Source organism: Pradoshia sp. D12, from assembly GCF_008935075.1.
In the GTDB taxonomy this organism is placed as follows: Bacteria; Bacillota; Bacilli; order Bacillales; family Pradoshiaceae; genus Pradoshia.
In genome coordinates, this window is record NZ_CP044545.1 from 741,201 (window position 1) to 798,871 (window position 57,671).

The 57,671-nt window shown below is 36.0% G+C and carries 60 protein-coding genes and 1 riboswitch (2 of these 61 cut by a window edge); of the genes, 45 read left to right on the forward strand and 15 right to left on the reverse strand.

What is annotated here, in order from left to right; all coding sequences use genetic code 11:
* Together F7984_RS03605 and F7984_RS03610 are read left to right on the forward strand one after the other, a co-directional pair.
* A protein-coding gene (locus F7984_RS03605) for a DNA/RNA non-specific endonuclease (RefSeq protein WP_066102169.1) crosses the window boundary here: on the forward strand, positions 1–331 show its final stretch. The gene continues 674 nt to the left of window position 1, outside the view; the window shows 331 of its 1,005 coding nt (coding positions 675–1,005); its start codon lies off the left edge, out of view; its stop codon occupies positions 329–331.
* Positions 332–781: 450 nt separating this feature from the next.
* Entirely contained in the window at positions 782–982 is a 201-nt protein-coding gene (locus F7984_RS03610) for a cold-shock protein (RefSeq protein WP_066102150.1), read from the forward strand.
* Positions 983–1,236: 254 nt separating this feature from the next.
* Here F7984_RS03610 and F7984_RS03615 read toward each other — a convergent pair whose 3' ends face one another.
* Entirely contained in the window at positions 1,237–1,524 is a 288-nt protein-coding gene (locus F7984_RS03615) for a hypothetical protein (protein ID WP_066102166.1), read from the reverse strand.
* 312 nt (positions 1,525–1,836) lie between these two features.
* On the opposite strand from F7984_RS03615, the gene F7984_RS03620 reads away from it, so the two are divergent.
* Together F7984_RS03620 and F7984_RS03625 are read left to right on the forward strand one after the other, a co-directional pair.
* Positions 1,837–2,037: a cold-shock protein gene (locus F7984_RS03620; protein ID WP_066102150.1), complete on the forward strand. Its 201-nt coding sequence runs from the start codon at positions 1,837–1,839 to the stop codon at positions 2,035–2,037.
* A gap of 622 nt (positions 2,038–2,659) precedes the next feature.
* Positions 2,660–2,860, forward strand: coding sequence for a cold-shock protein (locus tag F7984_RS03625; RefSeq protein ID WP_066102150.1), 201 nt, complete (start codon positions 2,660–2,662; stop codon positions 2,858–2,860).
* Positions 2,861–3,019: 159 nt separating this feature from the next.
* On the opposite strand, the gene F7984_RS03630 is transcribed toward F7984_RS03625, so the two are convergent.
* Complete coding sequence (locus F7984_RS03630; RefSeq protein WP_140461111.1) at positions 3,020–3,730, reverse strand: YwaF family protein; 711 nt, start codon at positions 3,728–3,730, stop codon at positions 3,020–3,022.
* 855 nt (positions 3,731–4,585) lie between these two features.
* On the opposite strand from F7984_RS03630, the gene F7984_RS03635 reads away from it, so the two are divergent.
* Both F7984_RS03635 and F7984_RS03640 read left to right on the forward strand, forming a co-directional pair.
* Complete coding sequence (locus tag F7984_RS03635) at positions 4,586–4,786, forward strand: cold-shock protein (RefSeq protein ID WP_066102150.1); 201 nt, start codon at positions 4,586–4,588, stop codon at positions 4,784–4,786.
* A 535-nt stretch (positions 4,787–5,321) separates the two neighbouring features.
* The gene (locus F7984_RS03640) at positions 5,322–6,011 is read left to right on the forward strand and encodes a hypothetical protein (RefSeq protein ID WP_225983651.1); all 690 of its coding nucleotides are present in this window, start codon (positions 5,322–5,324) and stop codon (positions 6,009–6,011) included.
* Positions 6,012–6,075: 64 nt separating this feature from the next.
* On the opposite strand, the gene F7984_RS03645 is transcribed toward F7984_RS03640, so the two are convergent.
* Positions 6,076–8,256, reverse strand: a complete 2,181-nt coding sequence (locus F7984_RS03645; protein ID WP_140461112.1) for a beta-glucosidase family protein — start codon at positions 8,254–8,256, stop codon at positions 6,076–6,078.
* A gap of 576 nt (positions 8,257–8,832) precedes the next feature.
* Here F7984_RS03645 and F7984_RS03650 point away from each other — a divergent pair.
* The 4 genes from F7984_RS03650 (at position 8,833) to arsC (ending at position 11,071) form a co-directional block, all read left to right on the forward strand.
* Positions 8,833–9,057: a hypothetical protein gene (locus F7984_RS03650; RefSeq protein ID WP_066102144.1), complete on the forward strand. Its 225-nt coding sequence runs from the start codon at positions 8,833–8,835 to the stop codon at positions 9,055–9,057.
* Positions 9,058–9,226: 169 nt separating this feature from the next.
* Entirely contained in the window at positions 9,227–9,529 is a 303-nt protein-coding gene (locus F7984_RS03655) for an ArsR/SmtB family transcription factor (RefSeq protein WP_066102141.1), read from the forward strand.
* Positions 9,530–9,555: 26 nt separating this feature from the next.
* Positions 9,556–10,647, forward strand: a complete 1,092-nt coding sequence (gene arsB, locus F7984_RS03660) for an ACR3 family arsenite efflux transporter (RefSeq protein WP_066102138.1) — start codon at positions 9,556–9,558, stop codon at positions 10,645–10,647.
* 4 nt (positions 10,648–10,651) lie between these two features.
* Positions 10,652–11,071, forward strand: a complete 420-nt coding sequence (gene arsC / locus F7984_RS03665) for an arsenate reductase (thioredoxin) (RefSeq protein WP_139891542.1) — start codon at positions 10,652–10,654, stop codon at positions 11,069–11,071.
* 94 nt (positions 11,072–11,165) lie between these two features.
* Here the strand turns inward: arsC and yeiL are convergent, their stop codons facing one another.
* A complete protein-coding gene (gene yeiL, locus F7984_RS03670; protein ID WP_139891541.1) occupies positions 11,166–11,828 on the reverse strand; it encodes a transcriptional regulator YeiL in 663 nt (220 codons plus the stop codon).
* Between the two features lie 94 nt (positions 11,829–11,922).
* On the opposite strand from yeiL, the gene F7984_RS03675 reads away from it, so the two are divergent.
* Together F7984_RS03675 and F7984_RS03680 are read left to right on the forward strand one after the other, a co-directional pair.
* Positions 11,923–13,074: an MFS transporter gene (locus F7984_RS03675; RefSeq protein WP_139891540.1), complete on the forward strand. Its 1,152-nt coding sequence runs from the start codon at positions 11,923–11,925 to the stop codon at positions 13,072–13,074.
* Positions 13,075–13,133: 59 nt separating this feature from the next.
* A complete protein-coding gene (locus F7984_RS03680; protein WP_066102130.1) occupies positions 13,134–13,535 on the forward strand; it encodes a cytidine deaminase in 402 nt (133 codons plus the stop codon).
* 41 nt (positions 13,536–13,576) lie between these two features.
* On the opposite strand, the gene F7984_RS03685 is transcribed toward F7984_RS03680, so the two are convergent.
* The gene (locus F7984_RS03685; protein WP_140461113.1) at positions 13,577–14,863 is read right to left on the reverse strand and encodes an Ig-like domain-containing protein; all 1,287 of its coding nucleotides are present in this window, start codon (positions 14,861–14,863) and stop codon (positions 13,577–13,579) included.
* A gap of 328 nt (positions 14,864–15,191) precedes the next feature.
* On the opposite strand from F7984_RS03685, the gene F7984_RS03690 reads away from it, so the two are divergent.
* Positions 15,192–15,374, forward strand: a complete 183-nt coding sequence (locus F7984_RS03690) for a hypothetical protein (RefSeq protein WP_066102125.1) — start codon at positions 15,192–15,194, stop codon at positions 15,372–15,374.
* A 115-nt stretch (positions 15,375–15,489) separates the two neighbouring features.
* Here the strand turns inward: F7984_RS03690 and F7984_RS03695 are convergent, their stop codons facing one another.
* A complete protein-coding gene (locus F7984_RS03695) occupies positions 15,490–15,720 on the reverse strand; it encodes a hypothetical protein (protein WP_066102123.1) in 231 nt (76 codons plus the stop codon).
* Between the two features lie 468 nt (positions 15,721–16,188).
* Here F7984_RS03695 and F7984_RS03700 point away from each other — a divergent pair, with 468 nt between their 5' ends.
* The 14 genes from F7984_RS03700 (at position 16,189) to F7984_RS03770 (ending at position 31,068) form a co-directional block, all read left to right on the forward strand.
* Positions 16,189–16,389: a cold-shock protein gene (locus tag F7984_RS03700; RefSeq protein WP_066102120.1), complete on the forward strand. Its 201-nt coding sequence runs from the start codon at positions 16,189–16,191 to the stop codon at positions 16,387–16,389.
* A gap of 563 nt (positions 16,390–16,952) precedes the next feature.
* The gene (locus F7984_RS03705; RefSeq protein ID WP_225983652.1) at positions 16,953–17,597 is read left to right on the forward strand and encodes a protein kinase domain-containing protein; all 645 of its coding nucleotides are present in this window, start codon (positions 16,953–16,955) and stop codon (positions 17,595–17,597) included.
* 225 nt (positions 17,598–17,822) lie between these two features.
* Positions 17,823–18,155 carry a zinc ribbon domain-containing protein YjdM gene (locus F7984_RS03710; RefSeq protein ID WP_066102117.1) on the forward strand — a complete coding sequence of 111 codons (333 nt, stop codon included), beginning with the start codon at positions 17,823–17,825 and terminating at the stop codon, positions 18,153–18,155.
* 272 nt (positions 18,156–18,427) lie between these two features.
* A complete protein-coding gene (locus F7984_RS03715) occupies positions 18,428–20,044 on the forward strand; it encodes an alkaline phosphatase (protein ID WP_306821540.1) in 1,617 nt (538 codons plus the stop codon).
* A gap of 711 nt (positions 20,045–20,755) precedes the next feature.
* A complete protein-coding gene (locus F7984_RS03720; protein ID WP_140461115.1) occupies positions 20,756–21,655 on the forward strand; it encodes an EamA family transporter in 900 nt (299 codons plus the stop codon).
* A gap of 643 nt (positions 21,656–22,298) precedes the next feature.
* Positions 22,299–22,658, forward strand: a complete 360-nt coding sequence (locus tag F7984_RS03730; RefSeq protein ID WP_066102105.1) for an ArsR/SmtB family transcription factor — start codon at positions 22,299–22,301, stop codon at positions 22,656–22,658.
* Between the two features lies 1 nt (position 22,659).
* The gene (locus F7984_RS03735; RefSeq protein WP_140461116.1) at positions 22,660–24,786 is read left to right on the forward strand and encodes a heavy metal translocating P-type ATPase; all 2,127 of its coding nucleotides are present in this window, start codon (positions 22,660–22,662) and stop codon (positions 24,784–24,786) included.
* A 103-nt stretch (positions 24,787–24,889) separates the two neighbouring features.
* Positions 24,890–25,474, forward strand: a complete 585-nt coding sequence (locus F7984_RS03740) for an HAD-IIIA family hydrolase (protein WP_066102425.1) — start codon at positions 24,890–24,892, stop codon at positions 25,472–25,474.
* A complete protein-coding gene (locus F7984_RS03745) occupies positions 25,440–25,883 on the forward strand; it encodes a GNAT family N-acetyltransferase (protein WP_066102099.1) in 444 nt (147 codons plus the stop codon). Before F7984_RS03740 ends, F7984_RS03745 begins: the two co-directional genes overlap by 35 nt.
* A gap of 39 nt (positions 25,884–25,922) precedes the next feature.
* Positions 25,923–26,396 carry a methylated-DNA--[protein]-cysteine S-methyltransferase gene (locus F7984_RS03750; RefSeq protein WP_140461117.1) on the forward strand — a complete coding sequence of 158 codons (474 nt, stop codon included), beginning with the start codon at positions 25,923–25,925 and terminating at the stop codon, positions 26,394–26,396.
* A gap of 123 nt (positions 26,397–26,519) precedes the next feature.
* Positions 26,520–27,359: a MerR family transcriptional regulator gene (locus F7984_RS03755; protein WP_066102093.1), complete on the forward strand. Its 840-nt coding sequence runs from the start codon at positions 26,520–26,522 to the stop codon at positions 27,357–27,359.
* A 73-nt stretch (positions 27,360–27,432) separates the two neighbouring features.
* Positions 27,433–28,614: an MFS transporter gene (locus tag F7984_RS03760; protein ID WP_139891528.1), complete on the forward strand. Its 1,182-nt coding sequence runs from the start codon at positions 27,433–27,435 to the stop codon at positions 28,612–28,614.
* Between the two features lie 344 nt (positions 28,615–28,958).
* The gene (locus F7984_RS03765) at positions 28,959–29,447 is read left to right on the forward strand and encodes a GNAT family N-acetyltransferase (RefSeq protein WP_140461118.1); all 489 of its coding nucleotides are present in this window, start codon (positions 28,959–28,961) and stop codon (positions 29,445–29,447) included.
* A gap of 1,009 nt (positions 29,448–30,456) precedes the next feature.
* Entirely contained in the window at positions 30,457–31,068 is a 612-nt protein-coding gene (locus F7984_RS03770) for a DedA family protein (protein WP_066102076.1), read from the forward strand.
* A gap of 49 nt (positions 31,069–31,117) precedes the next feature.
* On the opposite strand, the gene F7984_RS03775 is transcribed toward F7984_RS03770, so the two are convergent.
* Positions 31,118–32,056 (reverse strand): alpha/beta hydrolase, encoded by a 939-nt coding sequence (locus F7984_RS03775; RefSeq protein WP_139891526.1) that lies wholly within the window; start codon positions 32,054–32,056, stop codon positions 31,118–31,120.
* Positions 32,057–32,339: 283 nt separating this feature from the next.
* Here F7984_RS03775 and F7984_RS03780 point away from each other — a divergent pair, with 283 nt between their 5' ends.
* Complete coding sequence (locus F7984_RS03780) at positions 32,340–33,557, forward strand: BRCT domain-containing protein (RefSeq protein WP_139891525.1); 1,218 nt, start codon at positions 32,340–32,342, stop codon at positions 33,555–33,557.
* Positions 33,558–33,591: 34 nt separating this feature from the next.
* Here F7984_RS03780 and F7984_RS03785 read toward each other — a convergent pair whose 3' ends face one another.
* The 3 genes from F7984_RS03785 to F7984_RS03795 all read right to left on the reverse strand — a co-directional run bounded on the left by F7984_RS03785 (position 33,592) and on the right by F7984_RS03795 (position 35,538).
* Positions 33,592–34,002 carry a putative ABC transporter permease gene (locus tag F7984_RS03785; RefSeq protein ID WP_066102067.1) on the reverse strand — a complete coding sequence of 137 codons (411 nt, stop codon included), beginning with the start codon at positions 34,000–34,002 and terminating at the stop codon, positions 33,592–33,594.
* Between the two features lie 40 nt (positions 34,003–34,042).
* Positions 34,043–34,171: a YpzI family protein gene (locus F7984_RS03790; protein WP_066102064.1), complete on the reverse strand. Its 129-nt coding sequence runs from the start codon at positions 34,169–34,171 to the stop codon at positions 34,043–34,045.
* Between the two features lie 182 nt (positions 34,172–34,353).
* Positions 34,354–35,538, reverse strand: coding sequence for a NupC/NupG family nucleoside CNT transporter (locus F7984_RS03795; protein ID WP_066102060.1), 1,185 nt, complete (start codon positions 35,536–35,538; stop codon positions 34,354–34,356).
* A 170-nt stretch (positions 35,539–35,708) separates the two neighbouring features.
* Between F7984_RS03795 and F7984_RS03800 the strand changes: the two genes are divergently transcribed.
* From F7984_RS03800 to F7984_RS03830, 7 genes are all read left to right on the forward strand, one after another.
* On the forward strand, positions 35,709–36,584 hold the full coding sequence (locus tag F7984_RS03800; RefSeq protein WP_225983707.1) for an HAD family hydrolase: 876 nt from the start codon (positions 35,709–35,711) through the stop codon (positions 36,582–36,584).
* Between the two features lie 178 nt (positions 36,585–36,762).
* Complete coding sequence (locus F7984_RS03805; protein ID WP_066102056.1) at positions 36,763–37,461, forward strand: Crp/Fnr family transcriptional regulator; 699 nt, start codon at positions 36,763–36,765, stop codon at positions 37,459–37,461.
* 324 nt (positions 37,462–37,785) lie between these two features.
* Positions 37,786–37,971: a DUF1657 domain-containing protein gene (locus F7984_RS03810; protein ID WP_225983653.1), complete on the forward strand. Its 186-nt coding sequence runs from the start codon at positions 37,786–37,788 to the stop codon at positions 37,969–37,971.
* A 32-nt stretch (positions 37,972–38,003) separates the two neighbouring features.
* A complete protein-coding gene (locus F7984_RS03815) occupies positions 38,004–38,864 on the forward strand; it encodes a DUF421 domain-containing protein (protein WP_140461652.1) in 861 nt (286 codons plus the stop codon).
* Between the two features lie 77 nt (positions 38,865–38,941).
* Positions 38,942–39,757: a GNAT family N-acetyltransferase gene (locus F7984_RS03820; protein ID WP_140461119.1), complete on the forward strand. Its 816-nt coding sequence runs from the start codon at positions 38,942–38,944 to the stop codon at positions 39,755–39,757.
* Between the two features lie 191 nt (positions 39,758–39,948).
* The gene (locus F7984_RS03825; RefSeq protein WP_139891522.1) at positions 39,949–40,650 is read left to right on the forward strand and encodes a TVP38/TMEM64 family protein; all 702 of its coding nucleotides are present in this window, start codon (positions 39,949–39,951) and stop codon (positions 40,648–40,650) included.
* 296 nt (positions 40,651–40,946) lie between these two features.
* Positions 40,947–41,159 carry a DUF3006 domain-containing protein gene (locus F7984_RS03830; RefSeq protein ID WP_066102047.1) on the forward strand — a complete coding sequence of 71 codons (213 nt, stop codon included), beginning with the start codon at positions 40,947–40,949 and terminating at the stop codon, positions 41,157–41,159.
* A 174-nt stretch (positions 41,160–41,333) separates the two neighbouring features.
* Here F7984_RS03830 and F7984_RS03835 read toward each other — a convergent pair whose 3' ends face one another.
* Together F7984_RS03835 and F7984_RS03840 are read right to left on the reverse strand one after the other, a co-directional pair.
* Positions 41,334–42,611 (reverse strand): MDR family MFS transporter, encoded by a 1,278-nt coding sequence (locus F7984_RS03835; protein WP_139891521.1) that lies wholly within the window; start codon positions 42,609–42,611, stop codon positions 41,334–41,336.
* Positions 42,612–42,852: 241 nt separating this feature from the next.
* Positions 42,853–44,112 (reverse strand): esterase/lipase family protein, encoded by a 1,260-nt coding sequence (locus F7984_RS03840; RefSeq protein WP_140461120.1) that lies wholly within the window; start codon positions 44,110–44,112, stop codon positions 42,853–42,855.
* A 247-nt stretch (positions 44,113–44,359) separates the two neighbouring features.
* Between F7984_RS03840 and F7984_RS03845 the strand changes: the two genes are divergently transcribed.
* From F7984_RS03845 to F7984_RS03865, 5 genes are all read left to right on the forward strand, one after another.
* Positions 44,360–45,211: a GRP family sugar transporter gene (locus F7984_RS03845; RefSeq protein WP_066102037.1), complete on the forward strand. Its 852-nt coding sequence runs from the start codon at positions 44,360–44,362 to the stop codon at positions 45,209–45,211.
* 23 nt (positions 45,212–45,234) lie between these two features.
* Complete coding sequence (locus F7984_RS03850; RefSeq protein WP_139891519.1) at positions 45,235–46,020, forward strand: glucose 1-dehydrogenase; 786 nt, start codon at positions 45,235–45,237, stop codon at positions 46,018–46,020.
* A gap of 108 nt (positions 46,021–46,128) precedes the next feature.
* Positions 46,129–47,571 (forward strand): 4-hydroxyphenylacetate 3-monooxygenase, oxygenase component, encoded by a 1,443-nt coding sequence (hpaB, locus tag F7984_RS03855; protein ID WP_140461121.1) that lies wholly within the window; start codon positions 46,129–46,131, stop codon positions 47,569–47,571.
* A gap of 275 nt (positions 47,572–47,846) precedes the next feature.
* Positions 47,847–48,167, forward strand: coding sequence for a hypothetical protein (locus tag F7984_RS03860; RefSeq protein ID WP_066102026.1), 321 nt, complete (start codon positions 47,847–47,849; stop codon positions 48,165–48,167).
* A gap of 818 nt (positions 48,168–48,985) precedes the next feature.
* A complete protein-coding gene (locus F7984_RS03865) occupies positions 48,986–49,399 on the forward strand; it encodes a WapI family immunity protein (RefSeq protein ID WP_140461122.1) in 414 nt (137 codons plus the stop codon).
* 346 nt (positions 49,400–49,745) lie between these two features.
* Here F7984_RS03865 and F7984_RS03870 read toward each other — a convergent pair whose 3' ends face one another.
* Positions 49,746–50,912: a pyridoxal phosphate-dependent aminotransferase gene (locus tag F7984_RS03870; RefSeq protein WP_139891515.1), complete on the reverse strand. Its 1,167-nt coding sequence runs from the start codon at positions 50,910–50,912 to the stop codon at positions 49,746–49,748.
* Between the two features lie 495 nt (positions 50,913–51,407).
* Positions 51,408–51,514: riboswitch (SAM riboswitch) on the forward strand.
* A gap of 81 nt (positions 51,515–51,595) precedes the next feature.
* Between F7984_RS03870 and F7984_RS03875 the strand changes: the two genes are divergently transcribed.
* From F7984_RS03875 to glpX, 5 genes are all read left to right on the forward strand, one after another.
* Positions 51,596–52,609 (forward strand): methionine ABC transporter ATP-binding protein, encoded by a 1,014-nt coding sequence (locus F7984_RS03875; protein ID WP_139891514.1) that lies wholly within the window; start codon positions 51,596–51,598, stop codon positions 52,607–52,609.
* Entirely contained in the window at positions 52,599–53,270 is a 672-nt protein-coding gene (locus F7984_RS03880) for a methionine ABC transporter permease (RefSeq protein ID WP_066102014.1), read from the forward strand. The genes F7984_RS03875 and F7984_RS03880 overlap by 11 nt, the downstream gene beginning before the upstream one ends.
* A gap of 20 nt (positions 53,271–53,290) precedes the next feature.
* A complete protein-coding gene (locus F7984_RS03885; protein WP_140461123.1) occupies positions 53,291–54,115 on the forward strand; it encodes a MetQ/NlpA family ABC transporter substrate-binding protein in 825 nt (274 codons plus the stop codon).
* Positions 54,116–54,319: 204 nt separating this feature from the next.
* Positions 54,320–55,423: an iron-containing alcohol dehydrogenase family protein gene (locus tag F7984_RS03890; protein ID WP_140461124.1), complete on the forward strand. Its 1,104-nt coding sequence runs from the start codon at positions 54,320–54,322 to the stop codon at positions 55,421–55,423.
* Positions 55,424–55,718: 295 nt separating this feature from the next.
* The gene (glpX, locus tag F7984_RS03895) at positions 55,719–56,693 is read left to right on the forward strand and encodes a class II fructose-bisphosphatase (protein ID WP_066102008.1); all 975 of its coding nucleotides are present in this window, start codon (positions 55,719–55,721) and stop codon (positions 56,691–56,693) included.
* 105 nt (positions 56,694–56,798) lie between these two features.
* Here glpX and F7984_RS03900 read toward each other — a convergent pair whose 3' ends face one another.
* Together F7984_RS03900 and F7984_RS03905 are read right to left on the reverse strand one after the other, a co-directional pair.
* The gene (locus tag F7984_RS03900) at positions 56,799–57,176 is read right to left on the reverse strand and encodes a GtrA family protein (protein ID WP_066102005.1); all 378 of its coding nucleotides are present in this window, start codon (positions 57,174–57,176) and stop codon (positions 56,799–56,801) included.
* A gap of 185 nt (positions 57,177–57,361) precedes the next feature.
* On the reverse strand, positions 57,362–57,671 hold the 3' portion of the coding sequence (locus tag F7984_RS03905; protein ID WP_140461125.1) for a tetratricopeptide repeat protein. 293 nt of this gene lie beyond the right edge of the window; only the last 310 of its 603 coding nucleotides appear in the window; the start codon falls outside the window, past its right edge; it ends in the stop codon at positions 57,362–57,364.

Here is a 57,671-nt window from a genome sequence, read left to right on the forward strand (position 1 = left end):
GAAAACACAGGTCCCTTCCCATTACCAGTATTCCTATACTATAAGGGGTAACGAGATTGTGGATAAATTTGACAATGTAAACCCTGATGAAGTAAACGCATCGCTCGGTTTAACAGAAAGTAAGCCTTCTGATTCAACTAGTTCAAGTAATTCTAGTAGTTCAACTAGTTCAAACACGAAAGGTGATATTTCTAGTGTTGATGTGAATGGTAATGGACAAGTGACAATTAAAGAAGCAAAAGATGCAGGTTTCAGTATGCCCATAACGAGTGACCATTGGTTATATCCTTATATGCGCGATAACGATAATGATGGAATGGTAGGGGAGTAACACTTTTAACTCTGAGACAAACTAGATGAACGAGAGAATAGTTCTTCGTTAAAGATCTATAAGCTTGGGATATCCCAAGCTTATTTTTTATTAATAGGTTTACTCAATCATTAGCTATTTTTGTTAGGAAAACGGATGGTATTTGAGCTGTGCTTTATATTTGATGTCTTTTTTAGAGGATGAGGATAGGGAATGTGAACGAGGTATTAGAGGATGCTACTATATGACGATAGGTTGTGGTGATGGTTCTGCTACTATTACGCACGAATAAACATCCTATTATGAAAGGTGAGGTCGTATGGTTTGCTATTATTGGAATTACCTGTTATTCTTAAGAAGAATTATTTTTGTTCGGTTTCAGATTGAGAAGCGATTTTGATTTTCGTCTAAGGTATTTGAGCAAGGATAGTAACACATTGTGTGGACAACCACACTAGGAGGCAACATATTATGGAACAAGGTAAAGTGAAATGGTTTAATGCAGAAAAAGGTTTTGGATTTATCGAACGTGAAGGCGGAGAAGACGTATTCGTACATTTCTCAGCTATCCAAAGCGAAGGATTCAAATCTTTAGACGAAGGTCAAAGCGTAACGTTTGAAGTAGAACAAGGACAACGTGGCCCACAAGCTACAAACGTTCAAAAAGCTTAATAAGAGCTAATGAAAGATCCTGAATATGCAGGGTCTTTTTTTGTTTTTTATTCAATTTGGGCAATAAAAAAGCCCTATTCAAGAAATGAATAGAGCTTAGACAACAAAAGAATGAAACTGTATAGCAAATGGTAGGCTAAGTATAGCACAGTGCTTGAATAATCCCTAATTTAAACTTGCTTACTTGCAAAGGGAGTATTTTTCTAATCTTTTTTATGAATACAATAACTGCTAGCTTCCTTAAAAATCCTTCATTAAACATTTAATAAGGTAACAAAAGTTTCCTTCATCACTTCTTCAGATGGACGGTCTCCACTTTTTACATATTTAGTTGACATTCCATATAGGCTCCAACTAATCATAATGCTATGCAAGTCTGCTTTTTCATTTGACGAAGAGGGGTACTTTTTCTTTAATAAATCTTTAAATACCCTTGCGAGTTCTTCTTTTATGATAGTTTCAATTTTGGGTGTAAATGCTTCATGTGAAGTTACATCTTTTAATATTCCCTGCAACACATCTTCACTGATGACTGTTTCCAATTTGCGCGATTAACAGTTGCTCGTTGCGTAATGTCTTTTATAGTAATATCCTTGAAATCCTTCTCAATTACTAACTCCATAAATGATTCCATAATTCTTTAGACATTTCGAAGCAGTATATTGCACAAGGATAACCATCCTATTATGAAAGGTGAGATCGTATGGTTTGCTATTATTGGAATTACCTGTTATTCTTAAGAAGAATTATTTTTGTTCGGTTTCAGATTGAGAAGCGATTTTGATTTTCGTCTAAGGTATTTGAGCAAGGATAGTAACACATTGTGTGGATATCCACACTAGGAGGCAACAATTATGGAACAAGGTAAAGTGAAATGGTTTAATGCAGAAAAAGGTTTTGGATTTATCGAACGTGAAGGCGGAGAAGACGTATTCGTACATTTCTCAGCTATCCAAAGCGAAGGATTCAAATCTTTAGACGAAGGTCAAAGCGTAACGTTTGAAGTAGAACAAGGACAACGTGGCCCACAAGCTACAAACGTTCAAAAAGCTTAATAAGAGCTAATGAAAGATCCTGCATATGCAGGATCTTTTTTTGTTTATAAAAAATTTGGTCCATAAAAAAGCCCTATTCAAGAAATGAATAGAGCTTAGACAACAAACGAATGAAACTAGTATAGCAAATGGTAGGCTAAGTATAGCACAGTGCTTGAATAATCCCTAATTTAAACCTACTTAATTGTAAAGGGATTGTTTGTATTATTTTTTTACGATGCAGTCACTAATCTACTGAAAATCCTTCTTTAAACATATTTAATAGAATTTCCTTCATCACTTCTTCCGATGGCCGATCGCCACTATTTATATATTTAGTCGACATCCCATATAGGTCCAACTATCCTCTAGTGATGAGCAGCTAACCAATCAGGAGTCAGAGCGAGAGACCACTGGCTTTTTAGCTTTAGAACATTTCCAAGCAGTATATTGCACACGGATAAACATCTTATTATTAATGTTGAGCGTCGTATTATTTGCTATTTTTAAATATACCTGTTATTCTTAAGAAGAATTATTTTTGTTCGGTTTCAGATTGAGAAGCGATTTTGATTTTCGTCTAAGGTATTTGAGCAGGGATAGTAACACATTGTGTGGACATCCACACTAGGAGGCAACAATTATGGAACAAGGTAAAGTGAAATGGTTTAATGCAGAAAAAGGTTTTGGATTTATCGAACGTGAAGGCGGAGAAGACGTATTCGTACATTTCTCAGCTATCCAAAGCGAAGGTTTCAAATCTTTAGACGAAGGTCAAAGTGTAACGTTTGAAGTAGAACAAGGACAACGTGGCCCACAAGCTACAAACGTTCAAAAAGCTTAATAAAGCTAATGAAAGATCCTGCATATGCAGGATCTTTTTTTGTTTTTTATTCAATTTGGTCAACAAAAATCCCTAATCACGGGCATATTTCCAACTCTCCAAATTTTATATGAATTTAACGAGTAATAAAAAAATTACCTAGTAAAAGAAGTAACGATTTTAATGAGTTGAGAAATCATTAGTCTCTTTTAATCGTTGAAGCTTATTCCATGGTAAATACATCAAAACCCATAAAATAACAATCATACAAGCTAAACCAAATATGTACCCGGGATTCCCAAGTACCTTTTCAAGCGGAACAAGTGGGGAACCAGGTGAGGGGACATTTAAGAACATAAAGTTTGTATCCCATATTTTATTTAATGGATAGATAATTGATCCTGTCACAGCTAAAAATAGGACTGAACCTACTATTCTTTTTTTATTTGGTTTTACAATCCCAGCGTATAACACCATGACACAATACATAACAAGTGCAAAATGAAAAATAAAGCTAAATAAACTCATAAATTCATAAATCGGGCGATGTGTCCAGTTACAAAATAATAAAGCTGCAATTGCACCAGGTAAGAATAAGTTATAGAGCTTTTCACCAATTATTAAGCTATTTGTATAGGCATGATATAAAATCGCAAAAATCGCAAAACTACATAATTCAAACGGTAGATAGTCAACTGTAAATTCATTTCTGTTAATCAAATAGATATTCTTAATTATCTCAAATAATAAAATAAACCATGCGATTCTTTGTTGTACAATACTCTGACTTTTGGCATCTAATTTATTGAAATGCTTACTAACCTTGATAACGGTCAACGTTATTATAATGAGCCATGCAATATGATATGGTCCAAATAATGAAAATCCCATTTTTCTACCTTCCTTTTTATTTCATGAAGGAACCATTTTGGCAAAAGCGCAAAATGGCTGGATTTATTATGATGAATATTTCGTATCTGTTTTTTCTACTAAATTATTGATATCCAAACTAATATAAGTGCCACGAATAGCACCCTAAGAAGAACAACACTATAAACTATTAATGACTTCATGGCTAAAGAATAAGTCTCCATTTTCACCATTGGCAATACGGCTGTCATAAAAATAATCCCTAATATTAAAATAGCAATAATCGGCACGACAAACAATCGGTTGGAATTTTCTAATTCTTTCAATATCTACCTTTCCTATTAATGAACAAGATGTCTATATATACTCTACATGGGAATGATCATTGGTGAGAATATATTTTATACAGGATTACTTTGAATCTCAAGATTAAGTCAGACTAGGGGATGAATCTGTTTAAATTCCCTTAGAATGAGAGTAAACCATTATCTTAGCCGAAGGAAATGTGGCTTTTTCCCTCGTTATTGGTGTCTTAACCATTAGAGAATACCCCCTTACCATTGGTCGAGGAGGTATCACCACTTATTTTTAGGATAACCTCTCTCCGTCGCAGGCAAATTATATTTTTCTGCGAAACGGGTTATATCATGTGGTTGTTCATCTTGAATGTTTCAGAGTATATATTGCATCATAGATAAATATCCAATTATAAAAGGTGAGGTCGTATAGTTTGCTATTATTGGAATTACCTGTTATTCTTAAGAAGAATTATTTTTGTTCGGTTTCAGATTGAGAAGAGATTTTGATTTTCGTCTAAGGTATTTGAGCAGGGATAGTAACACATTGTGTGGACATCCACACTAGGAGGCAACAATTATGGAACAAGGTAAAGTGAAATGGTTTAATGCAGAAAAAGGTTTTGGATTTATCGAACGTGAAGGCGGAGAAGACGTATTCGTACATTTCTCAGCTATCCAAAGCGAAGGTTTCAAATCTTTAGACGAAGGTCAAAGTGTAACGTTTGAAGTAGAACAAGGACAACGTGGCCCACAAGCTACAAACGTTCAAAAAGCTTAATAAGAGCTAATGAAAGACCCTGCATATGCAGGGTCTTTTTTTGTTTTTAAATCAATTTGCGCAATAAAAAAGCCCTATTCAAGAAATGAATAGAGCTTAGACAACAAAAGAACGAAACTGTATAGCAAATGGTAGGCTAAGTATAGCACAGTGATTGAATAATCCCTAATTTAAACCTGCTTACTTGCAAGGGGTTTTTTATCAAATCTTCTATCCCACTTTTGGCTCTATTTATTAGTCACGTGGACATCTTCTAATGTTTCCTCATCCAGTGAATAAAGGGACTTCCAACCGAATTATTATGCTCTGAATACGGAAAAGGCAACTCCTTCTTACACATTATAATCATAGCGCCTGATTTTCCCTCAACAAAATAATTTAATAAGAGGATTTCTTATTTCTATTTATTTACAGAAAATTCATTTAAAATAATATCAAGGTTTAACTTGAATTTTATAGTAGAGGGAGTCTTTGGTGTTGAAGCATATATTTGCATTTGAGAAAGAAGAGGATTTTCAGGAATACAAATATTTGATTGAGAGGTTTTCCAAAAAACATAAAAGGCTATCAGCTTGAATTAGTAAATCATTATGAGCTCAAAGAATTGCCAAAAGGAGTTGTATGGACAACAGATGAACTAGCCACAACTGTTTTTTCCAATATACCGATCCCAGCCTTTACAAATAAAGATCTCATTTATCTTTCTCCTGATTTGGTAAGCTGGAGGAGGTTATTTCTTACACAATTAGAGGGAAAGAAACATTCTAAAATAGAAGACTTCTATACTAATATGTCTGAAAACCATATATTAACTATACTTGGACACGAATTAACCCATCACTCCGATTTGTTTTTGGATGAATTTGATGATGAGAGAGAGAACAGTATTTGGTTTGAGGAAGGAATGTGTGAGTACTTATCAAGAAAATACTTACTAACTGATACAGAAAATAAGCAGATTACAAATATTGAGATAGAATTGATGGGTCTGTTTAAGCACAAATATGGTAACCATTCGTTAGAGGAGTTCGGAAGTGACAGTTATCAAGGGAGTTTAACAAGTATTATGTTCGATTACTGGCGAAGCTTTCTTGCAGTAAAGTATTTGGTTGAAGAGGTTGCTAATAATGACCCCAAACAAGTTTTGAAAGAATATCATAAATGGCATAACGAGGGAAGAAAAAAGCCTTTAATAGAGTACTTCCATTTGGAAAACTTATTTTAAGAGCAAGAAAAAAGGATTGAATCTTATTGTTGATTCAATCCTTCTAACTATTAATTAATATTATTTATTCAACGACTACTGTTTCTTTGTATGGAGTATCTTCGCTGGATGTACCAAGATATACAGTGTACTCGCCAGGTTTCACCACGAAATCGTGTTCGTAGTAGTCCCATACACCCATTGGATGGTTCGTAGCAGTTGGGTCAATCGTGATGCTAACTTCACGTGACTCATTAGGCTCTAGGTAAACTTTTTGGAAACCAACAAGACGCTTAGGTGGCTGTCCTTGGACAGGAATACCTAGATATACTTGAACAACCTCAGCTCCAGCAACTTTTCCTGTGTTGGTTACGGTCACCTTTACCGTAATCGGGGATTTGCCATCTGTTTGTGATGGTGTTACTGAGAATTCGGAAAGCTCAAAGGATGTGTAGGATAGACCGTATCCAAACGGGAATAATGGCTTAATTCCTTGGGATTGGAACCAACGATAACCCATGTTAAGGCCCTCAGAATATCGGATAACCGGGAAGCCATTGCCTTCATCTGTACCAGGATAGCGCTCAGGTCTGCCTGCGTACAAAAGATCATCCTCAGAAGCTGCGTATGTGGTAGGAACTTTACCGGATGGATTTACAACGCCAAAGAGTAAATCGGCAACGACGTGACCATCTTCAGTACCTTGGTTCCATGCCTCAAGAACAGCTTTAGCCTTTTGGATCCATGGCATCATGACAGGGCTGCTGTCTTTCATGACTACAACCGTTTGCGGGTTGATATCCAATAGTTCTTCGATCATACGATTCTGATCATTTAGCATGTTTGGACTAGGTAAATCAAAACCTTCAGAGGCAACTAAGCCGGCCATTAGAATAACCATATCAGCTTTAGCAGCAGCTTCTTTGGCTTCGTCAAGATTTGAAAGATCTTTAGCGACAGTAACCTTGCTGACTGACGTGTGTGAACCAAGACCTTTAAGGACATTTTGCATGCCTTCTACCGGTGGTACCGTGTAGAGCGGAGTAACCTTGGATGAACCGCCACCACCGTTGCAGGCGTCATCCACGTACTCAGATTGACCAATGATTACGATGGAGTCATAAGCTTTCGGATCAAGTGGAAGCATTTCACCTTCATTTTTCAGAAGGACAGCAGCCTGCGAGCCGATTTTACGAGAAATGGCGCCATGGCCTTTTGCATCAATCTCACCAGGATTGTAAGGACGCTCGAATTGACCGAAACGGAACATTTGCGTATAGCGGCGAACCAATGCACGGTCAACAGTTTCAATCTCGAGGCTAGTATCCTGGAGTGCATTCTTGACGTTCGTCTCGTTTAACCATTTAGCGTCAGGCATTTCATGGTCCATACCAGCGTTCAATGATGCGGCAGCAGAGCGGCATGACCAGAAGTCTGATTGTACGTAACCTTGGAAGCCCCACTCGTCACGCAGAATATCGTTAAGGATATAGCGGTTTTCGGTTGCGTATACACCACGAACACGGTTGTATGCGCTCATGATTGCAGCGATATCACCGTCTTTTACCAACATTTCGAACGGTAGTAGGTAAAGCTCGCGCAATACGTGCTCATCCAACTCAACACTCGTACGGAAACGTTCGTACTCCTGGTCGTTAACTACATAATGTTTACCCATGGCGATAACATCGTGTTCTTGGATAGCTTTTGTAATCTCGACGCCCATCACTCCGGATAGATATGGATCTTCTGAAAAATATTCAAAGTTACGTCCGGCAATTGGTGTTCTGTGTAAACAAACCCCTGGGCCCTCAAGTACATGCTGGCCAAGTGTTGCAGTTTCAGAACCAATGATATTACCGTACTCACGTGCGAGCTCAGGATCGAAGCCAGCCGCAACACCGATGGACATTGGCAATGCTGTAGCTGGTGGACTTGGGTGTCCGTCACCCATACCTACGCCTACAGGGCCGTTGGTAATACGAAAACGTGGAATTCCTAACTCTTCAATACCTTTTACATGGCGCTGTACCTGGATTTGGGCCATAAGTCGATCTTGTTCCTCAGGGCTCATGGCATTCATTTCATCCATAGATGGCATATCATAAATATTAATCGTATTCATGGCGCCGTGAAGTTGGGCAATTTTTTGCTCTAATGTCATTGCAGCTACAAGCTTTTCAGCACGCTCACGTGGTGACAATGACTTGTCCATCCATGGAAACTGTCCATTCTTTTCTGTATCAGTAGTATGTTGATTATTCATGTTGAACACTCCTAACACAATATTTTTATAAAAATAAACGTATTATTTCTAATACTTTTTATCTGATAGTCTAAACCGCTTACATATTTAAGATAACCAGATAATTCTATAAAATCCTAAGTAAAGCAAATGAGACTTCCTTTGTTAGATCTGCGGAATTCTCTTTTATGATTTGGTTTCAATGTGTAAATTATATTTTTTTTATCATTCTTTTACTCGTACTATTTTTGTTTTATTAGTAGATATTTTAGTTATATGCTATTTATTAAAGTGGAAAATCGAATAAATGAGTTTTGATGGTAGAAGTCTTCGTCAAAAAAGCAAACGGATGGGTTAGTAGTTATAAAGATTGTAGATGGAAATCTTTGTTTCTGGTTTTATATATTATAAGGACAACTAGGGCAGTGGTTATGAGAAAAAAGTCTAATAGGGTAAACAGAGAATCAAAATATTAAACTACCTCTTGAAGAAAGGGTTAAATGATACTAAAAGATCTATAGTAAAGATAAGAAAAAGACGGAACTCATAATATCGTGATTGAGGAGTATTTCTAATAACATATAAGGGGACGGTAATTTGAGTTTATTACAAAAATGGTTTTATTGGCTACTTGCCTTTATATCAATCATTGTTTTTCTATTACATAATATGGGTCCCTATACGGGGCAGTTAAGATTAATCGCCTATATACTGTTTACTATTCTTTGTGCAGCTTTGCTTATTAAAAGTAGAGAGTCAAAGGCAAAGATAGCAGGAATCATTGTGTTTTACCTGGTTATTGGTATAGGTGGATATTTTTAATAAGAATACTGCTAGTCGAGAAGAGATTTTACTTATGGTTTTGGAAAGTTGAAGCAGTAAGCTGGTGATACTTTAGCTTACTGTTTTTTATTTTCTTGATTTTAATTATTAAGTCATATAATATAAGTAATGTCTTATATAAGCGTTTGGTTATATAAAGGAGGTATATATGAATACAATTGAGCAAATGGCTCAGCAATTAAAAGCAGTCAGTGACCCGAATCGGTTAAAATTATTGGCTTGTCTGAAAAAGGGAGAGGTATGTGTTTGTGATTTTGTGGATGTTCTTCAAATTTCCCAGCCTGCAGTCAGCCAACAAGTGAAAAAGTTGAAAGATGCAGGAATTATTCTGGAAAGAAAAAAAGGCACATGGAAACATTTTCGCCTAAATGAAACTCAACAGCCGTATATTCAGGCAATCATTGACCAGCTGGAGCCAATTAGTGTGAAATGCTGTTCATCAGATTGTTAAATCAACAAAGAGTGGGGGAGAACCAGATGGCAGAAAAAAGTGTGACGAAAAGGCTGTCTTTTTTAGATCGATATTTAACGGTATGGATCTTTGCAGCCATGGCAGTGGGTATTTTAATTGCGCTGTTAGTACCTGATTTTAAAACAATGTTAGATACTATGTCCGTAGGGACGACATCCATTCCAATTGCTATTGGATTGATTGTAATGATGTATCCGCCATTGGCAAAAGTGAAGTATGAAGAGATGTGGCGTGTATTTAAGGATTGGAAGGTATTATTGCTATCCTTATTCCAAAACTGGTTGCTCGGTCCGGTTCTAATGTTCTTCTTAGCAATTATCTTTTTACATGATTATCCTGAGTATATGGCCGGCCTGATTATGATTGGTCTTGCGCGTTGTATAGCTATGGTTATTGTTTGGAATGATCTGGCTCGCGGGGACCGAGAATATGTAGCTGGACTTGTCGCTTTTAACTCTGTATTTCAGATTCTATTTTATTCGGCATTTGCCTACTTTTTCTTAAATATCTTGCCAGGCGTATTTGGGTTGGAGAATTTTACTGTTGTCATTTCGATGTGGGAAGTTACAAAAAGCGTTCTCATTTATTTAGGTATTCCTTTTATAGCAGGAATGGCAACACGATTCATTGGATTAAAATTAAAAGGGGAAAAGTGGTATCAAGAATCTTTTTTACCTAAAATCTCTCCTCTTACACTTATTGCTTTATTATTTACGATTGTGATGATGTTCTCCTTAAAAGGAGATAAAATTGTTGAACTCCCATTGGATGCCATTCGAATTGCTATACCATTGCTCATTTACTTTTTAATCATGTTTGCTGTATCATTTTTTGCTTCAAGAAAAGCAGGAGCATCCTATCCTGTAACGGCATCGTTATCCTTTACAGCAGCGAGTAATAACTTTGAATTGGCAATTGCAGTTGCGGTTGCTATGTTTGGGATTAATAGCGGCGTAGCTTTTGCAGCTGTTATCGGTCCATTGGTGGAAGTTCCTGTTTTGATTGCACTTGTAAGTGTAGCACTGCGCTGGGAAAAGAAATACTTCCATAGGAACAAAGTAGAAACGTCTGAACAAAAGTTCAATCAGGGGGAATAATTTAATGCCAAAGAAAAAAACACTTTATTTTTTATGTACAGGTAATTCGTGTCGCAGTCAGATGGCGGAAGGGTGGGCAAAGGAAATCCTGCCTGACTGGAATGTCAAAAGTGCTGGACTTGAAGCCCATGGATTAAATCCGAATGCAGTGAAAGCGATGCAGGAAGTAAATATAGACATAACTAATCACACTTCAGATGTGATTGATCCGGATATTTTAAATCATGCAGATTTGGTCGTAACTTTATGTGGGCATGCAGATGAACATTGCCCAGTAACACCGCCCAGAGTAAAACGAGTTCATTGGGGATTTGATGATCCGGCAAAAGCGGAAGGAAGTGAGGAAGAAAAATGGGCATTCTTCCAAAGGGTACGCGATGAGATAAGGGATCGGATTGATTGGTTTGCTAAAACTGGGGAATAAGCCTGTTAATTATTAAAGATAATGTAATGAAAAAAGCTAATCATTTAGATTAGCTTTTTTTACTTAGGCAGTGAATTGGACAACATATGTATCATTAATCAATTTTAGCTAATTCCTGAAGCCGCTCCCTATCCAAAATGATATAGCCACGATCATATTTTTTTATAAGATTTCCCTTACAGAATTGTGAGATAACATGTAATAAGTGACGGTAGGAAACTCCTAAATATTCACTGACTTCTGTGTGTTTTTCTTTGTAAAAATCATTTTCAGCTGACATTAAAATAAATGAAGCTAACCGATTTTCGAGCGGATAAATTTGAGTTTGGACAGATTTAAATGAAAGATAATGTGTTTTTTTGCTTAAAAATATGGACAAATGCCTCAGGAAAACCGGATCTTCTAATAATTGATTTTTACATATATGCATGGGAATAGCTAAACAGACCGTTTTTGTTGATGTTTGGACCCCTATAGAATATTGCTCTACTCCCAATAATTCGAGTTCGCCAATAAGTGACGGTGCTTCAATAAAATTAAGGAGAGATACTTTTCCGTTTTCAAGCGTGATATATAGTTTCGCTTTCCCTTCAACAATAAGGTATAGATACTCTGGTATAGAACCTTCTTTGTAAATGAATTCACCACGCTCAAATTCATGGACTTGAATAAATGGTTTTATCGAGACACTGGAAAAGGGTTGGATACTGTTTAAATCAATATATTGGCTGCGCAATGGTTCAGATAAAATCTGCACTTTTTTCCTCCAAATTATTAAAAAAATATGAGATATCTCACATTATTGTAAGCGTGAAACATGCTATGATGCAATAAGTATGGAGGGAGAAAGAATGAACAATCCGCGTTGGTTTTCACAGAACTTTTTTTTATTTTTTATGACATGGGGTATATTTTTACCTTATTGGACAGGTTATCTTGTACAAGGAAAAGGATTGACAGTATCAGAAGCAAGCTTAATTATGGGATTTGGATTGGTGGTACGAGGGCTATCAGCGCTCTTTGTTTATCCAATCGCCTCCAGATACTGGAGTGCTCATAAAGTCGCTTTCCTTTTAATTATCTGCTCATTAGCAGTGACAATCCTATATATACCATCGACATCATTTACTTCCCTATTTGTTGTCACTCTTATTTTTAGTGCCTTTTATCCAACTTTACTTCCCGCAGTGGAAGGTACTGCTAGTATTTTAATGAGACAGGGGGATGGGGCATATGGAAAAGCTCGCTCATATGGCTCTCTTGGATTCATTGTCTCTGTGCTAGTAATTAGTATGGTTACTGGGTATTTTGGGGATAGTGGGATTTTATGGGCAATGATGTTCATGCTTGTTTTAATGCTTATCAAGTATATTTTACCTAGCCCGGATATACTAACTGAAAAACCGATCAAAAATGAAAGTAAAAATACAATGAAAATGAGCAGCTTATGGAAGATTAAAAGCTTCTCAATTGTTTTGCTAATCGTATTTTTACTTCAGGGTGCTCACGCATCTTATTATAATTATGGCTATATTTATTTACAGGATTTAGGTGTAAACACATACTATATCGGTATGATCATTAATATTGCTGTTATTTTTGAGATCATCTGTTTTGCGAAGGCTGATCATCTGTTTAGAAAATGGCAGCCATCTTCTTTATTATTGGTAGCTGCTGCTGGATCAACTCTGCGCTGGTTATTGGTAGCTGTATTCCCGAATGTTTGGATTTTCATGTTATCGCAGAGTTTGCATGCACTATCCTTTGCTTTGGCACATTATGCATTTATCCTTTATATAACAAACTCGCTGCCAAAAGAGCAAAATTCCAATGCACAAGGTGTATACTCGGCTTTTGCTATGAGTTTTAGCACAGCGATATTGACACTGGCAGGAGGATTTTTATATGATATTTCTCCAGGACTCTCTTTTGCCGGAATGGCTATTTTTACATTGCCAGCAATTATAATCATTTTAGTGACAAGAAGAAAATATCGTTATTAATTTGGTACAATCGTATAAATGAGTGTCTTTTCAATTTATTGTAATTGGAGATGATCTAGATGGTAAATAAAGAAACATTATTGGAAAGTGCCCGTGCTGTAAAATCAAATGCTTATATGCCGTATTCTCAATTTCCTGTTGGGGCTGCCCTTTTACTTAAAGATGGAAGTATTATCAATGGTGTAAATGTTGAAAACGTATCTTTTGGTGCAACAAACTGTGCAGAAAGAACAGCCATTTTTACGGCAATTACAAAAGGTTATCAAAAAGGTGATTTTCAGGCGATAGCTATTTCAGGGGCCACAGAGGATTATTTACCGCCTTGCAGTATTTGCAGACAGGTTTTAGTTGAATTTTGTTCTCCTGACATGCCAGTTTATTTAACGAATGCAAAGAAAGAATGTAAAGAATTGACTTTAAAAGAATTAGTGCCATATGCTTTTACAGAATTAGATATGTAATGAATGCAATGACAAGAGAGAGCCACCTGGCTCTCTCTTATTTATTCAATGGAATCTGCAATTACTAATGGGAGTGTAATATCCCATCCTGCTTGAGATGTATAAGTAAAGGAACCGTTTACTTCACCATAAATAGTGACAACGTCTTCATCAACAAAATCTGTATAACCGAGGTAAGCTACATAAATAATATCAGATACAGACCAGCCGTAAGAGGTTGGAGTAATAGAAAGACGAATTGCAGTCATTCCATCACTTTCCATTATTTGAACAATTTCACCTCTATATTTTACATATTCACCTTTGTAGCGGTCAGGGTTTTTATTCAGCTTGTCAAAACTAATGGTTTTAGCATTTGCTCTCTTAGCTTGTGCTTCTTCTTTTGCTGATAAGGTTCTTGTAAAAGCCACTTCTTTTGTTTGTTCCTTGAAATTTTCTTTAGTAGCTTTTATGGTGTATTTATATTCACCTTTTTCTTTTGTATTTACATTAAAGGAGAAAGTCCCATCTTTTCCGGCAGTAGCTTGATCCAGCTTTTTTTCATCCTTCATAATCGTTACTGTTGCACCAGGTTCTGTTTTACCTTTAATCGTATAGGAAGGTGCTTGTATCTGGCTATCATTTGTAACAGTAAGAGGAATATTAGGGATTGTTCTGTTTATGGAAATGTTCAAATGTTCTTCTGTATATCCCTCTTTATTAGCATCTACAACATAGTTGTAGGTACCTTCAGCTTTTGTATCAAGTTTGAAGGAAAATGTGCCATTTGCATCAGCGGTAACTTCTCCATTTTTTGTGCCATCTTTATTTAATATGACGGTTGCCCCAGGTTGTACGGTGCCTTTTAAAGTATAAGAAGGCACTTCTATATGACTATCATATGAAATATTCAAATCGATAGGTGGATACGCTCTCATTACTTCATACTTTAACTCTTTACTATACTCTTCGTTATTGGCATAAATGACAATTGGGTTTTCTCCTTCCTCAAGTACCACATCAGTAGAAAAGCTGTCTTCTTTGATAGTTACAGTTTTACCATTAACCTTTAATTGATCAGCATGTTCTACAGTACCTTTAATAGTGATAGTATCCTGAGTAGTTTTCACTTCTTCAGGTATTTCACTTGTTACATTCAGGCTGATTTCCATAGGAATAGGGTTTACAATGGATTCAATGATAAGAAAAACAAAGGAAGCTAGAAAGCAGCCACCCGCTAGAATTAAATTCTTTTTACCTTTCCCATTCTTCTTGATAAAGCCAATAATGGATAATATCAAAAAGGCTATAAAGGCAATAATTAAGGCTAGTACAAGAAAAACCAACATTTTGCACACCTCCAGATATTATTATATTGTTATAATTAATTTACCCGTTCTAGTAGACTATAAATATGGAAAAATATTCAGGGTGTCCTAAATGCAAAATAGAGGAAGAATGTATTAGAATCAAGGGGGAAATTAGTCCATTGTTCACCAATACCTTTGTAACCAACATTTTTTTAAATATGGTACTTTGTATTTGACTTAAGAAGCTTGAATTCGAAGTGTACTGCAGCTCTTAGTAAAGTATAATAAATTGTTGCAATAATTTTATGAAACAGAAGATGGACAGGAATTATTTATCGAATTTTAATTGATCGCCAGGAGTTATTTAATGAAGTTATTTAGATTAAACAGACCGTTTAAGGGATTTAAAAAAGAAACAGAGTTTTATTTGATTGCAGAATCTGAATTTATTGGTGTTAAGGAGTTTGTATTAAGAACGACGGATTTAAAAAAAGTGATATCTGTAAATGAAAGCGAATATCTAAAGAATTTTACTCAAGTAAAGAACTAAATCTTTGGTTGTTAATTTTACGAGATTTAGATCTACAGTGGAAAGGTCCTTTTTACTGGTCTTTATAGGATACCAATTTATAAAAAAAGATAAAAGTCAGCCTGTCTGCTGACTTTTATATAGAAGCTGATTTTCTGTTGGATAGTTCATTTAATCTTTGTAAGACATAATCATTACCTTTATTTAATTCGGATATTAGTTCTTTTAATTTTCTCGCTCTTTTATATTCCTTGATTTTATAATAGTATTCAGAGGAATCTGTAGCCGAGTCAACCGCCTTTGCAGCCTTTAAGATTTCTATATTAATCATGCTTTTTAAGCTTGTATTTACGATAGTTTCCTTCATAATAGTCACCTCATAGTTTTCTTGATTTTATACTAGCATAATATTTTTTTGATTCTGTATATCTAACATACCTGTTAGATACTTATGGTCTTCTTGTTAACTTCCAATCAATTTGTTATTTTCTGAAAATACAGAAATGATAATAAAGAAAATGGGGAATATATCAGCCTTGATTTATGGATATAATCTAGAACAGGAGCAGATGAAACTGTGAATAAATAAAGATAATTACCCATTCTCTAGTATGAGGAGTATTAAAGCAGGATTTTTTATATTTGTCTTGAAATAATTTTAAGTAGTTTCTATCATTTAGATTCTAAAATTTGCTAATTTTTATAAAGCATGTTATTCTTAAGAAGAATTATTTTTGTTCTAAGCAGATTGAGAAAAGATTTTGTTTTTCGTCTAAGGTAATTTGAGCAAGGATATTAATACATTGTGTGATATACACACTGGGAGGCAACAAACATGGAACAAGGTAAAGTTAAATGGTTTAATGCAGAAAAAGGTTTTGGATTTATCGAACGCGAAGGCGGAGAAGATGTATTTGTACATTTCTCAGCAATCCAAGGCGAAGGTTTCAAATCTTTAGACGAAGGTCAAAGTGTAACATTTGAAGTAGAACAAGGTCAACGTGGACCCCAAGCTACTAATGTTCAAAAAGCATAATAGCCAAAGCTATTAAGAAAGACTCTCCCTTGAGAGTCTTTCTTTGATTTAATAACGAAATAGGCATTCTGAAAGGCTCTATTCCATATGGAATAGGGCCTTTATTCAGCCATATGCTCAACAAGTAAAATGTACAAATGGAACTTAGTGTAGGATAGGATATACTAATCCCCTTTAGGTATTTTAGGAGTTCGTATATCTCTTTAATAGAAATATACGAATAATTGATATGCTGTAAGGCTTTAAAACTTCTTGTTGTTAAAACAAAATGACATTATCAAAAAGTAATCTGGAATATTCTAATATACAGATTTTCAAATCTTTTCACCTATCTTATAAACTGTTTACCAGTGCTGAAGAAAAAATGGATATTGTTAATTTGGACATCTCTAAATGAATAGTTTTTTTTACCCAATAAATAATATAAAGCAGAAATTTTAATTACTTCAAAGGTATATAGTATAATGATACTAATTCTTAATATTAATAAAGGAAGTCCCCATTTCAAATAAGCCTAGATAGTTTTGGACTTATATGATATGGGGTTTTTATTTTAAAATGAGGTGTTTACTATATCCTATAAAGCTTTAGCAGATAGTGTAGAGATTGAAATGAATGGATCTAAACCAAGATTAATTAAATATAGCCAGAATCTAATACTAATAGGTACAGGCAGGAGTGCTTTTGTATTTAAAATTAAAGATAAGGATTTGGCTTTAAAAATATATTTTCCTCATAAAAAGAGAATAGCCCTTGAAGAAGCGACCATTTACCGTAAATTGCAGCATATAGATTATTATCCGTCGTTATATGATGATGGTAATAATTATATTATCATTGATTTTATTGAGGGCTATACATTGTTTCAATGTCTACAAAAAGGTATTTTTGTACCTGAAGAGAAAGTTAAAGAGATAAGCAAAGCTTTAAAAATGGCGGAGGAAGTTGGATTAAATCCCGCTGATATACATCTTAAAAATATTATCATTACTTCTGATGGAGGAGTAAAAGTGATTGATGTTGCTCGTTTCATGCAACAGGAAAAAGATAACCAGTGGAAAGATTTGAAGAGAGCGTATTTTCAGATGTACTCAAAAAAATATTTCCCTAAAAAAGTTCCAACCTTCATCCTCAATTTGACGTCATTCATTTATAAAAGAAGATTTCTCCCAAAGCCAATACGGGTTTTATTTGATTCTACCGAGTAGATATTTTGTGCGTACAGTTGAAAGGGAGAGTCATGAAGCAAAAATGTTAAATAGAAACCTTATTTCAACTCAACCTAAATATATTGTGGCTATTTACCAATAAAACACTACTTTTAAAAGGCTGGTTGTCATGGTTATAATCTACTTTATGGATAAACATGAAAATATGTAAAATGCGAATACTATTAGTGTATAGATAGTATTAATTGCTCGGAGGTTAATAATATGACAACATTGCCAAATTGCCCTAAATGTAATTCTGAATACACATATGAAGATGGTCCGCTTTTAGTTTGTCCGGAATGCGGGCATGAGTGGACGTTAGAATCTGAAAGTGAAGATGTGAAAGTGTATAAAGATGCTAACGGGAATATTTTAAATGATGGTGACACTGTTACTGTTATCAAAGATTTAAAAGTAAAAGGAAGCTCCTCGGTTTTGAAACAAGGTACTAAGGTGAAGAATATTCGTCTCGTGGATGCTGATCATGACATTGATTGTAAAATCGATGGCTTCGGACCAATGAAATTAAAATCAGAATTTGTTAAGAAAATCTAAATAATCTTTTTAAAAAGGCGTTCAACAAAATATTTGTTGAACGCCTTTTTGCTGTGATTAATGTTGAAAAGTGAGAAAATAGTAGGTCTTTTAACACGTTATGTCATGTAAATGTAATATTCATAAAGATACTTATGAATTTAGTAGCAAAAAATGTAAATAAAAATATATAGATAACAAATTTTAACATAATATTATATATTCTGTAACTTTATTCCAATAATTAACATGTATACTTTATAATAGTTAAACTATTTTAGGGAGTGGATGAATTGAAAGCGGTTAACAAAAAGGTTTTATCTGTATTTATAGCGCTATGTTTGCTTATTGGTTTAAGTACCGGTTTTCTATCTCTTGAAAAAAAAGAACATGCCGAAGCGGCAGGAAAGAAAAAAACAGAAGTTAAAAATATCATTTTTATGGTGGGGGATGGAATGGGAGTCCCATTTTTAGCTGCTCACAGATATATGAAAGATAATCCAACCACAAAAATAATCGAAAACACAACATTTGATTCATATTTGGTAGGCATGCAAACTACATATGCTGATGATGAGGAGCAAAACATTACTGACTCTGCTTCAGCAGCAACAGCGATGTCTTCGGGTGTTAAAACATACAATGCAGCAATCGCTGTAGATGTTCATCAAAATGAAGTTAAAACGGTCCTGGAAGAAGCTAAAGCGCTTGGGAAATCAACCGGACTTGTAGCTACATCTGAATTAACACATGCAACACCAGCATCTTTTGGTGCCCATGATATTTCCAGACATAATATGGATCAGATTGCCGATGATTATTTTGATGAAATGATTAATGGAAAACATAAAGTGGATGTTATGTTAGGTGGCGGACTAAAGAATTTTGTACGCACTGATCGTGATCTAACAGAAGAATTCCAAAATAAAGGATATAGTTACGTTACAAATAAAAACGAAATGAGTTCGGATAAAAATAAACAGATTCTAGGGTTGTTTGCGGATGGTGGCCTTCCAAAAATGATCGATCGTACTAAAGAAATCCCATCATTAAAAGAAATGACAAATGTTGCAATAAATAAATTAAATAAAAATAAAGATGGATTTTTCTTATTGGTAGAAGGGTCGCAAATTGACTGGGCTGCGCATGATAACGATATTGTAGGTACAATGAGCGAAATGGAGGATTTTGAACAAGCATTTAAAGCTGTAATAGAATTTGCTAAAAAAGATAAGGAAACTTTGGTTGTCCTTACTTCAGACCATTCAACTGGTGGATATACTATGGGAGCAAACGGAGAATATAATTGGTTTCCTGAACCGGTCCAAAGCGCAAAAAGAACCCCAGACTTCATGGCAGCAGAAATAGCAGCCGGTAAATCTGTTGAAGAAACACTAAATAAGTATAGTGGCTTAGAACTAACGAGTGAAGAGCTAGATACGGTAGTGATAGCCGCTGAACCGATTGACGGTGTAAAAGACGTTACAAAAATTGATAATGCGATTGAGAACATTTATAATGCACGTTCAAATTCAGGTTGGACAACAAGCGGACACACTGGGGACGATGTGGCAGTCTTTGCATATGGACCTAAAAAAGATAGATTTAGTGGTTTAATAGATAACACAGACCAAGCAAAATTTATTTTTGATATTCTAGAAGAAAACAGTCCATACCTACCGCTGACAATCGAAGATGTATCCAGTAAGTCTACCAAAATAAAAGGAATGACTGCACCTGGAGCTACCATTTCTGTTAAAGTAGGAAAAGAGACAATTGGTTCTGGAAAAGCTAATGAAAATGGAGAATTTATAATTAATATCAAGAATCAAAAGGCTGGTAAAGAATTAACAGTATTAGCGAAGAATAAAGATAAAAGCAGCAAGGTTGTTAAATTACTCGTAAAATAATTACAAAAAAGACATTGCGATTTTGTGCAATGTCTTTCTTGTTTTTAGGAATGTTTTTATATTAGCGTTTAATTAGTTGGTTAAAAGAAAAATTATTAAAAGGAGAATTCTCAAAAGAAGATTAGAGTTTATATTTTACATTCAAAGAAATAGTCATTATAATCTAAATGGAATGCTAATTTTTTAAAAGCTGCAGAGCAAGTGTGTGGCAGGTGGATTTTTGAATGTTTTGTTTTCGCCACCCATCCCTTTATAAGGGGTGGGTGTTTTTTATTTTGGCCAGCTTCAGCTCCTAGGTCCTCGAGACATAAGTGTAGCTGCTGCAGGAGAGAAAAAAACGCTCTCCTTACGCACCTCCTCTTATGCTTGTCGGACCTGGGCAGTCGCTTCAGCTTTATATTTAATCCAGCTTCAGGGCCTAGGAGCTCGGGACATAAGCAAAGCCACTACGGGGATGAAACTCCCTCTGTGCCTTTGTCTTATACTCCTCGCGGGCCTACAGGATGTAGGTCATGAAGACGTTGCCACAGGACGTGGCGTTCTTAGTCTTCGTTCCTTGAGTTTTAGCTTTATATGCAATCTAGCTTCAACGGCTAGAAACTCAGGACATAAGCATAGCCTCTACGGGGGATGAACCTCCCCTTCGAGTCTCTGTCTTATGCTCCTCGTTTCTGAGCGAGCCGTTTCAGCTTTTTATTTTAGGAGGTTTTTATGGGGATTTGGAGATATGCTTTACTTGTTTTTTTAGGCGGTTGTTCGTATGGGGTGGTTTCTACTTTTGTGAAACTTGCCTATGGGGAAGGGTTCACTCAGGGTGAAATTACAGGTAGTCAGTATTTGTTGGGTGCTGTTATGCTGTGGATTGTAGCATTATTTGTACCTAAGGTTAAGTTGTCAGGTAAGCAAATAATAATTTTATTAATAAGTGGTTTCCCAATGGGACTGACGGGAATTTTTTATAATAAATCGCTGACCTATGTAGATGCATCGTTTGCCATCATTTTGCTTTTGCAATTTACATGGATTAGTTTTGTATTACAATATATTTTCGATAAAAAGGCTCCTGGTAAGAAAAATATTATTGCCACTGTGATCATTTTATTAGGATCCATTCTTGCATCAGGTATCTTGGCAAGTAATGGCGAAGTTTCATTAGTGGGTATAGTTTGGGGACTCCTATCTGCGACATCATTTGCCTCTTTCATTGTAGTAAGTGGACGCAGCAATATCGAAATTCATCCTATTTATAAGAGTGCATTTATGACAACGGGGGCAGCGTTACTCATTTTAATCGTATTCCCGCCAGTATTCCTTCTAAATGGTACATTGATGGATGGCTTATTTATATATAGTATAGTTGCAGGTTTATGTGCTTCCTTAATTCCTCCTATATTCTTTAATATAGGTATGCCTAAGATAGGAAGTGGGCTCGGGACTATCTTAAGTGCTTCAGAATTGCCTATGGCTGTATTAATGTCTGCTCTTGTGCTTAATGAAGTAGTAACTGGAGCACAATGGATAGGCGTAATTATTATTTTATGCGGAATTGCTTATCCGAATATGAGGATGCGGTGGAACCGTGAAGTTCAAAATGAACCGATTGAATTGTAATATTAATTTTTTGTACAATAAAGATTTACTTAGTTCAATTTAGAGGCTGCCGACAATGTCGACAGTCTTTTTTTTTGTAGATATCGCTTAGCACGAAAACTTCCGGGACTTTAAAGCAGGAGAACTTCCTCGGTGTCGTCAATTAAAATATGGTTTCATCCTGATTGCTTAATTTAATAAAAAAAGGGAAAAAAATAATAATTAGTATAGCAATTGTTCCGCTTAAATAACCCAACCCCAATATAAAACCTCTATCTTTAAAAGATACATATTGCTTGTTTTTGCAGCTTGGACAATCCTTTCCTTCCTTAGTAAAGCCGAGTGACCAAATGTCTTTAACTTTCCACTTGAAATTACAGTGTGTACACCTTGCCAACAATCCATCAACCCCATCTCTATTCTTTGTTGGATTACAGGGGATTTCTGTATTTCATTTTACCATCAAATCAAAATTATTGGGAAAGTAGGAAGGTTAGAAAATAACCGTATAAGATTATACCTGCGAGAAAGTAAAGGAAATAGACTTTTGCTCAAATAATAAAATAACCCAAACCTTTTTCAATATTCAAACATATATTTGAATGATAAGTAGAAGGGATATATAATATAATCAAACGAAGGTTTGAATGAAGAGGGTGAAATAATGAGTAAAAAGGATACATGTGATGTATACGGGTTTGATCAAACTAAGGTTGATCGCATAAGGACAGATATACAAAGAGAAAATTTGTCCAGCGTTGCTCAATTATTCAAAGCGCTAGCTGATGAGAATAGAGCGAAAATAACGTATGCTTTATGCCAGGATGAAGAGCTATGTGTTTGTGATATAGCGAATATTATTGGTTCATCAGTTGCGACTGCTTCTCACCATCTAAGGACTCTTTATAAACAAGACATTGTTAAATATCGAAAAGAGGGCAAATTAGCTCTATATTCATTGGATGATGAACATATTAAACAAATCATCATGATTGCCTTAACGCACAAGAAAGAGGTGAAATGAAATGAATGAACATGTAAAAACAGATCAAAAAACATACCGTATTGAAGGGTTGAGTTGTGCTAATTGTGCCAATATATTTGAGAACAATGTAAAAAATCTAGATGGAGTCAAAGAAGCTAAGGTGAATTTCGGAGCATCCAAGATTTATGTGCAAGGCTCAGCTACAATTGAAGATATAGAAAAAGCGGGTGCTTTTGAGCATTTAAAAATACGAGATGAAAAAGAGAAAAAAATCGAAAAGACTCCGTTTTGGAAACAGAAAGAAACCTACAAAGTTTATATCTCAGCTATATTAATAGTGATTAGCTGGTTTTTAGGCCAGATATATGGTGAAGATCAGATAATTCCTACAATTGGATATGGAGCAGCGATTTTAATAGGTGGTTATACCCTTTTTATAAACGGCCTGAAAAATTTAGGGAAATTAACCTTTGACATGAATACCTTGATGACCATTGCCATTATTGGTGCAGCGTTGATTGGGGAGTGGAGTGAAGGAGCTACTGTAGTTGTCCTTTTTGCCATTAGTGAAGCATTGGAGCGTTATTCAATGGATAAAGCGCGACAATCGATTGAATCTTTAATGGATATTGCTCCGAAAGAAGCCTTGATTAGGCGTGGGCATCATGAAATTATGGTGGATGTCGAAAATATTGTGATCGGTGACGTCATGATTGTAAAGCCGGGACAAAAAATAGCAATGGACGGTAAAGTGATAAAAGGAACGTCAACTTTAAATCAGGCAGCCATTACGGGTGAAAGTGTTCCGGTTTTTAAAGCCATCGATGATGATGTGTATGCGGGTACATTAAATGAAGAGGGATTGCTCGAAGTAGAGGTTACAAAACGAGTAGAAGATACAACATTATCTAAAATCATTCATTTAGTAGAAGAGGCTCAAGCGGAAAAAGCTCCTTCACAAGCTTTTGTAGATAAATTTGCTAAGTATTACACCCCTGCAATCATCGTGATTGCGTTCTTAATTGCCATTGTACCTCCATTATTTTTCGGTGCGGAGTGGAGTGCTTGGATTTATCAAGGGTTGGCTGCTTTAGTGGTAGGCTGTCCATGTGCTTTGGTTGTATCTACACCGGTTGCTATTGTAACAGCCATAGGGAATGCTGCTAAAAATGGTGTTTTGATTAAAGGTGGTATTCATCTTGAAGAAGCTGGACATTTAAATGCAATAGCCTTCGATAAAACAGGTACCCTTACAAAAGGTATCCCTACTGTAACAGATTATATCGCCTTTGCTGAAAATAAAAATGAGTTATTCATGATTGCTGCTGCAATAGAAAATGGTTCACAGCATCCATTGGCCTCAGCGGTAACAAAAAAAGCTGAAGAAATGGGTCTGAGTTATAAAGATATAATCCTGGATGAATTTCAATCCATTACAGGTAAGGGAATAAAGGCTAGCGTTAATAAAGAAACGTATTATGTAGGAAGCTTGCACTTATTTGAAGATTTGTTAATGGATCAGATTAAAACAGAGCAAAGGAATCAGATTCAGTCACTTCAAACCCAAGGTAAAACGATGATGATTCTTGGTACGGAAAAAGAAATATTAGCTATCATTGCAGTGGCTGATGAAGTGAGGGAATCCTCTAAAGAGGTTATTAAGAAGCTTCATCAAATTGGAATACAAAAAACGATTATGCTCACAGGAGATAATGAAGGAACAGCAGCAGCAATTGGTCATGAAGTTGGTGTTTCAGATATAAAGGCTGACTTACTACCAGAGGATAAATTAAACTATATTAAAAATCTCCGTAAAAGTAATTTGCGTGTAGCTATGATTGGAGATGGAATTAATGATGCTCCTGCGCTGGCTGCAGCTAATCTTGGTGTTGCCATGGGCGGTGCTGGAACAGACACAGCCTTGGAAACAGCTGATATAGCTTTAATGTCTGATGATTTAAGTAAATTGCCATATACAATTAAGTTAAGTCGTAAGGCGCTGACCATCATCAAACAAAACATCACCTTCTCATTGGCAATTAAAGCGATTGCCCTATTATTAGTCATTCCAGGCTGGTTAACATTATGGATTGCTATCTTTGCTGATATGGGTGCGACGTTAATCGTGACATTAAATAGTTTAAGATTGTTGAGAGTGAAAGAATAGAGACGATACAGGAAGCAATTTGCTTCCTGTTTTTTATATAAAAGGATTTTGTAATTGATATATAGAAATTGTAAGAAGAAGGGGATTATATATTATGAATAAGATAAATAAAATTGAAGCAGTTTTTATTGATCGAGACGGAACAATAGGTGGAGATGATACGATTCATTATCCGGGTAAATTTGAGTGTTTTCCCTTTACGCATTCTTGTATCGAGCAGATTAAAGAAAATAATATAAAAATTTTCGCATTTACAAATCAGCCAGGGATTTCTAGAGGAATGGCAACCGAGCAAGATTTTATCGATGAGTTAAAAGGCTTTGGTTTCGATAATGTTTTAATATGTCCTCATTCTCCGGAAGATGGATGTAAGTGCAGAAAGCCAGGGATAGGAATGTTATTGAAGGCTGCTTCTAAACATCTATTAAACTTAGAAAATTGCATTGTGATTGGGGATAGATGGAGTGATATGGCAGCAGCTAAACAGGCAAATTGTTTAAAAATACTTGTAAAAACGGGATCAGGACATGCAACATTATTGAAACATCAGAAAAAAATTAAGAGAATGACAATAGAGTATATTGCTGAAGATTTAAAGGATGCTGTGCAATGGATTTTCCAATCACTAATTAATCAAGAGGAGGATAAAATAGTTGGAAATTTATCAGGCCACTCTAAAGAATCGTGAAGGGGTTAGCCAATTATTTAATTCGTATCGAGAATTTTATCATCAACCAAGTGATTTTGATGGTGCAATGACTTTTATTAGTGAGCGCTTAGAAAAGAGGGATTCAATTATTTTTGTGGCTGTGAATCATAAAAGGTATGTGGGATTTATACAGCTTTACCCGTCGTTCTCCTCTATTGCCATGAAACGAACTTGGATACTTAATGATTTGTATGTTATACAAGAAGCAAGACGAGAGGGAATTGGACAGCTGTTAATGGATGCAGCTATTAACTTATGCACGGAAACGGGGGCAAAATCATTATCCCTTCAAACAGCACCTGACAATGAACAAGCGCGAAGACTGTATAAAAATAATGGTTTTACTTTAGATAATGAGTATGACTCATTTATTAGGTATTTTAGATAATAATGAACAGAATGATTAATGTAAAGGAGGATATTTTAGGTGGGGAATAAATATGCCTATTATTATACGACGCTAATAGGTAAAGTAGGAATCGCAGAAGATGGGATCGGGATTACAGATGTGTTTTTAGGTGAAAAGCCAATAGAAGCTGAGGAGAAGGAAACTCAGTTAATCAAAGAAACCGCCAAGCAACTAGAGGAATATTTTAAAGGGGAGCGGGAGCAATTTACTCTAAAACTGAACCCTCGTGGTACTCCATTTCAACAGAGTGTTTGGAAGGAATTGGTGCAGATTCCTTATGGAGAGACGAGAAGCTATAAACAGGTGGCAGAGAGGATAGGGAATCCTAGTGCTTCTCGAGCAGTAGGGATGGCAAATAATAAGAATCCGATTTTCATTATCGTTCCATGCCACCGTGTCATCGGTGCTACTGGAAAATTGGTCGGTTATGGGGGTGGACTTGATATAAAAGAGAAGCTTTTGGGACTGGAGTTTGAACGGATTACAAATTAAAGGTGATTCGAGCAGATCGCATTGATTCGTTTAGAATCAGTTTTATTTTGGCTTATAAACGGTCTTTGATAGTCTATAATGAAGTATATCTAATTGCATGAAAGAGACAATAAGGAGTCAGAAATGGAGAAACAATATTTTTTGATTGGTGAAGTGTCAAAGCTTACAAATACATCCGTTCAAACACTACGGTTTTACGATAAGATTGGCTTATTTAAACCTTCCTATACCGATCCTGATAACCAATACCGATATTATAGCAATACGCAGCTGTTTTATTTGGATATCATTAAATCACTGAAGCATGTCGGAGTCCCGTTGAGTGAGATAAAATCTGTATTACAGTTATCAGCGGGGGAGATGGCTGAATTTTTAGATGCGCAGGAAAGTAAAATTGAGCAGCAGCTGCGTCGGCTGGAGGATGTTAAGGCCATTCTGCGTTATAAGAAGAAGCAAATACTAAATCAACCCTCTCCTGAACAATTAGAAAAAGTGTATATAAAAAAATATGATAAACAGCGTATTCTTACTTATAATCAGGCACCTTCATCTGCCACTATTATTCCAGTAAAAGAATACGGCCATTTAATGAAAGTATTAGAAGACCATGGGACGGTATTTGATAGTGTCTATTGTGCGACGTATCCATTAAAAAAATATGATTCTATGCTAGATTGGCAATATACATCTATCTTTACACCAGTTCTCACGGACGAGGAAATCACGGTCTCAAATAAATATATGGAGATTGGTGAATTACCTGCCGGTGAATACGTATGTATTGCCTTCCATTCAGCAGAAGGAGTATATGAATCCTCTTATGAGACGCTTTATTCTTATATTATAAACAGAAAAATACCAACTGAAAAAATCGTCTATGAGTTGTATATGCCTTTTACCGATACGGCAGTCAATGAAGATGATTTTATCGTTGAATTGAAAGTACGAATAAAATCTACTTGACCCTATAGTAACTATAGGGTTTATTTTTATTAGTAGGAATTATAAACTAGTATACAAGAAAAGGAGTAAAACGATGTCAGGCAGCAAGAATCAGAATAAAGTACTTATCCTTTTATTAAGTAATATGTTTATTGCATTTTTAGGGATTGGCCTTGTAATACCAGTTATGCCTACACTTATGCGAGAACTTAACCTCGATGGCACGATTATGGGCTACCTCGTTTCAGCGTTTGCGGTCGCACAGCTCATTTTCTCACCATTTGCAGGGAAATGGGTGGATTTATACGGACGTAAGCGTATGATTATAATCGGTATGTTTTTATTTGGCATATCAGAGTTGATATTCGGTTTGGGAGAACAGGTATGGGTACTGTTCCTGTCCAGAATTTTAGGTGGAGTTAGTGCGGCATTTATTATGCCTGCAGTAACAGCATTTATCGCAGATATTACCACAATGAAGGAACGTCCAAGAGCATTGGGGTATTTATCAGCAGCAATTAATACAGGCTTTATCATTGGACCGGGAATTGGTGGTTTCTTAGCGGATATAGGTACGCGAGTGCCTTTTTATTTCGCCGCTGGACTAGGGATTTTCGCGGGAATCTTCTCCATTTTAATGTTGAAGGAACCTGAGCGCACAGTAGAAACGAATTCTTCAAAAGAAGTACCTGGCAAGAAAGGATATCATAAGCTATTTACGATTATTTACCTTATTCCGTTCCTAATTATCTTATCATCTTCACTTGGTCTATCTACCTTTGAATCTATGTATAGCTTATTCGTTGATCAAAAATATGGCTTCACTGCTAAAGATATAGCGATGCTCATTACGGTTAGTGCCATATTAGGAGTCATCGCACAAGTATTTTTATTCGAGAGAATTACAAGAGTAATCGGGGAAATATGGCTGGTTAAGCTATGTTTACTGGTAGGAGCTGTTTTTGCGTTCCTTTTAACAAGAGCATCCGCTTATTGGAGCGTGTTGGCGGTAACGTTTTTGGTATTCCTTGCTTTTGACTTAATCAGACCGGCAATAACGACTTATCTATCTCGTATAGCCGGAAAAGATCAGGGATTTGTCAGTGGTATGAACTCAGCATTCACGAGTGTTGGGAATATTATCGGACCGGCAATTGGCGGGATTTTATTTGTTATTGATCTGATCTACCCATATATTTTTGCGGCTATATTATTGGGAATTAGCTTGCTGATTTCCTTTGTATGGCGTGAAAGGACAACGGAAGTCCAGTCATAGATTGATTGTATTAGAGGCAAACCAGCTGTGTTTTTTTGCGCGGCTGGTTTTATTTTTAAAGTACTTATTGGCAATATCACTGTATTGATTTTCTTAAAACTCATTTTTCTATCTCCTTCAGCATATAATCGTGTAGTGAAGGAGGTCCGTCCAATAATCGGACAAGCATTTTTGAGGTATTATAAAGAGACATAGATAGTAATCGACGTTTCAGTTCAATCGTAAGATTAAGATATAAACTTTTTCAAACGTGATTCACAGAGAGTTTGTCCCTGAATAAAAGCTATACCCTGTCTATTAACCTGTAACCAGATTTATTAAATTCGCAAAGGAGTAAGCGATAGATGAAACTAAAAATTCGATTAGCCAAGGATTCAGAAACCATGGAGATTATCGAACTATTAAAAGGGGCTGCGTCATGGCTCAAATCTGAGGAAATTGATCAATGGTCTTATTTATTGTCCGGAGGAGAGGATCTCGATATAGAGCGTGCTATTCTCAACAATGAGACCTATGTAGCAAAGTATGAAAATAATCTGATAGGGACCTTTACTTTATCATCTGTTCAAAGTGAATGGAATCTCGATTTATGGGGGAATCAAGAGGATAGTTCCATATATTTACATCGCCTTGCTGTAAATAATGAATATAGAGGGCAGGGACTGGGGTGTGAAATAATTCGGTGGATTGAAGAGATATTTTCCGGTCGATATATGTATTTAAGACTAGATTGTGTGTCCAATAACCCCAGACTTAACCAGTTTTATCAGGATTGTAGATTCAAATTGGCTGGATCCACCGAAGAATTTAATAAATATGAAAAATGTATTTAAAAAGGTAAATCAAGAGGAAGCAGTAAAAAGGATTGATAATAAAAGATATTTAGATTTAAAAAAGTTTAAGTATCAAATGTTTGAAGAAATGGTTACGGAATATAGAAATGTTAAGTAATGAGTGAACGTATTAATAAGACATTTTTCTGGAAACTAGCCAACTAAAAAAGGACACCCAAATAGGCATCCTTTGAAAAGTTATTACTACCACGGAAATATGAGATAACACAAACATGCAATTATAGCTAAAACTAAGTTATAGAATATGTATTTATATTTTTTTTGTAGTACAGATATAATTGTTGAAATAATAGCAACTACCACTGCCATAGGAATAGTGAATAAAAATACGCCAAGAAAAAAAGTATCGATATAAACTAGAACAGTAAGTATGGCAGTGATGCTTGTCCATAGGATTGGATTTTTAAGCATAATTTAATCCTCCTCGTATAACTTGGTAATTATTATTTCAATATAATATAATATCGAAAACATTACTTCAATAGATTTTTGAAACCAATTTAAAGCTATTTCGTTATATACTACATACAATAATCTATACATAAACAGATATAGAAAAAGAAGGGCACCAATAAATAATAGGATTGAAAACATAATTATTATGCCCCCTTAACAGCAGAATCACTTCTCTTCGATATTCCATAGATGATACCGACAAGTCAGGAAAGAAAGGGAGTCAAATACGTATCGTGATTTACTCATAGGTTGCATAAATTTCCTTGGATTTATATCTGCTGAGTTGACATCCTATAATGATAATAATGATAGACACCAGCAGTAATTTGGAAATATACATCTATATGTTTTTCTTCCTAGCCTATATTATAGGAGAGGCTAAGGGCATTTATTTTACTTTCTCCTAGCTTTATGTTGATATTGTATAATGAAGATTACTATGATTGTCCAAAGAAGGAATATTATGATAGTGCTTTAAAGGTATTTCTGATTGGTCATAACACATAACTGATACATAGAAAGGATGGTCCAATTGGAGTCTTGGATAATGGACTTGATGAATCAATTTGGTTATTGGGGAGTGTTTCTCCTAATTGCTTTAGAAAATGTATTTCCTCCTATTCCGTCTGAAGTGATTTTAACGTTTGGAGGATATATGACACATGAAACTCAGTTAACGGTAGTTGGTGTCATATTGGTATCTACAATAGGTTCGGTTTCCGGTGCAATCATTTTATATTTCATTGGCCGATTGCTTGATGTCAGTCGTTTGGAAAAAATAATTGATCGGTATGGGAAGATCCTTCGTCTTACAAAAGAAGACATTTATAAGGCTGATGCCTGGTTTGATAAGTATGGTATTTGGACAGTCTTATTCTGCCGTCTAATTCCCTTAATTCGGAGCCTAATTTCTATTCCTGCAGGGATGTCCAATATGAATTTTCCATTATTCATTTTGTTTACAACAATAGGGACAGTTGTCTGGAATACCATCCTGGTCAACCTGGGAGCAAGTGTGGGAGAAAATTGGCATGAGATTGTAAACTATATGGACACTTTCTCAAATGTAATCTATGTCATACTCATTGTGCTATTTATCCTGTGTATTGTTTGGTATATTCGAAAAAGAAAAGAACGGAAGTAAACTTGAAAAGCCCATATTCTCCAGATGAAATGGAGGACAAGGGCTTTTATTATTTGTTTGGCATATAGTTTGTTAAAAATGAACTAACTTTTTCTTCATACAATGCTGGATTTATATCATAGGCATTGCCATGCTCTGCTTTCGGTACTGAATAGAGGTCTTTTTCTGATGGAGTAGCCTCATAAAGCTCATGTACCATTTCAACTGGAACAAAGGTATCAGCTTCACCATGGATATAGAGGATGGGTAAATTTGTCTTCTTGACCTGCTCGATAGCTGAAGCTTCTCCAAAAGAGTACCCTGCCCGGATTTTTGTTAACAAACTAGTAGTTTGGATAATTGGGAAGCTTGGAAGATGATACATTCTTTTCAATTGATAGGATAGAACATCTTTGGCAGACGTATATCCGCAATCGGCAATAATTGCTTTTACTTGATTTGTCAGCTCTTCGCCGCTTGTCATTAAGACAGTAGATGCCCCCATCGAAACACCATGCAGGGCGATGTTTGAATCTTCTCCTTTACGATCGATTATATAATCAATCCATTGAAGATAATCCTTGCGCTCTGGCCAACCAAAACCAATATAATCCCCTTCGCTAGCACCATGTCCACGCGCATCCGGCATAAGCACATTATAATTTAAAGTTTCATGATAATATTTTGCGTATGCAGCCATATTCTTAGCCTTGCCTGCGTATCCATGCGCAATAATAACGGTTTGATTGGTTGGTTCATTAGCTTCCAAATAATAGCCTTTTAATTTCAGACCATCCATAGAAGTGATTGATACAGTCTCAAAGTTTGATTTGCTCATCCATGAAAGTGCCTGTTCCAGTAGAGAGTTGTCGGTTGAGACATCTAAATCTGGATTATCATCTAGAAAATCCTTATCAGAACGATAAACGGCTACTTTATAAAAGTAGAAGCTGGCTGCAGTCAGAATGGCTAGTATGAGTATGGTGATAATCGCAATCCACTTTTTCATAGTCCACACCTTCTTCTAAGTTGTCATAACAACTATCATACATCGAAAGATGACTTTTTGGTATAAGGTTTCTTTATCTATAATTACCTCAATTATCTATAATGCAGTAAGGATTATGTACCAGTGCGCGACTGAATAAGTGGAAGACCTGTTTGAAGGAAAAAATTGAACGTTATCACAGATAGTAGATGTTAAATTTTCCATAAATAAAATGTTCAAACAACCTGTTAAAATATAGATATACAATTTACAAGTCAAATAGGATTTTATAAAGGAACTGACAATGACTCATACAGATAAATACCAACTACGACTTAAAGAATACTTAAAGCAAGCTGGCAATCCTTTGCTTATCAAATTACTCATCAATGGTTTAACAGTAGAAATGACATATCAAAATGGACTTCTTAATAAGGTAATCATGGTTGATCAAAACCATTTTGAAGTGGATGTAACTCAAGTGGTTCGAATCAGTGTAGATGTCCCTGACAAGATTTTGTTTAAGGGATTATTAAAGGTGAGGGCACATGTCATTCACACCTTCTCGGATTTTGAAAAGTTGAATCGAAATGGCCTGTATTTACATCATAAAGATTTAACGAAAAAAATACTCCAGCAGCAGATGGATTATGAGCAAAGAAAGCTAAGGGTCATTGTTTCAAATATTGTTGATATATTCGGCTTGGATAATGACAGTGGTTATAATGAGATTGAACAGGTAGAGTTTCTAAAGAATCAAGGATTTCACGTGGTCTATTATGAGCAAATTGAAAATAGTATTGAAGGAATTCATTTATTTTACGAGACTTTTATGGAGTATCACCGTCAAGAGATAGGCTATTCCGTATCAGGTCTGCAAATACTTTCTGCTGATTCACATGACTGCAACGAAGGGTTCATATTACCTTTTTCATCTGATGAAGCAATTTTAACAGTTGATGATATTTGTCCTGAGGTAATTCCATCTGGAAGGATTGAGCCTATTGTCAGAATAAAAGCGATTGATCTAGCAGGAGAACGTTATTATTCCCTTCGGATGCATGGATTCTCTTTAATCAAGTTAATGGATATTCGAATTGGCGACCAGGTTTTGATGTCGGATGTACAAACTATTATAGGGGTGGAAATAGAAAAACGGACAGGTACAGAAACTTGCTTTGTCCTACCTGAATTTTGCCCTAATTGTGGGGATAAAGTAAAGAATGATGGTGAGCAACTATATTGTACAAATAGCGATTGCAGGAATAAACCGGTATTCAATCGAGAGCAGCATGGAATAAAAGGTAAGACTGTGGTTATAACTGGTACACTTTCAATAAGAAGATATGATTTCAGGAAATTAATTGAACAAGCTGGTGGAGTACTGGCGGGAGCGGTTACGAACCAAACAGATTACTTATTAATGGGGTCAAAAGGGGTAGGGACAGTCAAATATAGAAAGGCAAAATCTCTTAAAGTGCCTATCATAACGGAAGAACAATTTAGATTGATGATTGAATAGGTGAGGGACCAATGAAGCTCATTGGTCTCCTTTATTAATTTATGCGAAGGTTTGAGTGATTTTTCTGGAATAACCAAGAGTGTAAACGCGGATATAGGATAATTCCAGCTATTGATAAAGGCAACCATAATAGAGCATAGGGTACACAAATTTGTCCATAAAGATTAAAAGGAAGGGCACTATAATCCCATATAGATAGCTTTAGCCATATATTTAAAATAAGACCGGCGCATAGCTCTAGGAAGGTCACTAAAAGAGTACCTGCCAAAGCTTTCAGATACAGCGGGATCTTAATTAGAGTCAGGAACCCAAACAGAGTGAAGCAAATACCACCAAGCACCCCCATTGTCCAATGAGTATGTCCCCTCCATATTAGCTCTACTAACAAATAAAGAGCGCCGCCAATAATCCCAAGGTGTAAGGTTTTCATGAGAGTAAAAAACATTTGGACGCCTCCTGTGAAGAAGTTTATATAAGCTACAAGATTATTGGTCTTTTCGTGCTTCATCAGCTGTGTCCAAACGCGTAGAACCATTATTATGTAGTGCTTGATCACGATCAGATTCAACGCGCTTGCTGTTTCTCAGCTTCTTTTCTTGTCGGTCTTTACCCATATTACTCACTCCTTTTCGTGGATTAAGCTTAGGGTAACCTTTCTTTGATTTTTCATTACTATTTTTAAAGGGAAAATATACAAGTACAAGTTAGGAGAAATCGTAGGAATAGGGATCGCTAATTTTTATAAAAAAAGATAGGATTCTTGGGTTATCTCCAAGAATCCTATCCGAGGTAATTATTAAATAAATAATCCTACAATTGTAGCAGACAAGATAGATGCCATTGTAGCTACGATGAATAGTTTGAAACCAAATGCGCTTACTTCTTTTGCTTTTGCACCATTGATCGCTTGGATAGATCCGCTAATGATACCAATAGAAGAGAAGTTAGCAAATGAAATTAAGAATGTGGAAATAACAGCAACTGCTTTCTCAGACATGTCAGCCATTAAAGGTTGGAATTGTAAAATCGCAGCAAATTCGTTTGCTAACAATTTTGTACCCATTACAGATCCAGCTGTGATCATTTCGCTTGCTGGAATACCCATAATGAAAGCGATTGGAGATAAGAGATATCCTACAATTGTAGTTAAATCAACTCCAACAATTCCGCCAACAATACCATTTAAAAGTCCTAGGATTGCTAAATATGCAACTAGCATTACAGCAACAATTACGACTACTTTTCCACCGTCTAATGCTCCGGCACCAATGGCTTCAAATACATTTTTTGTTTGAACCATATCGTTAATATCGATTTCAGTATCTTCCTTCGTTGCTTTAACTGGTGTCATGATGGAAGTAATGATTAATGCACTGAACATATTAAGGAAAATAGCGATTAATACAAATTTCGCAGGCAGCATTGTCATATAGGATGCAATCAACGCTGCAGATACGCTTGCCATTGCTGATGTTGAAACAATAAATAGTCTGTTTGAATTTAGCTTACCAATTTGACTTTTAATTGCAAGAATTGCTTCTGATTGACCGAAAAATATAGAGTTAACAGCATTGAAGCTTTCTACTTGAGGTAAACCAGTGATTTTTGAAATAAGTCCGCCAATATATTTGATAATATAAGGAAGAATTTTGTAATGTGTAAGTACAGATAATAATGCAGATGTAAAAATAACAGGCATTAAGACATTTACAAAGAATGGAGAACCTCCTTCAGGAATCCATCCACCAATTACGAATTCGATACCTTCCTGGGAGTAACTTAATAATTTATTGAACGCTCCAGCCACTGCATCAACTACCTTTAAACCGACAGTTGTACCTAGTAATAAGAAAGTTAGAACTAACTGGAAGCCAATCATGATGGCAACAGCTTTAAAATTGATATTCTTTTTATCATTGGAAAATAAATAGGAAATTCCTATTAGCAATGCGATTCCGAGAATACCGAGAATAATGCTCATTAAAAAAACCTCTCAATCTTTTTATTTATTTACAATCATTTTGCTCAATGGCAATAAAAATAACCATCAGCCTTGAAGAATTATACTTATATAACAAACTGACTTACAAGGACATATGTCCCAATAATGACTTTAAAATAAATATAAAAATTTTCTAAAAAGTGAGACCGATGATGGAAAATGCTTTGAATCATGTAAAAGAGGTAGAAGTCATTTATAATAAATTTATAAATAGCATCGAGGAGAGAGGGCATTACATGATTAAATTAATAGCAACAGATATGGACGGCACATTTTTAGATGATCATAACCAATTCCCTGAGGATTTTTATGAAGTTTTTTATAAATTAAAAAAGAAAGGGATTATTTTTGGAGCAGCCAGTGGGCGTCAATATTATAATCTTGTAGAGAGATTTCATGATATAAAAGAACAAATGCTATTTATTGCTGAGAATGGAACATATGTTGTATATAAAGGGGAAGAGTTATATTCTCATACACTAAACCTTGAAGAGGCAAGAAAATTTATAAAAATAGCAAGAACCATTGAGGGAGTACATATCGTCCTTTGTGGGAAAAAAGCAGCCTATATTGAAAGGTCGGAACCAGAGGCACTTGCAGAAGTAAATAAATATTATGCCCGATGTGATTTGGTTGAAGATTTAATGCTTGTAGAAGATGAGATTTTAAAGGTAAGCCTTCTTGATTTCAAGGGGGCTGAGCAAAACAGTGCAACCTTCTTTACTTCATTTAAAAAGGATTATCAAGTGACGATCGGTGGCTATTTTTGGATGGATATTATGAATGCGGGTGCCAATAAAGGCATCGCCATAAAGCGAGTACAAGAGCTTTTAAATATACACCATAATGAAACAATGGTATTCGGTGATTATTTAAATGACCTTGAAATGATGCAAAGTGCTTATTATAGCTTTGCGATGGGAAATGCCCATGATCAAATAAAGGACATAGCCAGATTTGAAACAAAAACAAATAATCAGTCAGGCGTGATCGAAACGATTAAAGAACATATACTGATTGCATAATAATTTGATAGATTTAAAGTAGAGTGACTTTGGTAGAAAAGGTCACTCTTATTTTGGTTGGAAATGATTATATATTTACCATCTCAAATATAAAAGCTATACTTCTACTCGTAATTCGTGATGGAATAGGGAAGATTACTGACAAACGAAGGTTAAATAATTGAAGGTGAAACATCTGATGCAAAAAGCTGAAAGAGAGAAGTTCATTTTAAAGTATCTAAAAAAATATGATATGTGCGAGATTTTTTCTGGCATTGATTTAAATGATATTGATGTTGTGCAAATAAAAAAAGGACAGTTGATTTGTTCTAAAGGCGATGAAATCAATGATATGTATTTTCTCGTTGAAGGAAAAGTTAAAATATATACCATAACCCCTGATGATAAACGCTTAATATTGCGGTTCCAAAAATCATTAGGAATTATTGGCGATATTGAATATATACAAGGTACGCTTGTACTTCATACGATTGAAGCTAGTACTGATTGTCTGGTGTTAAAAATACCGTTTCATACCATTAGACATACTGTAGGTAATGACGCAAGGTTTCTGTCATTTTTACTAGACGTGGTTACACGTAGATTTCGTGCTAAAACTGATGCAGCAACATTAAATCTTTTATATCCTGTTGAAGTGAGATTAGCTAGTTTTTTATTATCAACAACTACAGATGGTGAGCGTCCGGTTTATCATGAAGAAGCTGTAGGTTCAAGTTTAAAGGATATTGCGGATATGGTTGGAACAAGCTACCGACATTTAAACCGTATAATAAAAACCCTTTGCAATGAGGATATAATCAGTAGATCGAATGGTAAATTATTTGTTAAGGATCTCAATAGGCTAAAGGAAATAGCAAAAAATAATATTTATGAATAATAAGTGAAGAGTATATTCAAATGAAATATACTCTTTTTTATTTTTGAAAAGCATACATAAACATAAACAGGGAAACCTTGAAGCTTTAGCGTTAAGTAAAGATCGTGTGTATAATACCGAACATTTTTCCAGGAAGCAATAGCAAAAAACGCCGTAATACTAACCGATTTAATGGAAGAGGAAGATTTAATAGGCCACAAATGAATACTCATATATTCGAACGGCTAATAAAGCCGGCCCTTCTGCATCAAGGACAGTATAGAAGAAATATTAGAGCACATACTAAAATAAAATGGGTAATTACCTTATGTAGTGGAGGTAGGAATGATGACTGTTAAAGCAACAGTAAGGATATGCCTGGCAAATCTTGAAGGAATTGAAGCTAGTCTATCAATTTTAGCGTTAAATACAGAACAAAAAGAGACTGCTGCGGATTTGCATCAGGCAATGTTGCTTGTTGGAGAGATTGTTACAGATATTAAAAAAAGAGTCGAAATATTAACAAGCTAAACTCTTTATCATTCGGAGGATGTGTATTGGAAATGCCAGAATGGTTAGATGTCATAGTAAGATCCGTTCTTTTTTTACTAATTTTATTCTTCATCACCAAAATACTCGGGAAAAAGCAAATAGCCCAGTTATCCATGTTTGAATATGTCACAGGAATAACAATAGGAAATATTGGAGCTGAAGTTGTGACAGGCCTGGATCAAAAAATCCATCTGGGAATCATTGCGATTGTTGCAACAGCAGCTGTTCCTTATGTATCAGGCCGGATCACTCTAAAAAGCAAGAAGTTGCGTGACTTTGTTGATGGCAATGGTACTGTTTTAATGCAGGATGGTAAGGTTTTGGAAGGTAATTTAAAGAAAGAGAAAGTTACTACTGATGAATTACTAGAGATGTGTCGTAAGAATGGTGTTTTTGATATTTCAGAAGTAGATTATGCTGTATTAGAGGCAAACGGAGTATTGAATGTCCTATTGAAAAAAGAAAATAGACCATTAACAGCAAAAGACTTGAATATGAAGGTTCCAAAAGAAAGAGAGCCACAAACGGTTATAATGGATGGAGTAATCTTATCTGAACCACTTATACGGATTGGCAAAAATCAGTCATGGCTGAACAATGAATTAGCTAAAATGAATGTGACATTGGATAATGTATTCATCGGACAAGTAAATACATATGGTGAACTAACAGTCGATTTGTTCGACGATAAGATTCGTGTTCCATCTCCTCAGGAAAGACCCCTATTATATGCCACGATGAAAAAATGCCAGGCAGATTTAGAATTATTAGCACTATCATCAGATGACAATGAAGCAAAACAGATGTATCTAAAAAATAGAAAAAAAATGCAGAAAGCAGTTAAAAAGGTCGCCTATATATTAAAGCATTAAGGACAAGGGACATCCAAAACGGAAGTCCCTTGTTTTATTTTTGATATATTTTACAATAAATGTGAAGGGGGAGGGTAATGATGCAAGTAGTAACTAACGAATTAGCAAAGTGGATTGAAGAAGTTGAAACTGACGCATTCTATTCGAGATTATCAAGAATAGAAAAAATTCCGGATAATCCTATGGGTATAGAAATACGGAAGTTCGGTAATGCGATAGCTTTTGTGGCTCAAAATATCCCAGGTCCAGCATTTAACAAAATAAAAGGAATAATGGATAAAGATATTCCTTTATTGAATGAATTGATCCAATTATACAACGATAAAGGGGTTCAAGCGAGATTTGAAATTACCCCTGCACATGCAACATCCATTCTTTATTCGGCCCTTGCAAACCTTGGCTATTTACACACCGATTTTTTAACCAATCTGTATGCTGATCCACAAAAGTTATTAATAGATGGAGATGAAAATTCATCAGTTTCAATACGCGAGTTTAAATCAAACGAATTTGATTTATTTGCAGAGCTGTATATAGACGCTTTCGATATGCCGTTATTTTTAAAAGAAAATATCGCCCGCAATAATGAAATACTGTATGGTATGCCTGGATGGAAATTTTATTTAGCTAATTATAAAGATAAACCTGCGGGCATAGGTGTACTATTTATGGGAGAGAGGGGGGCATACTTAGCTGCAGCAGGAACTATACCGCAGTATAGAAATAAAGGAGTTCAGGGAGCTTTAATACAACGACGGATTATAGAGGCAAAACGAAATAATTGTAAGGTAATAGTTGGTCAGGCGAGCTTCGGCGGTATCAGTCAAAATAATATGGGAAGAGCAGGGTTGAAAATAGCCTATACAAAGTCAGTATGGACTCATCAATCATAAGCTATATTGGAGGCACAAATTTGAGCCTTCTTTTTTTATTACCCGGGAAATGTTATTATAATATTTTTTGAAGAATATGGATTGAATGTATGAATAAATAGTCTATAAGTTTAAATTTTAGGGTATAGGGTAATATGCTGTCTTTCCAGTGCAAACTGGAAAGAAAAAGGCAAAAGAGAAGATGGTGAGAGATGAAGAAAAACATTTATAATCATTTAAATGGCAGAAAAATCTTTATTACTCTTTTACTCCTATTTGCTATTTTCTTTTTTGTTCAAATACAGGAAAGTACCCTTTATAAGGCCATTATAAATGGTAATTACGAATATATAAAAACAGCTGTATTGGACTCCATTCTATATGTCTACGTTTTCATGCTGTTTATCATGATTATCCAGAACTCATTTACAATTATTCCCCTGATTCTCGTGATTACTATCAACATTACTGTATTTGGATTTTTTAAAGGCTTTATTTGGAGCTGGCTTACAAGTGTTCTGGCGGCAATGATCATTTTTATCTTCATTAGGTATCTATTCACTGATCGTTTTTCGTCGAAAATTTCTCCTGAACAATTACAAAAAATTGAAGATAAAGGTGTTTCTTATATATTGGTTGCTAGAGTTACTCCTTTTATACCAACCAGCATCATTAATATAATTGCAGGATTAAGTTCAATTACATTGCAAAAGTTTATATTAGGTACGGCCGTTGGAAACTTTATTTATTTTTTTATCTTGGCCCTTATTCCAGCAGGTTTATATTCTAGTGGAATCAATGAATACGTGATAGTGGCAATAATCATTTTACTCATGTCTGCATCCTACTTGTTCTCCAAGATAAGAAATAAAAGGAAAAATGATTATACTAAATTAATGCGTAATAAATGTTAAAAAGAGGGAAGATGATATACTATCCCTCTTTCTTATTACCTTTTTTTCGTTAATCATTATTAGTGTAAAAGGATTTGTTATTTAATCATAATTAATTGTTTTATGCAATGGCTCTAACTGATATTGTCTATTTTTCGTTGAACCAATTGAGGGGATATTTGGGTGGATACGGAAAAGTCGCAACAAATCCAGCCAATTACTACTCGCCGAGGGAAAAGAGAGAGTCCTTTTTTAAAGACAAATGAGGACATATAACATGCAAATATCTTTTACAAAGCAATAAGGAGGAACAAACGATGATATTAATTGTTAATCGAATAGAAGGTAATTTGGCAGTCTGTGAGAAAACTGATAAAAGTATGGTGGATGTTGAGTTGAGCAAATTGCCTGTTGATGTAAGGGAAGGAGATATCCTTATTGAAAAGGATGGTAACTATAAGCTTGATTTAACGCAGACTGAAAGAAGGAAAAAACGTGTACAAGATCTTTTGGAAGACTTATTTGAATAAATACCTATTTCACTATCTTACGCCGAAAAAAGCTCAAAGCATTTTGCTTTGAGCTTTATTTTCGTGTACAACTACATATTTACTCTGCTAAAGAGGATTCCCTAAACTCAATATAAAACAGATGAGGAATGGGGTTAATTCTCCATTTACCTTAAAACCAGCTTACTTCATCGATTAATCGGTTATGCTCATTGGAGTCTCAATCTCTGCCTCAGTTTCAGGATGTATCCTTCTGTCGAGAGCAGGAACGATCTTGATAAAAATAACAATCCCAGCTACACCGATACCAGTAATAAAAATGGATGTAGCTAAATTGGATAGATACGCACTTAATGTAATCGTTAGAGAACAAATTAAATTGGCCACATTATAGGTTAATCCGTTTACAGCTAAATAAGAGCTCCTCGCATGTTCAGGGGGCAAATTAGCCATATAATTTTGCTGGACGGGCACACGCAATACTTCAGCAACAGTTGCGATGAACATTGCTCCGAATAAGAACCAGATATTATTAGAGTAAGAAATCACAGCATAGCCGGCTACAAAGACAATGCAGCTGGTGATTAATACATTTCGGTCGTTCAAATTAGAAACAAGCTTTGTCGCAAACAGGGCTAAAATTACAACCAAAATCGTATTTTCTGTACGTAAGAACCCGACCATCTCAATCCCGCCAAATTCGATTCCTAATAGATTCTGAATGGATAGATCCTCTGACAGTCTAATACTCATATAGCTTGTTAATTGGAATTCCATTGATAGAACAAAGATTCCTGCTAATACGTATAAGACAAAGAGTTTATCTTTAAAAACAGAATGATAATTTGAAAATAATTGTTTGACATGTTGGGGTGGTGTTTTTTTCTCTGTTTTATTTGGTATGTAGCTTTCTTCAATAAAAAATGTAATTAAGGTCCATGCAATCAATGAAGTAATTGAAAGAGCGAGGAGTAATTCAAAGAAGTATTCTCTAAACATAAATCCGCCGATGGCACCGCCAAAAGCGATGGATAGATTATTTGCCCAATACATAATGGTATACATCGATTTTCGTTCCTCAGGACGGCTGACATCAATCAGCATTGCCTGATTTGCAGGCCCTGCTAAGCCCCAGCATATACTGTTAACAGTCATCATAAAGAATGTAATCAGCGGTTCTGTAAACCATGGTGAATTGCAAATCATCATGGTAACGAATGCTAAAAATCGAAGCGATTCAGCAAATACGATTAATTTTTTTCTGCCGAAGCTATCTGAAAAATATCCTCCAAAGAAATTTATCGCTATGCCGACAAACACATTAATCAGCAATAAAAGTCCCGCCATTTTTACCCCGAAATGTGAAGATAAATAAATCGCCATGAATGGAAATATCATACCTCCAATGGCGGAACTTAAAAATGACTCTATAATACGTATTTTAATTGTACGGTGAAACTGTTTAAAACCCATGGTTGACCCTCCCCTTTTCCCATTATGTAATTTTATAACATTCTGATAATATTTCAATATAAATTAAGAAAACATGGAATATTGTTTCTATTTCTTATTCTATTTTTAAAAATGGAAGATTACATCCGTAATTTTACGGATAGAATCTACAACTTTCGATGGAGCATAAAAAAGCCAAATTCACAAATAAGTGAACTTGGCATAAGCATTTTTTTACTTCCTTTTTTCAAGCAAAGTGCAGTTATTCATCCAATGAGTGTACATTTTCAGCTATATCTTTATAAAGCGGATAAACGTTAAAGGCTGGCGTTTTGCTGCTAAGGCTGAGAATACCGATAAAATCAATATGATCCCAATTGCTCATGATAGGGTAGTAGTTCCATTTCCCTTTTTCTGCTACCCCATTATAGGCTTTTGCTGGTTGTCCAAATGGCGAAAAAGACGAAACCGTACTGACTAATCCATCGTTTGGCCACCAGCTTTTATCTATAATGGGTCCATCTTGTGGATTAGTTCTACTAAATTTCCCTAAGAAACTGGTAGGTTGATGGAGAAACAGATGTGTGTAAGCAGATGGTATATGCTGACCTGTCAAAATACTCTTTTTGGAGGTTTGACCGGTGTAGGAGAAATAATAAACATCTGATTTTGTCTCTACCTTTTGATTAAGTACAGCAGCCCCTGGTGTACTTAAATCATATGCACTTATATCAGTACTCTCCCAAATCTTACTGTTAATGACTTTGGAGAGATACGATTTAAAAGACTCCCTGGGTTCTCTGCGAATTCCCCAATGGTCCAATTTAAAATCATATACTAAGTTTTCTTGGCTGATCCCTGTAACACTGGCGACATTAATGATTAGATCTTTAACAAAAGAAATTATTCTATTTTCATCATCTGCATATGTTGTACCGTTATGTGGGGTAGCAATGCTGCTCACACTGTGCACCCACGATTTATTGCCTTCAAAAAGAGAGGACATACTTTCATTCGGGTGGACCTGATGATAGTCACGTTCTTCTGCACTGCCGTCTTCTAGAAGATCAACTAAACTGCGTGTTGTTAATCCTCCCATGCTGTGGCCTACAAGGTGAACCGGATGATCAGCATCCCACTCAGGGTAGACCCCTTCATAGGTGCGCCCATAACGTGAATGTCCATGCTGTTTGGCATGGGACGCTCCGTAATCTACCGTGCCGCCTTTAATATAATAATAGAGTTCTACTGAACGATCATAGTTGCTGGCTACTGGACTGACACTTGCTACAAATGTTTGATGGCCCATGCTTTCTAAGTACTCCGGAACATCCTTTAGTCCGCCCCAATAATTGTAACCTAAAAATTCGCCTTCTCCCCATCCACCTAAACCATGGACCAACACGATAGGATAATCATTGCCTTGGTTTTCAGCGGCACTCGCCTTTGTCTGTGGCAAAAAAGCAAAAAAGCTAATGATTAATCCTGTGACCAAAATAAGATTTGTTACTTTCGATTTCAAACCAATTCCTCCTTAAAATAAAAAGTAGTCCATGACAAAGCGACGGGGTTCGAGTTCTTGCGAAGGAGTATTTTGATAATTCTGTCAATTATTACTATATGTTAGCGCTTACATAATAAGCAAGTGAAAAATTATGAATTAAATATAAATAGGAAATTCAGGCTAACGTTTCCGGATAGGTAAATAAGGGTATTTTACAGCCATATAAAAGTAAAAAGATTCTATAAGGGTAGAAAGTGGGATATGTATGTCGGGAATATTACTAGCATTATTAGCTGCTGTATGCTGGGGCAGCTTGGTATTAATTAGCGTAAAACTTGGTGGAAATGCTTATAGCCAAACATTGGGAATCACATTGGGTGCATTTCTCTTTGCTGTAATTATGTTGTTTTTTTCTGAACCTGTATTTAATCCTACAGTTTGGATTGTAGGGTTGATTTCAGGAGGACTGTGGGCAATTGGGCAAACAGGGCAGTTTATTAGCGTCAAGTATATAGGTGTATCGAAAACAGTACCCATTTCAACGGGCATGCAATTAATCGGAACTTCTTTATTTGGTTTGATTGTTTTTAATGAATGGAGCACGAAGGCTCAAATTATTATGGGGATACTGGCTCTTTGCTGTTTGATTGCAGGCGTGATTCTTAATTCAGTCGGAAATGATAGCGATGAAGAAGGAAGTCAGTTAAAAAAAGGCTTAATCACTCTGACATTATCGTCATTAGGGTATATAGGCTATGTTGTTATTATCAGATGGTATGAAATTGATGGCTGGTCAGCTATTCTTCCGCAGGCTACCGGAATGCTAATTGTTGGTCTTGTAATAGGCTTTTGGAAGCATGCGTTTGATAAATATACAGTGAGAAATATGCTTTCGGGGCTTGTTTGGGCAACGGGTAATATTGCACTTCTTCTGTCAGTTCCAAAAATCGGAGTAGCCACAAGTTATTCTCTTTCTCAAACAGGTATTGTGATTTCCACGCTTGGGGGGATTTTCTTATTGGGTGAGAAAAAGGATAAGAAAAGGTTGATAATGGTCATCGCAGGCTGTCTCCTTGTTATTGCCGGAGGCGTTATATTGGGATATACCAAGAAATAAATAGTCGAGAGGAGAAACGTACTATGTATAAAGATTTAGAAGGTAAAGTTGTTGTTATAACTGGAGCAAGTAAAGGGCTTGGAAAGGCCATGGCCCTTCGTTTTGGGGAAGAGAAAGCAAAAGTAGTTATTAATTATCGTTCAACTGAAAAAGATCTAGATGAGATTGTTCGAATCATTAAAGCCTGTGGTGGGGACGCCATCACTGTTCAGGCGGATATTTCGAAAGAAGAGGACGTTAAAAGGTTAATAAATGAGGCAGTTGAGACATTTGGTACACTTGATGTCATGGTTAATAATGCTGGAGTTGAAAATGAAATGCCTTCACACGAATTAAGCCTTGAAGATTGGAATAAGGTTATTTCCACGAATTTAACAGGATGTTTTTTAGGAAGCAGAGAAGCCATTAAGTATATGGTTGAACATAAGATAAAAGGTTCCGTCATTAATATGTCATCTGTACATGAGCAAATTCCATGGCCCCATTTTGTCCACTATGCGGCAAGTAAAGGTGGGGTTAAACTAATGAGTGAAACGCTTGCCTTGGAGTATGCTCCGAAAGGAATTCGCGTAAATAATATATGTCCGGGCGCAATCAATACACCTATCAATGAAGAAAAATTCAATGATCCTGAAGCGAAGAAGCAAGTTCTTGATCTTATTCCAATGGGATATATCGGTAAGCCTGAAGAGGTTGCGGCGTGTGCAGTTTGGCTTGCTTCGAAGGAATCAAGCTATGTGACAGGATTAAGCTTATTTGTAGATGGTGGAATGACACAATATCCGGGTTTCCAGGCAGGCAGAGGATAAACATTCCTAAAAAGTCCAAGCCCTTTGGATAATTATTAGACATTCGTACATACATTATGATGGTATGTACATAGTCTACTGTATCTGAATATATAAGGGTGGAGTTTTATGCCGACAAGATCTGGATCGGAATACATCGAAAAAATAGATAATCTTCATTCATCGATATGGATAGATGGACAAAAAGTGAATGGTAAAATTTCTGAACATCAAGCTTTTAAAGGAGTCATAAAGAGTCAGGCGGCATTATATGATTTGCAATTAAAGGAATCCAACCGAAATATCATGACATTTCGTTCACCTGTTACTGGCAATCTGGTTGGGACCTCTTTTTTGGAACCAAAAACAAAAGAGGATTTAGAAAAAAGAAGACTGATGACACAAGTATGGGCTAAATCAAGCGGAGGGTTTTTGGGCAGATCACCAGACTACATGAATACTGTGATGATGTCCTTTGCGTCTGCCGCGGCCATTTTTTCTGAGCAGGATGAACGCTTCACTAAAAACATGCTGACGATATTTGAGAATGCCCGCGAGCAAGATTTATCTTTCACCCATACATTTATTAATCCACAGGTTAATCGCTCATCCTATTATGTTGAAAATTTCACCCAGACAATATCAGCACAGACGACAGAAATAAAGGATGATGGGATTGTTATAAATGGAGCCAGGCTTTTAGCCACACAGGGAGGAATTACGGATGAAATACTAGTGTTCCCTGCCAATGCCGCTGGGCATAATAAAGATTTGGCTTATGGCTTTTCCATTCCAAGCAACACGCCTGGATTGAGATTTATATGCAGAGAACCATTTAGCTACCGTGATTCGGCATTTGATCATCCGCTTGGTTCCCGTTTTGATGAAGTGGATTCCATTGTCGTGTTTGATCAGGTATTGGTTCCCTGGGATAGAGTGCTCTTTTATGAGAATCCTCTTATAGCTCAAAAAATTTATCAGGAAAGCAGCTTCCATTTACTAGCTGCACATCAGGTTACATGCAGAAGAATCATCAAGCTGGAGATGGTATTGGGAATTGCCCAAAAGCTAATTGATTCCATACAGGTGGGGGAGTATCAGCATATACATGAAAAAATAAGTGAAATATATGTCGGATTGGAATCATTAAAGGCTTTGTTGCTTGCATCTGAAGTAAATGCCAAGGCGGATAAGTGGGGAACAATGGTACCGGATGCAAATCCGTTACAGGCATCCATTTTATTGTTTGCTCGTTTGTATCCAAGATGTACGGAAATTCTTCAATTAATCGGAGCGAGTGGGCTTATGGCCATTCCAACAGAAGCTGATTTTTCATCAGAAATCGGTGCGGATCTTGATTTGTATATGCAGGGAGCCATCGTTGGAGCAGAAGAAAAAGTGAAGATTTTTCGGTTGGCATGGGATATATCCATGAGTGCTTTCGGATCGCGGCAATCCCTGTATGAACGATTCTTTTTTGGCGACGCAGTCAGATTGGCTTCAGGGCTCTATATGAGTTACCCAAAAGAAAAATATGTTAAATTAATTGATCAATTTTTAACCGAATACTAAGAGGGAGGACAGTTATCGGATAATGATAGCTGTCTTTATTTTTTGTGTTTTTGCACATCAACAAGTCTACATTAATCCATACATGGAATAAAATTGATGATTTTGTGGAAAATAGCTGATTTTTGTAACATTTAGTAATTAGTGGGATGACTTGCAAATCGATTAGAAACTAAATTGATTATTATCTTAATATAATAGTAGGTATTGTAAATTATCTGTTTTTAATTAATAATTAGAGTATAATTTGTAACGACTTTTTATCGGAAGGGAACCAAATGAAAGTGAGCATTAAAGAGGAATATGAGAAGCTAGATGTTTCCATGGGACAGATAAAGTATGCAAAGAGAATACAAAAATTGTTATGCGAAAGATTGGATATGGAATTGCCAAGCGAGTATGAGCTATCTGAAATTGTGGTGGAACAGGCTTTGTTTACTTATATAGATATATTAGAAAAATATTATCGCTTGGATGGAAAACCGTGGGAAGAGTTTTATGCAATATATCATGGAGTAACTAATGTTCCTAGACAATTAGAGGACTTTAAAGAACAGAAAAAAGGGACTTTGCAACTTTTAAGAAAAAGGGAGAGCTAATCCTCAGCTGAAGTAAAACTTTGAGGAAAAAGAAGCACTTAGCTAATGCTAACTCTCTTTGTGAAAGATTAAACTGAAACTATCGGGAGTACCCGCTCCAATATCAGAGCTGTGATGTAGTGACCCCAATAAGTTAGAAATCTGACTTTTGGGGTGTAATACTGATCAGCTCTTTTTTTGCTATGCAGCTAGGGGCAGTATATTTCAATGGAGTATGGATATTTATGTTAAAGTGAACATGTAGGGAGGAGAGATAGTTGGTTTATTTCGCAAAGACTCAAAGAGTAGCATTATGGTATATAATGCTATTAATGATATTGACAATTTCAATAAATGACTTTTTCGATTGGTTATTATACTTCCAAATGATATTTTCTTTAGTTATTCTTGTTTTATTATGTATCAGATATAAATTTGTGATAAATAATGACTATTTGACGTATCAAATATTGTTTTTTAAATGGCCTTTATATAAAACAAGTATATTTCCCCATCAAATAAAACAGATTAAATTTAAACGAGTCAATTGGTATACCAAAGGTGCTTTTATGCAAGTTAAAAAAGGACTTACCATCCGAATTGTAAATTTGAATCCCAACGACGTTTTCAAAGAATTAGTTGATTTTGCTAACAAACATGGTATTCCATATTCTAAAACGAAAGATTATATAATTATAGAAAAATAGTCTTATTCCCTAACGAGGGTATTACTTTCATATCAAGGGCTGGTTGATCAGCTCTTTTTTGCTATTCGGTTAAAGGAACAGATTAGTACAAGATGACCAAAGCTAATAAGTTATAAAATATGAGGTGGTAAAATGAAATTCCATCTATTGGGAGAAAAAGCTAAAGTAGAAATAGATATCATAGCTCGTGAATATCCGAATAGCTTTGATTATTGGGATGGAAACAAAGTTGAAATCCCTGGATATTATGTTGATTTTATTGCTAGTTTAAGAACTGATGACATTAGGGATTTTTTAAATGATTTGAAGTTAATGAATAAGGATTTATCGGGTAAAGTTATATTGAAAAATTTAGATAGCTTTATTTATTTTGAATGTGAAATGGATAAGTTGGGGCATATAGAATGGTCTGGAGAGACTTGTTATCCGACAGGAAGTGGTGCTGTATTATCCTTTGAATTTGTATCAAATCAATCATATTTAGATGATTTGATTAAAGAATTAGAGAATATAATCTCTCTATATCCAGTTATAAGTAAACCGTAGCTATTGTATTAACAGGTCAATAGCAGAAAATCAAGGCTGTCATGTTGACGGTCTTTTTTTATGCTCCCCATTAGGTAAGACAGTTTGAAAAATCTGGCTTACCTAATGGGGAGTTTTTCTGTGCTCAAAAAAAAGAACGCTGTATTGATCACATGGGGCGATTCATTTTGGGGCACAGTAAAATAGAATAGTATTATTAAAAAAACGAATTTTAAAAGAGGCGTTAATAGCATCTGTAACAACGTTATCAATAGAGATTGAGCGGCAGAACCCCTTAGAATTCAGGGTTCTGCTTTTATTATATTCATTGTTTACTAGACAGGGAGCAGTTCAATACCGCAGTTGTTTAAGTGAATATTCCTAGCTTTCCAATACGTTCAATAGCTTCTATTAGCCGGTCTTCGTCTACTAATAAGCCGACACGAATGTAGCCTTCTCCGTATTCACCAAAGCCTTTTCCTGCTGCAACGGCTACATCTGCTTTTTCAAGCAAATAATCAGCAAAGCTCTCGCTCTTGAAACCGGCAGGGACAGGAAGCCAAGCAAAGAATGAACCAGTTGGGGCTTCGACTTTCCAGCCGATTTTATTGCAAGCGCCAATGAGGGAATTTCGTCGTCGTTCATAGCGTTCGATAAGCTCTTCTACGCAGGATTGCTCCCCTGTCAAGGCTGCGATTGCCGCTTTTTGTACAGCAGGGAAGAGGCTGACGTAAAGATGATCTTGAATGAGATTGAGTGCTTCGATGATAGCTGGGTTTCCGATAGCAAAGCCAACACGCCAGCCTGCCATATTGTAAGTTTTCGAGAGTGTGTACATTTCAATGCCGACTTCTTTTGCACCCTCCGTTTCAAGAAAACTGATAGGTTTTTGTCCATCAAAGCCAATAGCTCCATAGGCAAAATCATGAAGTACGGTAATGTTATTTTCTTTTGCAAATGATACTGTTTTTTCAAAAAAAGCATGATCTGCGGTAGCTCCGGTAGGATTATTTGGGTAGTTTAAATACATTAGCTTTGCATGGGTCCTTTGTTCTAAAGGGATGCTTTCATAATCCGGCAAAAATTGATTATCTTTTGTTAGTGGAAAAGTTTCATAGTTTACGTTTGCTAATACAGCTCCAGATAAATAGTCGGGATAGCCTGGGTCTGGCAAGAGCATTAGCTCTCCATCGTTGAGCAAGCACATTGGTAGCTCAACTAGTCCGGCCTTCGTTCCAAAAAGGATGGCAACTTCAGTTTTAGGGTCAACCTCGACGCCATATTGCTTGTGATAAAATTGTGCTGCCGCTTCTTTCAACTCTTCCAAACCCCGAAATGGAGAATATTTATGAGTTTGTGCATCTTCAGCCGCCACTTGCAGGGCTTTGACGATATGCGCAGGAGTAGGTTGATCAGGATTTCCTTGTCCGAGATTAATAATGTCTCTGCCTTCAGCTATAGCGCTGTTAACTTTTAGGACAAGTGTTGCAAAAAATTGGACTGGCAGTTTTTTTAAGCGTTCTGAATATGTCATATAATTCACCTTTACGAAGAGAATATAGTTTTGAATATTTAAATAATAGATAAAATTCTATAACCTTTATTTAGAAATGTCTATAGTGAGCTGAAAGAATTTGAATATAGCGGTAGTAAATGGTTATTAGATTTGCTGAGTCATAGATTATAGGGGAACGTTTGATGAAGTGGGTGTGGTAGCTTTTTCAGAAATGATTGTTTTTCGGAAAATATGAAATGTGGAGACTATACATTAAATGAGCTTGTTTGGCAGATGAAAATAGTGAACGATGAAAGTGTTATTCAGTCGGCTTGCGAAAATGTAGAGTTTTACATTATCGTCAGTTCAGCCCTACGAAGAAGAATGGGGAGTTTTTTAATCCGATGTATGTGGATTGGAATATTTTATTGAAATTGCAATGATGAAAGCGGTTCAACAGTTTACGTCAAAAAGGTTTTTGTTGACAGACTATTCTGAAGTCTGTAATATCATAAACAAATCAAATAAAGCTATAGCTTATCGAGAGCGACCGAGGGACTAGGCCCTATGACGTCCGGCAACCCCCTTAATAGGGAAGGTGCCAATTCCTGCAGAATGTATTACATTCTGAAAGATAAGTCGAGATAGATGTATTTCGATGCCCCTTTCAGATGAGAGGGGCATTTTTGTTTCAAAAAATGTGAAGAGATAGAGGTTGGCATATGATAAAAATTCAGAATGTTAATAAGATTTACAAAACTAAAAGCGGTATAGTAAATGGAGTTGACAACGTTTCCTTAACAATTAAAAAAGGCGAGATATTCGGGATTGTCGGGTACTCAGGAGCAGGTAAAAGCTCGCTGCTACGCTGTATTAATTTGTTGGAGCGTCCAACATCGGGAAATATCACAGTTGATGGAATTGATCTGGCTAAGTTGAGAAGCAAGCAATTGCGTCATGCACGCTTAAAAATCGGGATGATTTTTCAGCACTTTTATCTTATTAGCCAGAAAACAGTTTTTGAAAATATAGCTTTTTCTTTAAAGGCAGCAAAAGTGCCGCAGACTCAAATACAAGACCGAGTAGAAGAACTGTTGAAAATGGTCGGATTAGCTGAAAAGCGTGAAGTGTATCCTTCGCAGCTAAGTGGGGGACAGAAGCAGCGTGTAGCGATTGCAAGGGCGTTGGCGAATAACCCGACAGTACTCCTTTGTGATGAGGCGACCTCAGCACTAGATCCGACGACAACGAAATCAATATTGAATTTGTTGAAAAAAATCAATAAGGAGCTCAATATTACGATTGTGTTGATTACACATGAGATGAATGTAGTAAAGGAAATTTGTAATCGAATGGCGATTATGCAGGATGGAAAGGTCATTGAGGAAGGCTCGGTGTATGATATTTTTGCTAAACCCCATGCCGATCTTACGAAGGAATTCATTAACAGTGTTGTTTCGTTCGATATACCTGACGCTATTTACCAAAGTTGCAAGGGTCCGATTGTCAAGGTGACGTTTAGGGGAACGGTTGCCGGTGAGGGAGTCATATCGGATACGCTTCAGCAATTTAATGTAAAAGGCAATTTTCTTCATGGCTCAATTGAATATATTCAGGAATTGCCTTTAGGTATTTTTATCATGGAGCTTCGCGGACAGAAGGAAGAGATTAATAAAGCGATATCTTATATAGAAAGTCGAGAGGCAGAAGTGGAGGTGTTCCAACATGGGCTTTGATTTCAACCACTTTATAGAGCTTATTCCTGAAATTAACACAGCATTTTTGCAGACGATTTACATGATTTCCATTTCTTTAGCTGTCGCAATCGTGATTGGTTTACCAGTTGGAATTCTATTATATGTGACAGAAAAGGGTTTATTTTGGGAAAACAAAACGGTTCAGAGGATATTAGGATTTGTCGTCAATTTGGTCCGATCAATACCATTTATTATTTTATTGGTTGCTCTTATGCCATTGACCGAATTTGTTGTAAAGACAACGATTGGACCAACAGCTGCTAGCGTATCGCTGTCAGTCGCAGCTATTCCGTTTTTTGCGAGAATCGTTGAAACGTCTTTACGAGAAATTGATAAAGGTGTTATTGAAGCCGCGATAGCAGCTGGTGCGACACCGTGGATGATTATTAAGGAAGTACTATTGCTCGAAGCGAGATCAGGTATCATTTCGGGTATTACACTTACATTAATTAGCTTGATTGGGTTTTCTGCTATGGCAGGAACGGTCGGTGGTGGCGGTATTGGTGATTTAGCGATTCGATATGGGTATTATCGCTATGATAATACCATTATGATTGCAACTGTTATTATTTTAATCGTATTGGTTCAGGTTATCCAACTTGCCGGTGATTTCATCGCAAAAGTTATAGATAAAAGATAATAGAAAAGGGGAATTATTTCATGAAAAAGGGGTTAACAGCATTTATTTTATTCTTAGTGGTAGGTACATTGGCAGCTTGCAGCGGCAATGAAAGCATTGAGGATGCAAGCTCAGAGTCAAAGGATATTAAAATTGGAGCTACTTCTGGTCCTTATAGTGATATGGCAACGAAAGCAATCAAGCCAGGCTTGGAAGAATTGGGATACAAAGTAGAAGTGGTGGAGTTCAGTGATTATATTCAACCGAATAAAGCGTTAGATGGTGGAGATATTGATGCGAACCTTTTTCAGCATACTATTTACTTGGAAAACTTTGAAAAAGAGAACAGCATGGATTTGACAGGGTTAATTAAAGTACCGACTGCGCCGATGGGTATTTATTCAAACACGTATAAATCTTTGGATGAAGTGAAGGACGGAGCGACGATTACAATTCCGAATGATCCGGTAAATGCAGCTCGCGCATTCAATACACTTCAAGATGAAGGATTAATTGTAGTAGATGAAAATGCAGAACCCCTTAAAGTTTCTGAAAAGGACATAATCGAAAACAAGAAAAACTTAAAATTCCAGCCGCTAGAGTCAGGACAGCTACCTCGATCTATTGACAGTGCAGATTTATCAGCAGTACCAGGAAACTTCGCATTAGCTGCAGATATGGACTTATTAAGTGCATTAGCGCTTGAGAATATGCTTGATCCGTATCGAAATGTAGTGGCTGTAAAGGCTAATAATGATGATTCACAGCTAGCTAAGGATATTTTATCAGTGGTAGAATCTGATGAATTCGAAAAAATAATCGATGAAGAATTTGTCGGCTTCGGCAAGCCTGAATGGATGAAATAATAAGAAAAAATGTCCTCAGTTCTCTCTTTGTTTTATGTATAAATACTAAGGCTGTATATCCCTTAGATTAAACAACTAATTCGTAAACAATACAAAACCATAGAAGGAGCATGGCGGGTGTAAGGTTAGACATACAGAATATATAAAGATAACACTTCCCACTTTATTAATGTTTTTAACAGCAAATAGAAATGAGTGATGAAAATGACTGTTTTTTCAGTTCATGGTGCTCCAAGTGAATATATTTTGAAAGATAACGCTTTAGATTTATTGGAAGCTAAGCTGCTGGAACGTAATCTCCGCAGAGTTCTTGTGGTTCGTGGCAAAAAGTCCTGGGAGGCAGTAAAGCCGTATTGGCCGCAAATGGCAGAGGTAGAATTGGAAGAATATACGTACGGAGGCGAGTGCTCATTTGCCGAAATCGAGGCGGTTACTAAGCTGGTCAAGCATCATTCATTGGATGCGGTAATAGGTGTCGGAGGCGGAAAGATACTCGATCTTGTTAAGGCGGTTTGCGATGCGACTGAAAGGCAGTCCATTCTCATTCCGACATTGGCATCTAATTGTTCGCCATGGACGCCTTTAAGCGTTATATATGATGATTCCGGAGCTTTCATTCGTTATGATATATATCCGGTTTGTACCAGTCTGGTGCTAGTGGAGCCGCAAATTTTAGTTGATGCTCCAATAGAAATGTTAATTGCCGGTATTGGAGATACTCTTGCGAAATGGTACGAAGCGGATGTACAGATGGCTGTAATTGATAATAAGACTGTTCCACTGCAAATTGCTCATTTTGCTGCAAGAGAATGTAAGGATTTATTGCTAAAATTCGCCCGTGGAGCTGTTGAAGCTGCAAAGGCTGGGGAAGTAAATGATGATTTCGTCAAAGTAGTGGAAACAATTATTATGTTTGGTGGCATGGTTGGGGGCTATGGTGATTATTACGGTCGAATTGCTGGCGCTCATTCGATTCACAATGGTTTAACGGTACTTGAAGAAACTCATCACGCCTTGCATGGTGATAAGGTGGCATATGGCATTTTAGTTCAGCTAGTGCTGGAAGACAAATGGACAGAAATTGAAGAGCTTCGACTGTTTTATGAGGAGTTGGGCCTTCCATTATCCTTAACAGATTTAGGTGTGGAAGATATAACGGAAGCGCTGATTGCTGAGGTTGCTGAAAAAGCAACAGTTACGGGTGAGTCGATTCATGTAATGTCAATTGGATTGGTTACAGCTGAGAGGGTAGTGGAAGCAATTCAGAAGTTGGAGCAATTTGTTTGTGAGAGTGAGAAATCTTGCTAAAGTTGTTTACATAAACGGTCATCATCCACTCTAGGAATTAGAAGGTGTTTTAGGATTAGTTGATTGTGCAGGTTTCTTAGTAGACAGTTAAAAAGCTGTCTACTTTTTTTATTAGTCGTTAGCAATAATGTTTATGAAAACAGCCTTATCTTTACATGTAAATAAAGTTGTTTTTTCCTAATTAAAATGCTTATCTGGCTGCATAGTTTATTACCAAAATTATAAACTTGTTTATTTGTATAAATGAACCCTAAAATGGATAGGGAAATTTACTATTAAACGAAGGAAGTTGATTATGGAATTCACCAAGTATGCGAGTAAGAAACACACCGTACAGCAAATTGCAGAAGATCTGCTACATGTTACTCAACAGGCAGCTATTGCTTCATATCCCTGGATAGGAAAGGGAAATAAGATTGAAGCAGATGGTGCAGGGACAAGGGCTATGAGGCATCATTTAAATACAATCGATATGTGTGGAAGAGTCGTAATTGGTGAAGGAGAAATGGATGAAGCGCCAATGCTTTATATCAATGAAATGCTGGGAAATGGGAACGGTCCGGCAATTGATATAGCTGTTGATCCGGTGGAAGGTACTACGTTAATGTCTAAAGGGAAAAATCATTCAATGGCTGTGTTGGCTGCTGCGAAAAGTGGAAGCATGCTTCATGCTCCTGATATGTATATGAAAAAGATCGCAGTTGGGCCAAATGCAAAAGGATGTATTAATATAAATGCCTCCTTAAAAGAGAATATGCAATCAGTTGCGAAGGCCCTTGGAAAAGATGTAAGAGAATTGACCATTATGATTCAGGACCGCGACAGGCATAGTACTTTAATGGCACAGGTTCTCGAACTGGGAGCGAAGTTGAAGTTATTCTCTGATGTTGATATAACGGGCGCTATAGCAACTGGAATCGATGGAATGGATATTGATATGCTTGTCGGTACAGGCGGAGCTCCAGAGGGTGTCATCACTGCAACTGCACTAAAATGTCTGGGAGGAGATTTTCAGGGGCAGCTAGTTCCTATGAATCAGGAAGAATATAACCGATGTGTACAAATGGGTATTGAAAATCCAACTAAAATTTTCGAGCTGGATGAAATTATTCGTACAGATGATTGTTTATTTTCTGCAACAGCAATCACCGACGGTATGTTTTTGAATGGAGTCAGGAAGTTACCAAGCGGGAAAATGAGTACCCACTCCTTGTTACTGGTAGGCGCAAATACAAGAAATACAAAATTTATCCATACACACCACCATTAATGCTTTCTAAAAATAAAATCCTATAAAAGCAGTGATGATATGCTTTTATAGGATTTTTTTATTTCAAGGTTGATCAATACTTTCAAATCTTAATCCCGAATTAAATTAATCCTTTGCAAGAATCATTTTTGAGAGTAAAAAGGTAAAAGGAATCGCAATAATAGTAGCGATTATAGGTGCTATATTATCATGTATGGAAAGCAACTGGACTAAAATATAAATGGCAAGCGTGGACACTAAGATATTAACGACATAGGTTAATGGGAATTGAAGGAATTTTTTTAAAGTTGGTTTCGTTCGATAGGTAAAATAGGAATTCAGATAAAAGGAGCCAATCATACTGATAAAAAAACCAAGTAAATGGGCAGTCATATAGTTCATCTGAAACACTTCTTTAAAAAGTAAATACAAAATATAATAGTTGATTGTATTTACAATGCCAACCATATTAAATTTCCAAAATTCCTTTTCAAATAAAATCATCGAGTACAACCAGCTTTCTTCGCTTTTTTTCTAGGTTCTCTTATTATACTCAATTTAACAGTCAGCTAAAATATTCCATAAAAATGGATAAGGGTTATTAGTGATAGATGCGAAGTAAATGACTGATTACTATATGGATATAAAAAGAAGTAAGACCGGAAATGGTCATTCGCGGTCTTACTTAGTTACTGGTTAAATAGATGAAACTCTTTCCACCAATCCATTCCAATATCCCGATAAAAATTTAATTTTGTTAAGTTATAGGAGTTAGGTTGATTCAGTAAATATTTTTGAAACTCATCAGCTTGCTTTTTTTGTTCCTCCGTAACAGAACGATGGTTATCGAGTAATACGTGACCTAGTTGATGCAATAAATGGGAGTGGACATTTTTTATCGCATCTTTAGGTGTGTACTTAGCGGCATAGTGCAGGGACTTAAGATAATGGCTTGCTGATTTTTCAAAATCATTAAGTAAGTAATTCATCTTCCCGATT

Coding starts and splice junctions, on each gene's coding strand:
- F7984_RS03610 (WP_066102150.1), top strand. CDS start 782: ATGGAACAAGGTAAAGTGAAATGGTTTAATGCAGAAAAAGGTTTTGGA.
- F7984_RS03620 (WP_066102150.1), top strand. CDS start 1,837: ATGGAACAAGGTAAAGTGAAATGGTTTAATGCAGAAAAAGGTTTTGGA.
- F7984_RS03625 (WP_066102150.1), top strand. CDS start 2,660: ATGGAACAAGGTAAAGTGAAATGGTTTAATGCAGAAAAAGGTTTTGGA.
- F7984_RS03630 (WP_140461111.1), bottom strand. CDS start 3,730: ATGGGATTTTCATTATTTGGACCATATCATATTGCATGGCTCATTATA.
- F7984_RS03635 (WP_066102150.1), top strand. CDS start 4,586: ATGGAACAAGGTAAAGTGAAATGGTTTAATGCAGAAAAAGGTTTTGGA.
- F7984_RS03645 (WP_140461112.1), bottom strand. CDS start 8,256: ATGAATAATCAACATACTACTGATACAGAAAAGAATGGACAGTTTCCA.
- F7984_RS03655 (WP_066102141.1), top strand. CDS start 9,227: ATGAATACAATTGAGCAAATGGCTCAGCAATTAAAAGCAGTCAGTGAC.
- arsB (WP_066102138.1), top strand. CDS start 9,556: ATGGCAGAAAAAAGTGTGACGAAAAGGCTGTCTTTTTTAGATCGATAT.
- arsC (WP_139891542.1), top strand. CDS start 10,652: ATGCCAAAGAAAAAAACACTTTATTTTTTATGTACAGGTAATTCGTGT.
- F7984_RS03675 (WP_139891540.1), top strand. CDS start 11,923: ATGAACAATCCGCGTTGGTTTTCACAGAACTTTTTTTTATTTTTTATG.
- F7984_RS03680 (WP_066102130.1), top strand. CDS start 13,134: ATGGTAAATAAAGAAACATTATTGGAAAGTGCCCGTGCTGTAAAATCA.
- F7984_RS03685 (WP_140461113.1), bottom strand. CDS start 14,863: ATGTTGGTTTTTCTTGTACTAGCCTTAATTATTGCCTTTATAGCCTTT.
- F7984_RS03690 (WP_066102125.1), top strand. CDS start 15,192: ATGAAGTTATTTAGATTAAACAGACCGTTTAAGGGATTTAAAAAAGAA.
- F7984_RS03695 (WP_066102123.1), bottom strand. CDS start 15,720: ATGAAGGAAACTATCGTAAATACAAGCTTAAAAAGCATGATTAATATA.
- F7984_RS03700 (WP_066102120.1), top strand. CDS start 16,189: ATGGAACAAGGTAAAGTTAAATGGTTTAATGCAGAAAAAGGTTTTGGA.
- F7984_RS03710 (WP_066102117.1), top strand. CDS start 17,823: ATGACAACATTGCCAAATTGCCCTAAATGTAATTCTGAATACACATAT.
- F7984_RS03720 (WP_140461115.1), top strand. CDS start 20,756: ATGGGGATTTGGAGATATGCTTTACTTGTTTTTTTAGGCGGTTGTTCG.
- F7984_RS03730 (WP_066102105.1), top strand. CDS start 22,299: ATGAGTAAAAAGGATACATGTGATGTATACGGGTTTGATCAAACTAAG.
- F7984_RS03735 (WP_140461116.1), top strand. CDS start 22,660: ATGAATGAACATGTAAAAACAGATCAAAAAACATACCGTATTGAAGGG.
- F7984_RS03755 (WP_066102093.1), top strand. CDS start 26,520: ATGGAGAAACAATATTTTTTGATTGGTGAAGTGTCAAAGCTTACAAAT.
- F7984_RS03760 (WP_139891528.1), top strand. CDS start 27,433: ATGTCAGGCAGCAAGAATCAGAATAAAGTACTTATCCTTTTATTAAGT.
- F7984_RS03765 (WP_140461118.1), top strand. CDS start 28,959: ATGAAACTAAAAATTCGATTAGCCAAGGATTCAGAAACCATGGAGATT.
- F7984_RS03775 (WP_139891526.1), bottom strand. CDS start 32,056: ATGAAAAAGTGGATTGCGATTATCACCATACTCATACTAGCCATTCTG.
- F7984_RS03780 (WP_139891525.1), top strand. CDS start 32,340: ATGACTCATACAGATAAATACCAACTACGACTTAAAGAATACTTAAAG.
- F7984_RS03785 (WP_066102067.1), bottom strand. CDS start 34,002: ATGTTTTTTACTCTCATGAAAACCTTACACCTTGGGATTATTGGCGGC.
- F7984_RS03790 (WP_066102064.1), bottom strand. CDS start 34,171: ATGGGTAAAGACCGACAAGAAAAGAAGCTGAGAAACAGCAAGCGCGTT.
- F7984_RS03795 (WP_066102060.1), bottom strand. CDS start 35,538: ATGAGCATTATTCTCGGTATTCTCGGAATCGCATTGCTAATAGGAATT.
- F7984_RS03800 (WP_225983707.1), top strand. CDS start 35,709: ATGATGGAAAATGCTTTGAATCATGTAAAAGAGGTAGAAGTCATTTAT.
- F7984_RS03805 (WP_066102056.1), top strand. CDS start 36,763: ATGCAAAAAGCTGAAAGAGAGAAGTTCATTTTAAAGTATCTAAAAAAA.
- F7984_RS03810 (WP_225983653.1), top strand. CDS start 37,786: ATGATGACTGTTAAAGCAACAGTAAGGATATGCCTGGCAAATCTTGAA.
- F7984_RS03815 (WP_140461652.1), top strand. CDS start 38,004: ATGCCAGAATGGTTAGATGTCATAGTAAGATCCGTTCTTTTTTTACTA.
- F7984_RS03820 (WP_140461119.1), top strand. CDS start 38,942: ATGATGCAAGTAGTAACTAACGAATTAGCAAAGTGGATTGAAGAAGTT.
- F7984_RS03825 (WP_139891522.1), top strand. CDS start 39,949: ATGAAGAAAAACATTTATAATCATTTAAATGGCAGAAAAATCTTTATT.
- F7984_RS03830 (WP_066102047.1), top strand. CDS start 40,947: ATGATATTAATTGTTAATCGAATAGAAGGTAATTTGGCAGTCTGTGAG.
- F7984_RS03835 (WP_139891521.1), bottom strand. CDS start 42,611: ATGGGTTTTAAACAGTTTCACCGTACAATTAAAATACGTATTATAGAG.
- F7984_RS03845 (WP_066102037.1), top strand. CDS start 44,360: ATGTCGGGAATATTACTAGCATTATTAGCTGCTGTATGCTGGGGCAGC.
- F7984_RS03850 (WP_139891519.1), top strand. CDS start 45,235: ATGTATAAAGATTTAGAAGGTAAAGTTGTTGTTATAACTGGAGCAAGT.
- hpaB (WP_140461121.1), top strand. CDS start 46,129: ATGCCGACAAGATCTGGATCGGAATACATCGAAAAAATAGATAATCTT.
- F7984_RS03860 (WP_066102026.1), top strand. CDS start 47,847: ATGAAAGTGAGCATTAAAGAGGAATATGAGAAGCTAGATGTTTCCATG.
- F7984_RS03865 (WP_140461122.1), top strand. CDS start 48,986: ATGAAATTCCATCTATTGGGAGAAAAAGCTAAAGTAGAAATAGATATC.
- F7984_RS03870 (WP_139891515.1), bottom strand. CDS start 50,912: ATGACATATTCAGAACGCTTAAAAAAACTGCCAGTCCAATTTTTTGCA.
- F7984_RS03875 (WP_139891514.1), top strand. CDS start 51,596: ATGATAAAAATTCAGAATGTTAATAAGATTTACAAAACTAAAAGCGGT.
- F7984_RS03880 (WP_066102014.1), top strand. CDS start 52,599: ATGGGCTTTGATTTCAACCACTTTATAGAGCTTATTCCTGAAATTAAC.
- F7984_RS03885 (WP_140461123.1), top strand. CDS start 53,291: ATGAAAAAGGGGTTAACAGCATTTATTTTATTCTTAGTGGTAGGTACA.
- F7984_RS03890 (WP_140461124.1), top strand. CDS start 54,320: ATGACTGTTTTTTCAGTTCATGGTGCTCCAAGTGAATATATTTTGAAA.
- glpX (WP_066102008.1), top strand. CDS start 55,719: ATGGAATTCACCAAGTATGCGAGTAAGAAACACACCGTACAGCAAATT.
- F7984_RS03900 (WP_066102005.1), bottom strand. CDS start 57,176: ATGATTTTATTTGAAAAGGAATTTTGGAAATTTAATATGGTTGGCATT.